Annotated in this window: 48 protein-coding genes and 1 pseudogene; 32 read left to right on the top strand and 17 right to left on the bottom strand. The window is 72.7% G+C overall.

Going from position 1 to position 52,857, the window contains the following annotated elements; all coding sequences use genetic code 11:
* The 17 genes and pseudogenes from ACS04_RS30185 to ACS04_RS30265 all read left to right on the top strand — a co-directional run.
* Positions 1-2,578: pseudogene (locus ACS04_RS30185) on the top strand (3-hydroxyacyl-[acyl-carrier-protein] dehydratase FabA); the annotation flags it as partial.
* Between the two features lie 30 nt (positions 2,579-2,608).
* Complete coding sequence (locus ACS04_RS30190; RefSeq protein ID WP_048480006.1) at positions 2,609-4,231, top strand: PfaD family polyunsaturated fatty acid/polyketide biosynthesis protein; 1,623 nt, start codon at positions 2,609-2,611, stop codon at positions 4,229-4,231.
* Positions 4,228-6,192, top strand: coding sequence for an acyl-CoA dehydrogenase family protein (locus tag ACS04_RS30195; RefSeq protein ID WP_053081023.1), 1,965 nt, complete (start codon positions 4,228-4,230; stop codon positions 6,190-6,192). The genes ACS04_RS30190 and ACS04_RS30195 overlap by 4 nt, the downstream gene beginning before the upstream one ends.
* A complete protein-coding gene (locus ACS04_RS30200) occupies positions 6,189-7,946 on the top strand; it encodes an acyl-CoA dehydrogenase family protein (protein WP_048480007.1) in 1,758 nt (585 codons plus the stop codon). The genes ACS04_RS30195 and ACS04_RS30200 overlap by 4 nt, the downstream gene beginning before the upstream one ends.
* A gap of 22 nt (positions 7,947-7,968) precedes the next feature.
* Positions 7,969-8,739 carry a 4'-phosphopantetheinyl transferase family protein gene (locus ACS04_RS30205; RefSeq protein ID WP_053081024.1) on the top strand — a complete coding sequence of 257 codons (771 nt, stop codon included), beginning with the start codon at positions 7,969-7,971 and terminating at the stop codon, positions 8,737-8,739.
* Between the two features lie 184 nt (positions 8,740-8,923).
* Positions 8,924-9,625 (top strand): RNA polymerase sigma factor, encoded by a 702-nt coding sequence (locus tag ACS04_RS30210; RefSeq protein ID WP_158977678.1) that lies wholly within the window; start codon positions 8,924-8,926, stop codon positions 9,623-9,625.
* A 5-nt stretch (positions 9,626-9,630) separates the two neighbouring features.
* Complete coding sequence (locus ACS04_RS30215; RefSeq protein WP_053081026.1) at positions 9,631-10,044, top strand: acyl carrier protein; 414 nt, start codon at positions 9,631-9,633, stop codon at positions 10,042-10,044.
* Positions 10,037-10,432 (top strand): hypothetical protein, encoded by a 396-nt coding sequence (locus ACS04_RS30220; RefSeq protein WP_048480008.1) that lies wholly within the window; start codon positions 10,037-10,039, stop codon positions 10,430-10,432. The genes ACS04_RS30215 and ACS04_RS30220 overlap by 8 nt, the downstream gene beginning before the upstream one ends.
* Positions 10,429-11,841 (top strand): aldehyde dehydrogenase family protein, encoded by a 1,413-nt coding sequence (locus ACS04_RS30225; protein ID WP_048480009.1) that lies wholly within the window; start codon positions 10,429-10,431, stop codon positions 11,839-11,841. Before ACS04_RS30220 ends, ACS04_RS30225 begins: the two co-directional genes overlap by 4 nt.
* A gap of 9 nt (positions 11,842-11,850) precedes the next feature.
* Positions 11,851-12,330, top strand: a complete 480-nt coding sequence (locus ACS04_RS30230; RefSeq protein WP_048480010.1) for a DUF4188 domain-containing protein — start codon at positions 11,851-11,853, stop codon at positions 12,328-12,330.
* Between the two features lie 7 nt (positions 12,331-12,337).
* Positions 12,338-13,372 carry a helix-turn-helix transcriptional regulator gene (locus ACS04_RS35560; RefSeq protein ID WP_053081027.1) on the top strand — a complete coding sequence of 345 codons (1,035 nt, stop codon included), beginning with the start codon at positions 12,338-12,340 and terminating at the stop codon, positions 13,370-13,372.
* A 120-nt stretch (positions 13,373-13,492) separates the two neighbouring features.
* On the top strand, positions 13,493-13,990 hold the full coding sequence (locus ACS04_RS30240) for a cobalamin B12-binding domain-containing protein (protein WP_245236615.1): 498 nt from the start codon (positions 13,493-13,495) through the stop codon (positions 13,988-13,990).
* On the top strand, positions 13,990-15,297 hold the full coding sequence (locus ACS04_RS36890; protein ID WP_048480012.1) for a methylaspartate mutase: 1,308 nt from the start codon (positions 13,990-13,992) through the stop codon (positions 15,295-15,297). Before ACS04_RS30240 ends, ACS04_RS36890 begins: the two co-directional genes overlap by 1 nt.
* Complete coding sequence (locus ACS04_RS30250) at positions 15,294-16,214, top strand: transporter substrate-binding domain-containing protein (RefSeq protein ID WP_209441812.1); 921 nt, start codon at positions 15,294-15,296, stop codon at positions 16,212-16,214. Before ACS04_RS36890 ends, ACS04_RS30250 begins: the two co-directional genes overlap by 4 nt.
* 40 nt (positions 16,215-16,254) lie before the next feature.
* The gene (locus tag ACS04_RS30255) at positions 16,255-17,313 is read left to right on the top strand and encodes an aspartate-semialdehyde dehydrogenase (protein ID WP_048480013.1); all 1,059 of its coding nucleotides are present in this window, start codon (positions 16,255-16,257) and stop codon (positions 17,311-17,313) included.
* Positions 17,310-18,407: an amino acid kinase family protein gene (locus ACS04_RS30260; RefSeq protein WP_048480014.1), complete on the top strand. Its 1,098-nt coding sequence runs from the start codon at positions 17,310-17,312 to the stop codon at positions 18,405-18,407. The genes ACS04_RS30255 and ACS04_RS30260 overlap by 4 nt, the downstream gene beginning before the upstream one ends.
* Positions 18,408-18,410: 3 nt before the next feature.
* Positions 18,411-19,460 (top strand): TauD/TfdA family dioxygenase, encoded by a 1,050-nt coding sequence (locus ACS04_RS30265; protein WP_245236616.1) that lies wholly within the window; start codon positions 18,411-18,413, stop codon positions 19,458-19,460.
* 130 nt (positions 19,461-19,590) lie between these two features.
* Here ACS04_RS30265 and ACS04_RS38455 read toward each other — a convergent pair whose 3' ends face one another.
* The gene (locus tag ACS04_RS38455; protein WP_158977681.1) at positions 19,591-19,788 is read right to left on the bottom strand and encodes a hypothetical protein; all 198 of its coding nucleotides are present in this window, start codon (positions 19,786-19,788) and stop codon (positions 19,591-19,593) included.
* A 160-nt stretch (positions 19,789-19,948) separates the two neighbouring features.
* On the opposite strand from ACS04_RS38455, the gene ACS04_RS30270 reads away from it, so the two are divergent.
* Positions 19,949-20,962: a LuxR C-terminal-related transcriptional regulator gene (locus ACS04_RS30270; protein ID WP_048480015.1), complete on the top strand. Its 1,014-nt coding sequence runs from the start codon at positions 19,949-19,951 to the stop codon at positions 20,960-20,962.
* Between the two features lie 109 nt (positions 20,963-21,071).
* The gene (locus tag ACS04_RS30275) at positions 21,072-21,971 is read left to right on the top strand and encodes a LysR family transcriptional regulator (RefSeq protein ID WP_048480016.1); all 900 of its coding nucleotides are present in this window, start codon (positions 21,072-21,074) and stop codon (positions 21,969-21,971) included.
* On the opposite strand, the gene ACS04_RS30280 is transcribed toward ACS04_RS30275, so the two are convergent.
* From ACS04_RS30280 to ACS04_RS40180, 5 genes are all read right to left on the bottom strand, one after another.
* A complete protein-coding gene (locus ACS04_RS30280; protein ID WP_209441815.1) occupies positions 21,948-23,195 on the bottom strand; it encodes an MFS transporter in 1,248 nt (415 codons plus the stop codon). The two genes, ACS04_RS30275 and ACS04_RS30280, sit on opposite strands and share 24 nt — an antisense overlap.
* 17 nt (positions 23,196-23,212) lie before the next feature.
* Positions 23,213-23,752 carry an ArsR/SmtB family transcription factor gene (locus ACS04_RS30285; RefSeq protein ID WP_048480018.1) on the bottom strand — a complete coding sequence of 180 codons (540 nt, stop codon included), beginning with the start codon at positions 23,750-23,752 and terminating at the stop codon, positions 23,213-23,215.
* A 46-nt stretch (positions 23,753-23,798) separates the two neighbouring features.
* Complete coding sequence (locus tag ACS04_RS30290) at positions 23,799-24,263, bottom strand: VOC family protein (protein ID WP_048480019.1); 465 nt, start codon at positions 24,261-24,263, stop codon at positions 23,799-23,801.
* Positions 24,264-24,431: 168 nt separating this feature from the next.
* A complete protein-coding gene (locus ACS04_RS30295; protein WP_048480020.1) occupies positions 24,432-25,154 on the bottom strand; it encodes a phospholipase D-like domain-containing protein in 723 nt (240 codons plus the stop codon).
* A gap of 195 nt (positions 25,155-25,349) precedes the next feature.
* Positions 25,350-26,708 carry a helix-turn-helix transcriptional regulator gene (locus ACS04_RS40180; protein ID WP_158977684.1) on the bottom strand — a complete coding sequence of 453 codons (1,359 nt, stop codon included), beginning with the start codon at positions 26,706-26,708 and terminating at the stop codon, positions 25,350-25,352.
* 170 nt (positions 26,709-26,878) lie between these two features.
* On the opposite strand from ACS04_RS40180, the gene ACS04_RS30305 reads away from it, so the two are divergent.
* Complete coding sequence (locus tag ACS04_RS30305; protein WP_158977687.1) at positions 26,879-27,130, top strand: hypothetical protein; 252 nt, start codon at positions 26,879-26,881, stop codon at positions 27,128-27,130.
* A 237-nt stretch (positions 27,131-27,367) separates the two neighbouring features.
* Here the strand turns inward: ACS04_RS30305 and ACS04_RS39060 are convergent, their stop codons facing one another.
* The 3 genes from ACS04_RS39060 to lanKC are packed head-to-tail and all read right to left on the bottom strand — an operon-like array spanning position 27,368 to position 30,279.
* Positions 27,368-27,472 (bottom strand): class III lanthipeptide, encoded by a 105-nt coding sequence (locus ACS04_RS39060; RefSeq protein ID WP_209441813.1) that lies wholly within the window; start codon positions 27,470-27,472, stop codon positions 27,368-27,370.
* Positions 27,473-27,522: 50 nt separating this feature from the next.
* Positions 27,523-27,627 carry a class III lanthipeptide gene (locus ACS04_RS39065; protein ID WP_209441813.1) on the bottom strand — a complete coding sequence of 35 codons (105 nt, stop codon included), beginning with the start codon at positions 27,625-27,627 and terminating at the stop codon, positions 27,523-27,525.
* Positions 27,628-27,687: 60 nt separating this feature from the next.
* A complete protein-coding gene (gene lanKC / locus ACS04_RS30310; RefSeq protein ID WP_048480022.1) occupies positions 27,688-30,279 on the bottom strand; it encodes a class III lanthionine synthetase LanKC in 2,592 nt (863 codons plus the stop codon).
* 238 nt (positions 30,280-30,517) lie between these two features.
* On the opposite strand from lanKC, the gene ACS04_RS30315 reads away from it, so the two are divergent.
* The 6 genes from ACS04_RS30315 to ACS04_RS30340 all read left to right on the top strand — a co-directional run bounded on the left by ACS04_RS30315 (position 30,518) and on the right by ACS04_RS30340 (position 38,811).
* Positions 30,518-30,973 (top strand): DUF4258 domain-containing protein, encoded by a 456-nt coding sequence (locus ACS04_RS30315; RefSeq protein WP_048480023.1) that lies wholly within the window; start codon positions 30,518-30,520, stop codon positions 30,971-30,973.
* A 93-nt stretch (positions 30,974-31,066) separates the two neighbouring features.
* The gene (locus ACS04_RS30320; RefSeq protein ID WP_078865516.1) at positions 31,067-32,761 is read left to right on the top strand and encodes an AfsR/SARP family transcriptional regulator; all 1,695 of its coding nucleotides are present in this window, start codon (positions 31,067-31,069) and stop codon (positions 32,759-32,761) included.
* Between the two features lie 334 nt (positions 32,762-33,095).
* The gene (locus ACS04_RS35570; RefSeq protein WP_053081031.1) at positions 33,096-36,050 is read left to right on the top strand and encodes an AfsR/SARP family transcriptional regulator; all 2,955 of its coding nucleotides are present in this window, start codon (positions 33,096-33,098) and stop codon (positions 36,048-36,050) included.
* 28 nt (positions 36,051-36,078) lie between these two features.
* Positions 36,079-37,197: an LLM class flavin-dependent oxidoreductase gene (locus ACS04_RS30330; RefSeq protein ID WP_048480024.1), complete on the top strand. Its 1,119-nt coding sequence runs from the start codon at positions 36,079-36,081 to the stop codon at positions 37,195-37,197.
* The gene (locus ACS04_RS30335; RefSeq protein ID WP_048480025.1) at positions 37,194-37,853 is read left to right on the top strand and encodes a CE1759 family FMN reductase; all 660 of its coding nucleotides are present in this window, start codon (positions 37,194-37,196) and stop codon (positions 37,851-37,853) included. The genes ACS04_RS30330 and ACS04_RS30335 overlap by 4 nt, the downstream gene beginning before the upstream one ends.
* A gap of 112 nt (positions 37,854-37,965) precedes the next feature.
* A complete protein-coding gene (locus tag ACS04_RS30340) occupies positions 37,966-38,811 on the top strand; it encodes a hypothetical protein (protein WP_048480026.1) in 846 nt (281 codons plus the stop codon).
* 19 nt (positions 38,812-38,830) lie between these two features.
* On the opposite strand, the gene ACS04_RS30345 is transcribed toward ACS04_RS30340, so the two are convergent.
* Complete coding sequence (locus ACS04_RS30345) at positions 38,831-39,262, bottom strand: pyridoxamine 5'-phosphate oxidase family protein (protein WP_048480027.1); 432 nt, start codon at positions 39,260-39,262, stop codon at positions 38,831-38,833.
* A 150-nt stretch (positions 39,263-39,412) separates the two neighbouring features.
* Between ACS04_RS30345 and ACS04_RS30350 the strand changes: the two genes are divergently transcribed.
* Positions 39,413-39,847, top strand: coding sequence for a DUF5959 family protein (locus tag ACS04_RS30350; protein WP_053081032.1), 435 nt, complete (start codon positions 39,413-39,415; stop codon positions 39,845-39,847).
* A 49-nt stretch (positions 39,848-39,896) separates the two neighbouring features.
* Here ACS04_RS30350 and ACS04_RS30355 read toward each other — a convergent pair whose 3' ends face one another.
* Positions 39,897-40,379, bottom strand: coding sequence for a GNAT family N-acetyltransferase (locus tag ACS04_RS30355; protein WP_048480028.1), 483 nt, complete (start codon positions 40,377-40,379; stop codon positions 39,897-39,899).
* 180 nt (positions 40,380-40,559) lie between these two features.
* Between ACS04_RS30355 and ACS04_RS30360 the strand changes: the two genes are divergently transcribed.
* On the top strand, positions 40,560-41,963 hold the full coding sequence (locus tag ACS04_RS30360) for a hypothetical protein (RefSeq protein ID WP_158977690.1): 1,404 nt from the start codon (positions 40,560-40,562) through the stop codon (positions 41,961-41,963).
* 470 nt (positions 41,964-42,433) lie between these two features.
* Positions 42,434-43,651, top strand: coding sequence for an alpha/beta hydrolase family protein (locus ACS04_RS30365; protein WP_048480029.1), 1,218 nt, complete (start codon positions 42,434-42,436; stop codon positions 43,649-43,651).
* Between the two features lie 117 nt (positions 43,652-43,768).
* On the opposite strand, the gene ACS04_RS30370 is transcribed toward ACS04_RS30365, so the two are convergent.
* From ACS04_RS30370 to ACS04_RS30380, 3 genes are all read right to left on the bottom strand, one after another.
* On the bottom strand, positions 43,769-44,719 hold the full coding sequence (locus tag ACS04_RS30370; protein ID WP_245236617.1) for a DUF4344 domain-containing metallopeptidase: 951 nt from the start codon (positions 44,717-44,719) through the stop codon (positions 43,769-43,771).
* Positions 44,720-45,044: 325 nt separating this feature from the next.
* On the bottom strand, positions 45,045-46,133 hold the full coding sequence (locus tag ACS04_RS30375) for a selina-4(15),7(11)-diene synthase (protein ID WP_048480051.1): 1,089 nt from the start codon (positions 46,131-46,133) through the stop codon (positions 45,045-45,047).
* 253 nt (positions 46,134-46,386) lie between these two features.
* Entirely contained in the window at positions 46,387-47,040 is a 654-nt protein-coding gene (locus ACS04_RS30380; RefSeq protein WP_053081035.1) for a hypothetical protein, read from the bottom strand.
* Positions 47,041-47,414: 374 nt separating this feature from the next.
* Here ACS04_RS30380 and ACS04_RS30385 point away from each other — a divergent pair, with 374 nt between their 5' ends.
* Positions 47,415-48,323, top strand: a complete 909-nt coding sequence (locus tag ACS04_RS30385; RefSeq protein WP_048480030.1) for an oxidoreductase — start codon at positions 47,415-47,417, stop codon at positions 48,321-48,323.
* A gap of 78 nt (positions 48,324-48,401) precedes the next feature.
* Here the strand turns inward: ACS04_RS30385 and ACS04_RS30390 are convergent, their stop codons facing one another.
* Both ACS04_RS30390 and ACS04_RS30395 read right to left on the bottom strand, forming a co-directional pair.
* The gene (locus tag ACS04_RS30390) at positions 48,402-48,713 is read right to left on the bottom strand and encodes a hypothetical protein (protein ID WP_048480031.1); all 312 of its coding nucleotides are present in this window, start codon (positions 48,711-48,713) and stop codon (positions 48,402-48,404) included.
* A complete protein-coding gene (locus tag ACS04_RS30395) occupies positions 48,710-49,015 on the bottom strand; it encodes a hypothetical protein (protein WP_048480053.1) in 306 nt (101 codons plus the stop codon). Before ACS04_RS30395 ends, ACS04_RS30390 begins: the two co-directional genes overlap by 4 nt.
* Before the next feature lie 244 nt (positions 49,016-49,259).
* On the opposite strand from ACS04_RS30395, the gene ACS04_RS30400 reads away from it, so the two are divergent.
* Positions 49,260-50,207 (top strand): RNA polymerase sigma-70 factor, encoded by a 948-nt coding sequence (locus ACS04_RS30400; protein ID WP_048480032.1) that lies wholly within the window; start codon positions 49,260-49,262, stop codon positions 50,205-50,207.
* 108 nt (positions 50,208-50,315) lie between these two features.
* Positions 50,316-51,530: an NAD(P)/FAD-dependent oxidoreductase gene (locus ACS04_RS30405; protein WP_048480033.1), complete on the top strand. Its 1,215-nt coding sequence runs from the start codon at positions 50,316-50,318 to the stop codon at positions 51,528-51,530.
* Positions 51,531-51,576: 46 nt separating this feature from the next.
* Here ACS04_RS30405 and ACS04_RS30410 read toward each other — a convergent pair whose 3' ends face one another.
* On the bottom strand, positions 51,577-52,539 hold the full coding sequence (locus ACS04_RS30410; protein ID WP_048480034.1) for a LysR family transcriptional regulator: 963 nt from the start codon (positions 52,537-52,539) through the stop codon (positions 51,577-51,579).
* Positions 52,540-52,857 lie beyond the last annotated feature (318 nt).

Raw genomic sequence — 52,857 nt, forward strand, 5'->3', positions numbered from 1 at the left:
GGAGGCGCACCAGGAGGTGCTCCGGGCCCAGCGCGACCTGCGCGACCAGCTCGTGGCCCTGCTCTCCGCCGGCGAGGCCGCCCCGACGTCCCCGGCCTCCCCGACGTCCCGCACGTCCCCGACCGCCCCTACCCCGGCGGCCTCCCCGGCGCCGCAGACCCCCCGCCCTCCCAAGCCCGAGGGCGTCGTCTGGGACGAGCACGACCTCCTGGAGTTCGCCACCGGAAAGATCGGCAACGTCTTCGGCCCGCGCTTCGCGGAGATCGACGGCCACCGCCGCCGCGTCCGCCTGCCCGCCCCGCCCTACCACTTCGCGACCAGGGTGACCGCCCTGGAGGCCGAACCGGGCGAGTTCAAGCCCTCGTTCATCCGGACCGAGTACGACGTACCGGTCGACGCCTGGTACGCGGTCGACGGGCAGGTCCCCCCGGCCGTCACCATCGAGGCCGGCCAGTGCGACCTGCTCCTGATCAGCTACCTCGGCGCCGACTTCACCAACCGCGGCGACCGCGTCTACCGGCTGCTCGACAGCACCCTCAGCTTCGAGGGCGATCTGCCCCGCGTCGGCCAGACCCTGCGCTACGACATCTGGATCGACCAGTTCGTGCGGCAGGGCGACACCCTCCTCTTCTTCTTCCACTACGACTGCTACGCCGACGGCGAGCTCATCCTCAAGCTCCACAACGCCTGCGCCGGCTTCTTCACCGACGAGGAACTGGAGAGCTCCCTCGGCATCCTCCAGGCGAAGGTCCGCCCGCCGGTGGGCGACGGCACCTTCTCCGGCTCCAGCGCGTTCAAGCCGCTGGCCCGCACCGACCGCACCTCGCTGAGTGCCGAGGACCTGGCACGGCTCGCCGAAGGGCGCATCCCCGAGGTGTTCGGCCCGGCGCACCGCCAGCCCGCCGACTGCAACACCTCCCTGCGGCTCCCCACCGAGCGGCTGCGCATGGCCGACGAGATCACCCTCCTGGACCGCAAGGGCGGCCCCTCGGGGCTGGGACGGATCGAGGCCGTCAAGCACCTCGTCCCGGACGGCTGGTACTTCACCAGCCACTTCCCGGACGACCCGGTCCTCGCGGGCTCGCTCGTCGCGGAGGGGGCCGTCCAGCTCCTGGAGGTGTACGCCCTCTCCCTCGGACTGCACCTGTCCTTCCCCGACGCCCGCTTCCAGCCCGTTCCCGGTCTCAAGACGGACGTCAAGGTCCGCGGCCAGATCACCCCCGACACCGAGAAGATCGAGTACCGCGTCGACATCACCTCGCTCACCCTGCTCCCCCGCCCGGCGATCACCGCCGACGTGATCGTCCTGAGGGACGGCAAGGCGTCGATCGGCGTCACGGGCCTGGGCATCCGGCTGGTGGAGAAGCCGGGCACCCCCTACCGCCCGGAGTCCGGCGGCGAGGTGCCGCACTTCCTCGGCCGCCTGAGCCCGGCCACCGGCCGGCCGGCGCTGCTGAACGAGTTCCACATGGCGCACGCGGCCAAGGGGGACCTGGCCACGGCGATGGGTCCCGAGTTCGAGGTCTACGCCGACAGCCGCGCCCCGTACATCCCCAACGGCGACTTCCTCTTCGTCGACCGCGTCATGGAACTGGAGGGCACCCGCGGCGTCCTCAAGCGCGGGGCCGTGATGGTGACCGAGTACGACTCGCCGGACGACGCCTGGTACTACGACCACAACGGACACCCGTCCATGCCCAACTGCGTGTACATGGAGTCGAGCCTCCAGGCGGCCATCCTGCTCGGCTACTACCTGGGCGCCACCCTGCCCTTCCCCGACGAGCAGTTCAGCATCCGCAACCTCGACGGGCGCGCCACCCTCGTCAAGGACGTCGACTTGCGGGGCAAGACCATCCAGCACCGCTCGACCCTGCTCTCCAGCGACCAGATGCCGGGCTCCATCCTCCAGAACTACCGCTACGAACTCTCCGCGGACGGCGAGGTCTTCTATACGGGCGAATCGCTCTTCGGGTACTTCAGCGCGAGGGCCCTGGAGAACCAGGTCGGCCTGGACAAGGGCAAGCACGTGCTGCCCTGGCTGGACCGGTCCTCTGCGCGCCCCGCGGACGTCCGCCGCGTCGACCTCGCCGGCTACCGCGCCGCCGAGGCCGCCCGGCAGGCCCCCCGCCTCGGCGCGGGCCACCTCGACCTGGTCGAGTGGATCGACGTCGTCCCCGCGGGCGGCGACCACGGCCGCGGGTACCTGCGCGGACACCGCTCCATCCGCCCCGACGACTGGTACTTCTCCTGCCACTTCCACCGCGACCCGGTGATGCCCGGCTCGCTCGGCGTGGAGGCGCTCCTCCAGGGCCTCCAGGTGTACGCCGTGGAGACCGGACTCACCGAAGGCCTGGTCAACCCGCGCTTCGCCCTCCTCTCCGGCACCGAGACGACCTGGTCGTACCGCGGCCAGATCCTGCGCGACGACGCGGACATGGAGTTCGACGTGCACATCAAGGACGTGGTCCGCGAGCCGGGCCGGATCCGGCTCCTCGGCGACGCGAGCGTCTGGAAGTCCACCCTGCGGATCTACCAGCTGGGCGGCATCGGCATCGAGATCCACCACGACCAGGTCTGATCCCCGCGCACGACCGACAGGAGACGCAGCATGACCAGCGATCAGTACCGCCCGAGGTGGACCGGGCCGCAAGAGCCGGCCGTCGGCGACACCGGGGTCTACGAAACCCTGATGCGCCTCGGCGAGCCCGTCCACATCGTGCGGGGACCGTACGGGCTGGGTGCGGCCGCCGGCGGGCAGGTCACCGCCGACGGCGCCCACGAGATCGTCGCCGCCGTACCGCCGCTCGGCCCCGAACGGCTCGGCAGCGCCGCCTTCCTCGCCGCGCACGGCATCCGCCAGGCCTACATGAGCGGTGCGATGGCCAACGGCATCGCCTCCGCCGACATGGTCGTCGCCATGGCCCGGGCCGGCTTCCTCGGCTCGTACGGGGCTGCCGGGCTGCTCCCCGAGGCGGTGGAGAAGGCCCTGATCCGCTTCCGCGACGAGATCCCCGGCCTCGGCTACGCCTGCAACCTGATCCACAGTCCGAGCGAGGACCGCCTGGAGCGCTCCGCCGTCGAGCTCTTCCTCGCGTACGGCGTGCCCTGCGTGGAGGCGTCCGCCTTCCTCAAGCTCACCCCCCACCTGGTCCGCTACCGGCTGGCCGGCCTGCGCGCGGGAGGCCCGCACGGGGTCATCGCCGCCCACCGGGTCATCGCCAAGATCTCCCGTACCGAGACGGCCGAACTCTTCATGCGCCCCGCGCCGGAGGCCATGGTGCGCCGGCTCCTCGCGGACGGCCTCATCACCGAGGAGCAGGCCCGGCTCGCCCCGCGGGTCCCCCTCGCCGACGACATCACGGTGGAGGCGGACTCGGGAGGACACACCGACCGCCGGCCGCTCCCCGCCCTGCTCCCGGTGATCATGCGGCAGCGCGACGCGATCATGCAGGAGGCCGGCTACCCCGAGCGCATCCGGGTCGGCGCCGCCGGCGGCATCGGGACCCCGGACGCGGCCGCCGCCGCCTTCGCGATGGGCGCCGACTACATCGTCACCGGCTCCGTCAACCAGTCGTGCCTCGAAGCCGGCACCTCCGCGCAGGTCAAGCAGATGCTCGCCCAGGCCGGCATCGCCGACTTCGAGATGGCCCCGGCGGCCGACATGTTCGAGATGGGCGTCGAGCTCCAGGTCCTCAAGCGCGGCACGTTCTTCCCCATGCGGGCCAAGCAGCTCCACGAGCTCTACCGCACGTACGACGGCATCGAGGAGATCCCCGCCGAGCTGCGCGAGCGGGTGGAGAAGCAGATCTTCCGCAGGCCCCTGGAGAGCGTGTGGGAGGAGACGGCCGAGTACTTCCGGCGCCGCGACCCCGACCAGCTCGTCCGGGCGGAAGGGCACCCCAGGCGGCGGGCTGCGCTCGTCTTCCGCTGGTACCTGGGAATGGCCTCGCGCTGGGCGAAGACCGGTGAGGCCGACCGCGCCGTCGACTACCAGATCTGGTGCGGACCGGCGATGGGCAGCTTCAACGCGTGGGTCCGCGGGACGTACCTGGCCGCGCCCGAGCACCGCCGGGTCGCGGACGTGGCCCGGCAGATCATGACCGGTGCGGCGTTCCACCAGCGGCTCGCCATGCTGCGGGCCGCCGGCGTCGCCTTCCCCGCGGGCATCACCACCCGGCCGTCCCCGGAGGACACCGCCTCCTTCGACCGCGCCGTCGGGGTGGGACGGTGACGGTCGCGAGCCCGCCCGCCGCCGGCCGCGCCCGCGTGCCCGGCGCGGCCCCCACCGCCCCGGCGCGGCCGCACGCCGAAGCCGAGCGCCTGGACGGCCGGCTCGGCGACCCCTGGTCGCCGCAGAACCCCTTCGGCTTCGCCGCGGGCGCGGCCCGGGACGCCGGGGGAGAGTACCCCCGGCAGGCCGAGGCGCTGCTGCGCGCGGAGGGCTTCCACCTGTGCCACCTTCCCGCCTCGCTCGGCGGGAACCTGCGCTCCTTCGAGGACGCGCAGGTCCTGGTCCGCGTCTGCGCCCGCCGCGACGTCAACGTCATGCCCGCCACCATGTTCAGCATCTCGGCCCTCATGACCGTGCTCGCCGCCGGGACGCCCGACCAGCACCGGCTGGTCGCCGACTGGCTGCGCGAGGGCCGCACCATCGCCTTCGGGCTCTCCGAGGAGCAGGCCGGCAGCGACGTGCTCGCCAACACCTGCCGGCTGACCGGCGAGGGGACCCTGCACGGCACGAAATGGCTCGTGGGGCGGGCGAACACCGCCGACGCCGCCGTGATCGTGGCCCGTACCTCGGAGCGCGGCGCCGGCGCGTTCACGGCCGTGCTGCTCGGACCCGAGGAGCTCGCCGACCCCCGCGTGCACAGGGCGGCGCCGCAGCCCACCACCGGTATGCGCGGCATCGACTTCGCGGACCTGGAGTTCGACGGGCTCGCCGTGGCGCCGCACGCGGTCGTCGGGGAGGTCGGCAGCGGTCTGGAGGGCGCGCTGCGCGCCCAGCAGATCGTCCGGCTGATGAGCACGGCCGGCTGTCTGGCCACCGCCGACACGGCGCTGCGCACGGCGCTGCGGTTCGCCCGCGGGCACCGTACGGGCGGCGTGCCGGTCGCGGACACGCCGTACGGATCGCGCGAACTCGCCCTGGCCGCCGCCGAACTGATCGCGACCGATCTCGCGGTGCTGGTCGCCGCCCGCCAGGTGCACCTCGCACCCGGCGCGTTCGGTCTGGCCTCCTCGGTCGTCAAGCACGTCGCCACGCGCCTGACCGCCTCCTGCGCCGGCCGCGCACGCGCCGTGGTCGGCGCCCGGTCGGTCCTGCGGGACGGTCCTGGCGGGGTGCTCGACAAGGCGGTACGGGACAACGCGATGGTCGCGGTCATCGACACGAGCGTGCTCGGCAACCTGCGCGCCCTGGCGATGCACCTCCCCTCGTACGCGCCGGTGTTCGCGGACGCCGCGGGGGCCGGGGGCGCGGCCGACCCGGGGCGCGAACAGCGGCTGCGCGCCCTGTTCGCCCTGGGCGACCGGGCATCGCTGCCCGAGCTGCGGGCCGCCGGCCTCGACCTCGGGGTACGGCCCAAGGACGACGTCCTGCTCGGATTCGCCGCGCACGCGGACGCGATCGCCGCCGAACTGCTCGGCCGGGGCGACGCCCGGGCCGCGGAGCTGGTCGCCGGGGTACGGGCCGCACTGGCCGCCGTCACCGGGAGCGCCGCCGAAGCGCAGCGGGACCGCGCCCGCTCGGCGAAGGCCTCCCCGGAGCCGCTGGACCTCGCCGACCGCCTGTGCCTGCTCCACGCGGCCGCCTCCGCGGCCCTGCTGTGGTGGTACCACCGCGACGGGCGCGGGCTCTACGCCGCGGCCCCCGGCGACACCGGGTGGCTCACCGCGGTCCTCGCCCTGCTCTCGGCCCTCGCCGACGGGCGGGACCCGCGCACCGCGGCAGGCCGGGACCTCGCCCCGGCCGGCCGGCTGGCCGCCGACCTCGACGGGGCGGGGTTGCTGTTCACCGCCCTCCCGGTCCGGCTGAGCGACTCCCTCCCGCAGGACGGGAACGACGAGAACTCCACGCACGACGAGAACTCCACGCACCACGAGAACTCCGCGCACGACGAGAACTCCCCGAACGACGCGGAGAACGAGAACACCCCGACGGACGACAGGAACGAGGAGGCCGACCCGCGATGACCGACCTGCCGGCCCTCATGGCCGATCTGGAGCGCCACCTGGGCGACCCGTTCGCCCAGGACGGCCCCATGCCCTTCAGCCGCGTCCTCGACATGGACGAACGGGAGGAGTACCCGCACGAGTTCGTCGACCTGCTCGCCTCCTGGGGTCTGTACGACTGGATCATCCCCGTCGAGGCGGGCGGCCGGGCCGTCCACGTCGAGGACGGCTTCAACCTCTACCGGCTCGTCGCGCGCCGCGACCCGACCACCGCGACCGCGATGGTCATCACCACCCTCAGCTACATGTCGGTGTGGACCGCGGGCACCCCCGAGCAGCGCCGCCACTTCGCCGACGTCATCAGGAGCGGCCGCAAGCTGGCCTGGGGGCTGTCCGAACGCAGGCACGGCAGCGACGTCCTCGCCAACGAGACCGCCGCCCGCCGCACCGAGGGCGGCTGGCTGCTCGACGGCGAGAAGTGGACGATCGGCAACGCCACCGTCGCCGACGTGGTGATGGTCTTCGCCCGCACCTCCGACAAGGGCGGCCCCGGCGGGTACACGGTGTTCGCCGTCGAGAAGGGAACGCTCGCACCTGGCTCGTGCGAGCACCTGCCGCACGACCCGCTGCACGGCCTGCGCGGCCTGGACATGAGCGGCGTACGGCTGCGCGACTGCTTCGTACCGGACTCCGCGGTCGTCGGGCGGGTCGGCCAGGGCCTGGAGGTGGCGCTCAAGAGCAGCCAGCTCGCCCGGGTGGCGATCACGAGCATCGCCATGAGCTGCACGGACACCGCACTGCGCACCACCCTCGACTTCGCGACCCGGCGCATGATCTTCGGTGGGCCCGTGTCCGAGGTGCCGTACTCGCGGCGCCGGCTGGTCGAGAGCTACGCGGACCTGCTGGTCGCCGACGCGCTGACCACCGGCGCCGTGCGCAGCCTCCAGCTCGCGCCGGAGCAGGCGAGCATCTGGTCGTCGGTCGTGAAGTACTTCGTCCCCACCCTGCTCCAGGAGACGCTCGCACGGCTCGCGACGGTGCTCGGCGCCCGCCACTACCTGCGCACCCACCCCCGCTACGGCATCTTCCAGAAGGCGGTCCGGGACTTCGCGATCGCCGACTTCGCCGACGGGAACACCGTGGTGAACCTCAAGAACATCGCCCTCCAACTGGGGAACCTGGTGGCCACCGCCGTCGAGCAGGACCCGGTGAAGGTGGCGGCAGCGGTGGAGCGGACCGCCGCGCTCTTCGACCCCGCCCACCCCATGGAGCCCTACCGGCCCGCCGACCAGCAGTTGTTCAGCCGGGGCGTGGACGACCCGGTCCTCGCCCTGCGCTCCGCGGTCGACGCACTGCACCGGGCCGCGGCCGAGGCCCGGGGACGCGACGCCGCGTGCCTGGCCGCGGCGGCGGAGACCGCCGGCGAGATCGCCGGCCAACTCGACCGCATCGCCGAGGAGCACCGCAAACTCTTCTCCGACCTCGGCAAGGAGGCCGGTCAGTCCGCCGAGCTGTACGACCTGGCCGAGCAGTACACCTTCGTCTCGGCCGCGGCCGCCCTCGTCCACCTTCACCTGCACGGCCGCGAAGCCGTGGATCCGGCCCTGCGCTCGCCCGCCGTGCTCCTGGTCTGCCTGGAGCGGATGCTGAGGCGGTTCCACCCCACCCGGCGGGTGGCCGGCCCGCAGGAGGTCGCCGAGGTCGCCGAGGCGCTGTACCGCGCGCACAGCGAGGGCCGGCTCTTCTCGTTCCGGTCCTTCCCCGTCAACCGGTAGCTCCAGGAAGGAGGCACCTCCCATGGACGGCACCGCTCCGTTCGCCGACCCGCTCGCCGACACGGCCGAGGTCTGGCTGCTCGCCGAGGAGGACGTCGACCGTTTCGCCGAGGCGACGGGCGGTGTCGAACTGCTGACGGACGAGGAGCGGGCCCGGCACGACCGGCTCCTGTTCCCCGCCGCCCGCAGGCGCTTCCTCGGCGCCCGGCTGCTCTCCCGGCAGGTCCTGTCCCGCTACGCCGACGTACCGCCCGACTCCTGGCGGTTCCGGGCCGGCATGTACGGCCGCCCCGAGGTCGAGGGGTGCGCCTGGGGACTCGACTTCAACATCACCCACACCAACGGCCTCATCGCCGCCATCGTGGTCCGCGGGCGGACGGCGGGGGTGGACGCCGAGGCCACCCCCGCCAACCCCGAGGCGATGCAGTTCGCCCCCAAGGTGTTCACCCCGCTGGAGAACGAGGTGCTGCGCCGCAACCGGGAGGACCAGCGCGGACACGCCTTCGCCGACTCGTGGGTGGCCAAGGAGGCGTACACGAAGGCCACCGGCATGGGCATGTGCCGGGGCTTCGACGCCTTCTCCGTACACCGGCTGCGCGACGGGGGCCTCGCCGTCGTCGACGAGGACATCCCCGAGACCGAACGGGACCTGTGGCAGGTACAGGTCCTCCAGGTGTGGGACCGCTTCGCGCTCGGCGTGGCCATCCGGGCCGACCGCGGCGACCGGGGCCCGCTGCCGGTCCGACTGCGCTCGGCCATCCCCGACCTCCTGCCGGCCGCGGCCCGCCCCTGACCGGCCGCGGCCGTCACCCCCGACCGGCCGCGGCGGCACACCGGACCGGCGCTGTCCACCAGTGGCCGGTCCGCTAGCTGACAGCCGGTCCCGCTTGCCGCTGCCGAAGCCGGCGGCTTCCATGGAAATCGCCGCTTCGGAACACATCCCGGTATCCCGCACAGCCCACCCCGGAGGAATTCTCATGCCCCGCAAAGGGAACGCGGAACTGCTCGCGGGGTGCTCGCGGGGAGAACAGGATTCCTGGGACGAAATGGTGGAACGCTTCGGAAAGCTGGTCTGGTCCGTCGTGCGCAGTCACCGCATGAACGCCGTGGACGCCGAGGACGTACGCCAACTCACCTGGCTGCGCCTCGTACAGAACGTCGACCGCATCCGCGATCCCGACCGCATCGGCGACTGGCTCGCCACCGTCGCACGCCGGGAATCCCTCAAAGTCCTCGTCCGGGGAAACAAACTCGTCATGGTCGGCGACAGCGACACCCTCGACGGACTTTCCGGCCGTACCGAAAGCCCCGAGCAGATCATCCTGCGCGCCCAGCGCCGGGAAGAGACGCTGCGCGCCATCGACACGCTCTCCGAGCAGTGCCGCGGCCTCCTGATGCTCGCGCTGGCCGACCCGCCGGCCTCGTACGACGAGATCTCCACCGCCCTGTCCATGTCCGTCGGCTCGGTCGGTCCCATCCGCACCCGCTGCCTGCGGCGACTGCACCGCCTGCTCGCCGCCGAAGACGGCGAGCGGCTCCCGCAGGAGCTGCCGCGCGCCCGGTGCGGCGCCACCGCATCGCCGCATCCGGACGTGTCCGGTCCGCGCCGCGTGAAGGCTCTGGTAGGGGGAGGCCGCGAAACGGCGGCCCGACAGGCCGGGCAGGCCGGACAGGAGTGACGCGCATGTCCCACTACGACGTCGGCGAACTGGTGCGGTCCATCGTCATCGACACGCTGGACATCCCCGCCGCCCTCTACCGAACGGATCTGGTCTTCTCCGCCGACCTCGGTCTGGAATCGCTGGATCTCCTCGACATCTTCTTCCGCATCGAATGCAGCGCACCGGTCGTCCTCACGGTCGAGAAATGCGGCCGGTACCTCCAAGGAGACGTTCCCGACGCGGAGTTCTGCGACGCGCGCGGAATCATCAGCGGGCGCGGACTGAACCGGCTGAGCACCGTGATGCCCCAACTCGACACCGCACGCTGGGCGGGCCGGCTCACCCTCGACCGCATGCTCTCCGAACTGTCGATAGCGAACCTCGTCTCCATGGTGGAGAACCTGCTCGCCGAAGGACAGGCCGCCGCCCATGCCTGAGCACGGCGACGCGGTCCTGCGCGTGGGCAGCTACAGCGTGGACGCGGCCGCTGTCGACCAGCTGATCGCCCGGCACGGAACCGAGGCGCTGCGGCTCCCCGCGACCGGCTCCCCGGCCGTCCGCTGGGCCCTGCGCCAGGCCACCCTGCGCGCCCTCGCCGCGCCGCCCCGGATCGCGGCCAGGTGGGGCGACATCGCGCTCCGCGGCGACGGCGAAGGCCCCTGGACCCTGCTGTTCAAGGGGGAGGTCGCCCCGTACGCGCGCAGCGTCCTGCACGGCGACATCGCCCTGACGGTGACCACCCGCGCCGGCCGGGTCACCGCCCACGCCGTCCTCACCCGCGCCGCCACCCCTCCCGCCCCCAGAGAAACCGAGGTACCCAGGTGAGCACCGTCACCGAAGCCGGCCTGCTGACGAGCCGCGAGATCACCACCGGTGAGGAACTGGGCAGCGTCCCGCTGGCCACCCCCGGCTCGGTGCGGTCGGCGGCCCGCCGGGCGGCCGCGGCCGCCCCCGCGTGGGCCGCCACGCCCGGCGCCGAACGGGCCGCGATCCTGAGCCGCGCCGCCGACCTGCTGCTGGAGCGCGCCCAGGAGGCCCAGGACCTCCTCGTGCGCGAGGGCGGATCCATCACGGGGAAGGCCTTCTACGAGGTCCACGCCGGCGCCGCCGAGCTGCGCCACGGCGCCGAACTGGCCACCGCCCCCGCCCCGGCGCACGGCCCCGGCTCCGACCCGGGCCGCGACAGCGAGGTGCGGCGCCTGCCCCTGGGCGTCGTCGGGGTGATCGTGCCCTGGAACTTCCCGCTCCTGCTCGGCATGCGCTCGGTGGCCCCGGCCCTCGGCCTCGGCAACTCCGTCCTGCTCAAGCCCGATCCGCACACCCCGCTGAGCGGCGGCCGCCTCTTCGCCGAGGTCCTGGCCGAGGCCGGACTGCCCGAAGGCGTACTGGAAGTGGTGTACGGCGACGCGGAGGCCGGCGCGGCGCTGGTGGAGGCCCCCGGCGTCGCCATGGTCTCGTTCACCGGATCCACCGAAGTGGGCCGCGAGATAGGGGCCACCGCGGGACGGCTGCTCAAGCGCGTGGTGCTGGAACTGGGCGGGCAGAACGCCTTCGTCGTCCTGCCGGACGCCGACATCGAGGCGGCGGCCTCCGCCGGCTCCTGGGGCTCCTTCCTCCACCAGGGCCAGATCTGCATGGCCGCCCGCCGCCACCTCGTCCACCAGGACGTGTACGAGGCCTACACCGACGCCCTCGCCCGCCACGCCGCGGCCCTGCGCATCGGTGACCCCTACCGGACGGACGCCCAGATCGGACCGGTCATCGACCGCGGGCAGCTCACCCGGATCGCCTCCGCCGTCGAGGACGCCGTCGCCCAGGGCGCCCGCCTGGTCACCGGCGGGCGCGTCCAGGGCCGGTACTTCCCGCCGACGGTCCTGGCCGACGTGACGCCGAAGATGTCCGTCTTCCACACCGAGGTCTTCGGACCCGTGGCCTGCGTCACCCCCTTCGCCGACGAGGCGGAGGCGGTCGAACTCGCCAACACCAGCGACTACGGGCTCACCGCCGCCGTCTACACCTGCGACGCCGACCGGGGCCGTGCCCTCGCCGCCGAACTGCGCTGCGGCGTGGTCCACGTCGGCGACCAGCCGGTCCACCACGACCCGCGACTGCCGTTCGGCGGGGTCGGCGCCTCGGGCAACTCCTCCGGCTTCGGCGGCGAGGCGGCGCGCGAGGCCTTCACCCGCTGGCACACCCTCACCACCAGCACCCCGGCGCGTTCCTACCCCTTCTGAGAGGAAAACATGGACCTCAAGGTCGTCAAGGAACCGCGCATAGCCGCGGCTCCCGAAGGCACGGTGGTGCTGCTGATCGGCATCCGCATCAACAAGTTCTGGATGGTGCACCGCTGGGTGCCGGCGTTCTGCGCGATGATCCCGATGCTGATCGAAGTGAGCAAGGACAAGGACCACGGCTTCCTGTACTCGCGGACGTGGTTCAACCGGACCGTGGTCGTGCTCCAGTACTGGCGCACCATGGAAGACCTGATGCGGTACTCGCACAACGCGGCCGCCAAGCACCGCTCGAAGTGGGCCTGGTTCAACCGCGCGGTCGGGAACGACGGCGCCGTCGGGATCTTCCACGAGGCCTACGTCGTCGACCCGCAGCGGATGCACACCGTCTACCGGAACATGCCGGTGTTCGGCATCGCCGCCGCCACCGAGTCCGTCCCGCAGCGCACGCGGCCCCCCGTGCCGGGCGGCAGCGGCACGGGGAAGGGCTGAGGCCGCCGTGAGCACGGCCCCGGAACACGAGGTCCTCCTGTCCGACGGCCTGCTCACCCCCCAGGACGTCGCCGTCTACCGACAGTTCCTGGAGGTGTCCCCGGACGCCGACGAGGCGGCCGAACGGCTCGGCATCCCGCCCGCGCGCTGCGCCGAGTCCATCGGCCGGCTCACGGACCGCGGGCTCCTGAGCCCGGACGGACCGTACCGCCACGAGGCGCTCTCCCCGGGGCTCGCGGCGCTCGCGCTGACCGCCTCCGCCCACGTCCAGGTGCACGAGCTGATGCGCCGCATCGACTCCACGCGCCGCGAACTCGGCCCGCTGGGCGCACTGTACGAGAGCCACCGGCGCCGGGAGCTGGAGGGGACCGGCACCGAACTGCTCACCGACGGCGCGGCCGTACGCCACCGGTTCGCCGAGCTCTCCGCCCAGGTGCGCCGCAGCGTGCTGACGGTGCACCCCACCCTCGGCAGCCCCGAGACGCTGCGCGCCGCCCGGGAACTCGACCGCGACCTCTTGGCGCGCGGGGTGCGGTACCGCACGGTGCTGCCGCACACCGCCCGCCGCCAGCGCGAGGCACTGCACCACATGACGCTCCTTGGCGGACTCGGCGCCCGGGTCCGCACCGCCGCGGTGGTACCGGGACGGCTGATCCTCCTCGACGAGGAGACCGCCGTCGTCCCCGCGGGGGCGGGCGGCGCCGCGGTGCTGCACGACCCGACCGCGGTCGCCTTCCTCACCGTCATCTTCGACCACATCTGGGAGCACGCGGAGCCCGTCGGCGCGGATGGCCCCGGCGGCCCGGGCGGTGCGGCCGGCCATGTCTTCGAGGACGTCGAAGCGGCCGTCCTGCGGCATCTGGCGCGCGGCCGGTCGGACGACTTCATCGCGCGCAAACTGGGCATCTCCACCCGCACCATGCGCCGTTACCTGGCCGGACTGTGCGAGAAGCTCGGCGTGGAGACCCGCTTCCAGCTCGGCGTGGCCGCCGAGCGGCTCGGCCTCCTCGGGGACCCTCGGGAGCAGGACCGCGACGCATAGGAATGCCTGATCGGCCGCATCGGCATTCGCCGCCCGCGCGGCTGGACCGGGCCGTCGGGCCAAGTGGATAGTTGCCACGACTGATCGCTCAGATACCCCCGGGGGGATCGAATGAACGGCATGATCTCCACAACGCGCCGCTTGCGGACCCTCGTCTCCGGCCTGTCCTCCGACGCCCACATGTGGAACCTGGTCTACCTCCAACTGCTCCTTGAGGAGCGGGGCCACCAGGTGTCCAACCTCGGCAGCACGACGCCCGACGCTGAGATCCTCCGGGCCTGCCGCACCGAACGCCCCGACCTGCTGGTCATCAGCTCCGTCAACGGCCACGGCCGCCTCGACGGCCTGCGCCTGATCCGCGCCCTGCGCGCCGTACCGGCCCTGCGCGGCCTGCCCGTCGTCATCGGCGGCAAGCTCGGCATCGACGGCCGCGACCACGCGGGCGCCGCCGCCGCGCACCTGACCGCCGCCGGGTACGACGCCGTCTTCGACGACGCGGCCGAGGGCGGTCCCGACGCCGGCCTCCTGCGGTTCGAGACCTTCCTCGCCGATCTCGCCGACCCGGCCGGCGGCCGCTCGGGCACGCGCCGCGCCGCGGGACCCGGGGCAGCGGCCTGATGGACGGCACCACCGACCGGTTCACCGGCTTCGTGCGACGCGCCCACGACGCCGGACACCTCGTCGTCCAGCCCCGAATGGGATTCGGCGAACTCCACCGCATGCGCGCCGGCCTGCGCGCCGTACGCGACGCGGACGCCACCACCGTGGGCACCGTCACCCTGGACAGCTACACCCGGTGCCACGAGGACGGAGCCGCCCTGCGCGCCCTGCGCGAACGCCCCGCCGACCTCAACGGCTTCCCGCTCCTGGCCCACGGGGTCCCGGCGGTGCGCACCCTCCTCCAGGAGGTCGCCTCGGCCGGGTTCCCCGTCCAGATCCGCCACGGCACGCCCCGCCCGGTACGGCTGCTGCGGGCGATGGCCGAGGCCGGCGCGGACGCCACCGAGGGCGGACCCGTCTCGTACTGCCTGCCCTACGGCCGGGTCCCGCTGGCGCGGGCGGTCGCCGAGTGGAGCGCCGGATGCGAACTGCTCGCGGCCCGGCCCGTACCGCCCCACCTGGAGACCTTCGGCGGCTGCATGCTGGGCCAGCTGTGCCCGCCGTCCCTGCTGGTCGCGCTCTCGGTCCTGGAAGCGGTCTTCTTCCGGGAGCACGGCCTGCGGGGGATCTCCCTCAGCTACGCCCAGCAGGTCCACCCCGGGCAGGACCTGGAAGCCCTCGCGGCGCTGCGCCGGCTCGCGGACGAGCGGCTGTCCGGCACCGCCCACCACCTCGTGCTGTACACCTTCATGGGCGTCTTCCCGCGCACCGGCCGCGGCAGCCGCCGCCTCCTCGCGGACAGCGCCCGGCTCGCCGTACGAGGCGGCGCCGAACGGCTCGTCGTCAAGACCCCGGCCGAGGCGCACCGCATCCCCACGGTCGGGGAGAACGTGGCGGCACTCGCCCACGCGGCCCGCGCGGCGGAAGCTGAGGCGGAGTCGGCGGCGGAGGCGGCCGCCGGGTCCGCGGAGGGCGCCGCCCGGTGGAGCCCCACCGAGTCCGGCCTCTACGAAGAGGCCCGTAGGCTCGTCGACGCCGTACTGGAGCCGGGCGGCAGCGTCGGCGCGTGCCTGCTGCGCGCCTTCGCCCGCGGGATCCTCGACGTGCCCTACTGCCTCCACCCCGACAACGCCAACCGCTCGCGCGCCACCATCGACGCGACGGGAGCGCTCGGTTGGAGCCGGGCCGGCGGCATGCCCGTGGCGCCCGCGCCCACGGCCGCCGCCGCCCCGGTCACCGCCGGGCAGCTGACCGAACTGCTCGGCTTCAACCGCCGCCGCTACGACGGCCGGTCACCCGACGCCCCATACGGGCGTGCGTCGTGACGCGCCCGGCCGCGACGGCCACCCTGCGGTCCGTACGCGTGCGCGGGGCCCTGCGGGCCGCCGTCTCCCAGGGCATCCACGGCCTGTCGCTGCGCACTCCCGGCGGACGCTGGACCGGCCTCGACACCGACATCGCGCGCGCCGTCGCCGCGGCCGCCCTCGGCGACCCCGAGGCCGTCGACTGGCGCCCCGTCAAGGCCGACGACCGGCTGGCGGCGCTCGAAGCGGGCCGCGCGGACCTGACGGTCTGCAACCTGACCTGGACGATGGGCCGGGAGGCCGCGCGACGGGTGCTCTTCGCCGGCATCACCTGCTACGACGGGGAAGGGTTCCTGGTCCGCGCGGACGCGGGCTTCACCGGGCCCGCCGACCTCGCCGGCCACCGCCTCGCGGTCCACCGGGGCTGCACCACCGCGGTCAACCTGGACGCCTGGTACGGTCCCCGCGGCCTGAGCGTCGAGCCCGTCGCCTACGACGACCCCGCCGAGGCCCTGGCCGCCTACGCGGACGGGTCCTGCGCCGCCTACGTACTGGACCGCACGGCCCTCGCCGGCGCCCGGGCGGGACTGCCCAGCCCCCGGGACCACCACATCCTCCCGGTGTCGATCTCCCGGGAGCCGATGGCGGCCGCGGTCCACGAGACCGACCCGTACTGGTTCCGGCTGGTCCGCTGGGTCCTGCAACTGCTGCTGGCCGCCGAGTACGAGACGCCCGGTGCCGCGGCCCGCCGCGCGAACCCCCACGGTCCCGCCGTCGGCCTCGACGAGCGGTGGGCCGACCGGGTGCTCGCCGCCGTCGGCACCTACGCGGACGTCTACGAACGCAACCTCGGCGCCGCCTCCGGCCTCGACGTGCCGCGCGGCCTCAACCGGCTGTGGACCGCGGGCGGGCTGCACTACCCGGTACCCCTGCACTGACCCGCCGTCCCCTCGTCCTCGTCCCGAACGGAGAAGTCTGATGACGCTCGTCACCGACCCCGCCGCTCCGCGCATCGCCATCGTCGGTGCGACCGGAGCCGTGGGCAGCACCCTCATCGAGCTGTTGGAGGAGAGGGCGCTGCGCCACCGCGAACTCCACCTGGTCGCCTCCTCGCGCAGCGCGGGCCGGCTGATCCCGGTGGGCGGAAGGCCGTACGAGGTCCAGGCCCTGGAGGACTTCGACTTCGGCCTCGTCGACCTGGCCTTCTTCTCCGCCGGCACCGGTGTCAGCGCCGAGTGGGTACCGGGGGCCGTCGCCAAGGGCGCCCTGGTCATCGACAACACCAACGCCTTCCGGATGGACCCCGGCACCCCGCTCGTCGTGCCCCAGGTCAACTTCCGCACCCTGGACGAGCCGCCGGAGAGCGGCATCATCGCCAACCCCAACTGCTCGACCATCCCGCTGGTCCGCGTGCTCCAGCCGGTGGAACGGCGCTGGGGCGTGCGCCAGGCCGTGGTCAGCACCTACCAGGCGGCGTCGGGCCAGGGCCACCACGGCGTCGAGGAGCTGCTGGAGGGCAGCGAGCTGGCGCTGCGCGACCCCGACGCGGAGCTGCCCGCCGAGCGGTTCCGGCCGCCGCTGGCGTTCAACGTGGTGCCCTTCATCGACGTGCTCCAGGACAGCGGATTCACCCTGGAGGAGGAGAAGATGGTCCGCGAGTCCCGCAAGATCCTCGACCTGGCCCATCTGGACGTCACCACCACCTGCGTCCGCGTCCCCGTCGTCAACTGCCACTCCGCAGCGGTGTGGATCGAGGCGGACGCCCCGGTCGACCGCGACGAGCTGATCGCCCTGCTGTCCGCCCAACCCGAGGTCACCGTGCACGACGCGGAGAACCGGGCGGCGTTCCCGACCCCCCTGGAGGCCGGGCACCCCGACCACGTGCACGTGGGCCGGGTCCGGGTGTCGCCGCACAATCCGCGGGGGTTCTGGCTGTGGCTGGTCTCCGACAACCTCCGCGTCGGCGCGGCCCTGAACGCGGTCCAGATCGCCGAGTACGTCCTCGGCCGCGGCTTCCTGGCGGGCGGTACCCGGTGAAGACCCCCGTGGTACTGAAGTTCGGCGGCTCGACCTTCCCCACCCACGGCGCCTACGACGAGCTCGCGCGCGGGCTCGACGAGCGCATCCGGTCCGAGGCCCGCCCCATGGCCGTGGTCGTCAGCGCGATGCACGGCGAGACCGAGGGGCTGCGCGGGCGGCTGCACGAGGTCAACCGGAAGCCCGAGGCCGCGACCGGCGCCGGCCTGCTGACCACGGCCGACCTGGTCAGCGCCCATCTGCTGGCCACCGCCCTGCACCGCAGGGGGCGCAGCGCCACCGTGCTCGCGGGCCACCAGCTCGGACTGACCACGAACGCCTCCTTCCTGTGGGCCCGCGTGGTCGACACCGATCCGGCCCCGCTGCGCAAGGCACTGTCGGAACACGAGGTGGTGGTGGTGCCCGGGGGACAGGCGGTGGACGGCGAAGGCCGCCCGACCTGGCTGGGCAAGAACAGCTCCGACCTGTCGGCCCTGGCCGTGGCCCGGGCCGTCGGCAGCCGCGTGTGCGAGATCCACTCGGACGTCGACGGTATCTACACCTCCGACCCCCACCTGATCTCCGGGGCTCAAATGCTCCCGCGGGTCTCGTACAACATGGCGGCGCTGATGTCGCTGTACGGGGCGAAGGTGCTGCACCGCCGCTCCGTCCAGCTCGCGCTGCGCCACCGGATCGAGATCGTGCTGCGCCACAACCGCGCCCCGTACGGGACGGGCACGACGATCAGCGGGGTCGGAACCCAGACGGCGGCGGTGGTCTTCGACCAGCGCTCCCTGGTGCTCGACTACCCGGACGACGCCCACGCCGACTCCGCCCACCACGCGTTCCACCTCGAAGGACTCGACACGGTGCGGCTGAACCGCCGGCCGTCGGTGGCGGTCGTCGGCGGGTACGTGGACACGGAGGCCCTCCAGCGCAAGCACGGCGTCAAGGCCGGCCGGGCCGCGGGCGTGCCCGTGGCGGAGGTGCGGGGCAGCAAGGTGACCATGCACGTGGCCCCCGGCAGTGAGGACGCCGTGCGCCTGGCGCAACGGCTGCACGACGCGATGGACTTCCCGGCCGCGAGCCGGACCGGCGTACGAGTGGAGGCGTGAGACGTGAGCGACACGAGCGGAACCACCACGACAACCACCATGACCGTGCCCGGGAAGAGGGACGCGACCTTCGCGGACCTCGCGCTGCCGGACGCCGTGCGGGAGGCGATCGGCCGCGAGCTGCGGGTCCTGCCCGACCCGGGCGCCGACATCGACCGGGCGACGGCCCGCTGCCACCAGGTGTTCGCGATGCTGCCCCTCGACCTGCTGCGCTCCGTCCTGGACTTCGGCCGGCACAACGACACGCCGGGCGTCGCCCTGGTGCGGAACCTGCCCGTCGACGCGCAGACGGGCCCGACGCCGCTCGACGGCGGGCCGGGCCGGGGCAAGAGCGGGTTCGTCAGCGAGGGCGTGCTGCTGGGCCTGAGCGGCCTCCTCGGAGAACCCCTCGGCGTGCTCACGGAGAAGGCCGGCCGGCTGATCCACGACGTCGTCCCGGTCGCCGGCGGGGAGCGGACCCAGACCAACCAGAGCTCCGCCGTCTTCCTGAACTTCCACAGCGACATCACGTACGACGCGACGGGCCGCTACGACCTCGCCAACCCGGACTTCCTGGTCCTCAACTGCCTGCGCTCCGGCCCCTTCGGGGACGCGGTCACCTATTACGCCGATGCCCGCGACATCTGCGGGCAGCTGCCGCCGGACGCGCTGGAACTCCTGCGCGGTCCGTACTTCCGGCTCAACGCGCCGGGCAGCTACACCCGCAGTGCCGCGGGCGGTGCGGAGGTGCTCTCCGAACCGGTGCCGATCATCAGGGGCGCCGAGGCCCATCCGGAGATCACCGTGTCGGCCAATGGCGTGCGCGCGCTGAACCGGGAGGCCGGGGCGGCTTTCGAGCGGCTCCAGGAGACGTGCCGCGAGGTGGCGCACGCCGTCCGGCTGGAGCCGGGTCAGGCCCTGCTGGTCAACAACCGCAAGGGCGTTCACGCCCGGTCGCGTTTCGGCGCCCGCCATGACGGCCGGGACCGCTGGCTCCAGCGGACCTATGTGCGGCGCAGCCTGTGGGACATCCGCTACCGGGTGACTCCGCAGGACCGCCGCGTGCACTTCTGATCGGACGGGGGGCGGCTACGAGAGCCGCCGAGGCCAGTGCAGGGTTCCGGAATCCGCGTGGAAAACCAGGTGCGAATTCTCGGGGAATCGCGTACGGGGCACAGTGAATCCTCGGTTCCGTGAAGTCGAATCAGGAATTTCCGTCGCCGGTGACGGGCGGCTGAGCACCGTGGGGGATGGGGATGTCCCACTTGTCGTCGGCGTTAACCGTGTGCCGCTGCGTTTCTCCGGCGGAAGCCGTCACGCCCGCCAGCCCGGCCGAATGAATCACTCCGATTGTCAGAACTGCGGCGGCGATGCCCTGGGTCAGGAAAGTACGTGCGCTCATGTCGCTATCCCCTGGTATGCCTCGGTTGTGTGCGGCGCTCTCTGCGCCGCACTCGAAATCTCACACTTCTAAAGATCGAGTTCGAGTGGCCGGGGATGTCCTATGATGGAGCGGCCATAAGTGGATAGCGGCAAATCGGACATTCAGGCGGGGGCTGACCATGACCGAGCACCACCCTTTGGACGAAGTCGCCGTGGCGACCTACGAGTACGCGCTGCGCACCGGCTCGTTCACGGACGAGGACGTCGCCCGCTCCCTCGGGGTCGAGGTGCACCTGGTCGCCGAAGCCCGCAAGCTCCTCCAGCACCTCAGACTGCTCGCCGCCGGCGGCGACGACCGCGCCGTGGTGGCGCTCGACCCGGAGATCGCCGAGGCCGAGCTGGTGACGCCGCTGGAGCTGGCGATCGCACACCGGCGCCGCGAGATCTCCGGGATCCACCAGCAGCTGCAGGCGCTGTCGGCCATGTACCGCTCGCGCGTCCAGCCCGTGGCCGAGGACGTACCCATCCGCGTCCTGGACGACTTCGAGGACGTACGGCGCGAGATCGATCTCGCGAGGCGGCGCTGCACCGAAGAGCGCATCACCCTCCAGCCGGGCGGCGGCCGCAGCGCGGAACTGCTCGAACAGGACCTGTTGCAGACCCTGGAGCTGCGCCAGCGCGGTGTCCGCATCCGGACCCTCTACCAGAGCACCGCCTCGGCGAGCCTGGCCACGCGCTCCTACGTGCGCCAGATCTGCGAAGCCGGCGCGGAGGTCCGCGTCGCGGAGGAACTCTCCGAACGGCTCATCATCTACGACCGCAAGCTCGCCTTCATCCCCAAGGAGCGCAAGGGCAAGGTCCCGCCGGGCGCGGCCCTGGTGACGGACCCCACGGTCGTCGCCTACCTGTGCCGCTCCTTCGAGTCCGACTGGCAGGGCAGCCAGGCCTTCGACACCGGCGGCGCCGCGGAGTACCACCACACCGAGGAGCTGCGGATGTCGGTCATCCGGCTGATGGCGATGGGGCTCAAGGACGAAGTGATCGCCCGGCGTCTCGGAATGGCCACCCGGACATGCCGCCGCCATATTTCCGCCATCATGAACGAGGTCGGAGCCACCAGCCGTTTCCAGGCCGGGATGGTGCTCACCCGCCAGGGAATGATCCCCGATGGCGATGGTGTGTCAAGTTCCTGACGGGCGGTGTCCGCTACGTGACATGCGGAATTCCTGGCCGCTCGTTCCCGTTGCTGGTTCCCTTGTGTCGGCGCTGCAAGTTCGGCGAAAACCGAGCCATGGGGGAGACATGGACATTCGGCAGTTGGCGACGTTCCACAAGGTGGCGACGCTGCTCAGCTTCACCCGCGCGGCGATTGAACTGAAGTACGCGCAATCCAGCGTCACGGGCCATGTCAAGAGCCTGGAGGAATCCCTGGAGGTGAGTCTTTTCGACCGTCTCGGCGGCCGGGTCGAACTCACCGAGGCCGGCCGCCGCCTCCTGCCGTACGCCGAGCAGATGCTCGCCCTCGCCGGCGAGGCGCGGGGGGCGGCGCTCGGCTCCGACGAGCCGGCCGGCGTGCTCACCGTCGGCTCGATGGAGAGCATCACCTCCTACCGCATGCCGATGCTCCTGGAGTTCTTCCACCACCGCCACCCGGCGCTCCAGATCGTCCTGCGGCCCAGCCTCTGCGCCGAGACCTGCCACGCCCTGCGCCAGGGCCTGTTCGACCTCGGCTTCCTCATGGAGGCCGAGACCCGGCACCCCGGCGTCCAGACCGAGATCCTCGGATCCGAACCGCTGACCGTGGTCGCCGCCCCTGGCCACCCGCTGACCCTGGCGGAGAAGGTGACCACCGATGACCTTCGGGGCGTACGCGTCATCTCGGCCGAAGCCGGCTGCGCCTACCGGGAGCTCTTCGAGGCGGAGCTGAACGACGGGACGGGCGAGTCGCTGCCCTTCCTGGAGTTCGGCACGATCGAATCCATCAAACGGGGCGTGGCCGCGGGCCTGGGCATCAGCCTCCTCCCGACGGCCACGGTCGCCGACTCCCTGGAAGCCGGCACCCTCGAAGCCCTCCCCTGGCCGATCCCCTTCGAGGTCCACACGCAGATCGCCTGGCGCCGCGGCAAGACCCTCTCGCGCGAGATGCGCACCTTCATCGACCAGACGATCCGCTTCCTGTCAGAGGAGTACGCCACCCACTGACGGAGGCACCGTTTCCCCCGCTGCCGCGAGCAGCGCCGCCTCGACCCGGCGGTTGCCGGTCATGGTCGCGGTGACGGCGGTCATGGCGAGGAGGAGGCCGGCGGAGGTGTAGAGCGGGGTGCGTACGTCGTAGGCGGCGGCCAGCCAGCCGCCGAGGAAGGCGCCGAACGGCGCGGCGCACATGGCGAGCATGCGGGAGGTGGAGGCCACCCGGCCCATCAGGTGGGCGGGGACGATCGCCTGCCGCAGCGAGGGGCCGAGCACCATCGTGGCGCCCATGCCCGCTCCGCAGACCGCCAGCGCGAGGCCGGCGACGTACGGGTTCGGGGCGGCGGCGAGGCCCAGGATGGCGAGTCCCTCGAGCGCGGCGGTGCAGGTCAGCGCGGTGCCGGTGCCGAGCCGCCGGCCGAGGAAGGAGGCGATGCCCGCGCCGAGCAGGCCGCCGGCGGCCTCCGCCGTGAGGAGCAGGCCGAAGCCGAAGGCTCCGACGCCGAGGCGATCGTGCGCGAAGAGGGCGAGTACGGTCTCCACCGCGAGGAAGGCGATGTTCCCGACCGCCGGGCGCAGTGCGAGCCCGAGCAGCAACTGATTCCGGAAAACGTACGAGGCGCCGGCCCGCGCCTGTCGCAGCAGCGACTCACGCGCCTGCGGTACGGGCCGGGGCGCGGCGGGCAGCGACCGTACGAGCAGTGCGGAGAGCGCGAACGAGACCGCGTCGGCGAGCAGCGGAACCGCCCGGCCGAGCGCGAGCAGGGCGCTGCCCGCGGGCGGACCGGCGAACCCGGACGCGGCGGTCTGGGCGCCGCGCAGACGGGAGTTGGCGCGCTCCAGGAGCGCGGGATCGCGGCCGAGCAGATCGGGCAGGTAGGCCGTGGCCGCCGTGTCGAAGAAGAGCCCGCCGAGGCCGAGCAGGAAGGCGACCGCCGCGAGCAGCGCGATGCTCAGCACGTCGAGTACGGCCGCCGTCGCCGGTATCGCGAGCAGCACCGCCCGCGCCGCGTCCGCCACCCACATCGTGCGCCGGCGGTCCCAGCGGTCCACCAGCGCACCGCCGAGCACCCCGAACAGCACCCACGGCAGCGTCCCGGCGGCCGCGACGACGGCGAGCGCCATCGGGTCCCGCGTCAGCGTCAGCGCGAGCAGCGGCAGCGCGGCATGCGTCACCCCGTCACCGAGCGAGGACACCGTTTGCGCGGTCCACAGCCGCCCGAACCCGGTCGGCAACTTCACTCTCTCCATGGTCACTTGGTGTCCCCTTCGGCCTGTACGCGCGCTGACGGGTGGAACAGTGCGAAGACGAGCGACGCGTCCGGCAGCGCCGGATCGGACAGCTCCCGGTACTCGTCCGCCAATGCCTGCAGCCGCGCGCCCAGCTCCGCGAACTGCTCCTCGGTGAGCCGCAGGTGCGCCATGCGTACGTGCCGCTCGCCATCCGCCGGCGACGCCTCCAGGTCCGCCACCGCGTGCCGCATCAGTACGTCCGGGCCGCCCTCGCCCGGGTCCGGCAGCTCGATCGAGCGCGCGGCCATCGCGTAGTACCGCTCGGTGACCCCGCGGACCTTCCGCGTCCGTACCACCTTGACCAGGCCGGCCCGCTCCAGCAGCCGCACGTGGTAGCTGGAACTCCCCTTCGCGAGGCCCACGCGCTCGGCGATCTGAGTGATCGTCGCGGGCTCGAAGCGGAGCACGGCCATGATCCGGTGGCGCGTGAGGTTGGAGACGGCGCGCAGCTGCTCGTCGGTGGTGACGCGGAAGGTCTCTGGAAGGTCTTCGGTAGCCATGACGCCAATGGTCAACGTTTCTTGACCATTGCGCAACGGGTTTGCCTCAACTCCTCGCGGGGAGTTCGCCGTCCGGGACGCGGGCCGGGGTGGTGAGCTCGATTTCGAAGCCGTCGGTGTTTTCGAGGTAGGCGGCGTGCTGCCGGGTTCCGCCGGCGTGGGGGTGGCGGTCGGGGAAGAGGAGCGTCCAGCCGTTCTCGCGGGCCTTCGCCGTCAACAGGTCGACCCGGTCGGGGGTGTCGATGTGGAAGGCGAGGTGGTTCAGGCCGGGCGCGCGGCGGTCGTGGTGCGCGGCGGTGAGGGAGGGGGACTGTTCGAATACGAGGTAGGTGGGGCCGAGTCTCCAGCTGCGTCCCCGGTCCCAGCTCTGGTGGAGGGTGTAGCCGAGGTCGTCGAAGAGCCACCCCCACTCGGCGATGGCGCGGGCGAGGTCGGGAACCCAGATCTCGATGTGGTGGAGCGTGCCGGGGGCGGGGGCGGGGGCGGGGCTTGGCGGCGGCTGGTTCGTCACGGAGAGTGCCTTCTCGGGGGGACGGTGGGGCGGCAGCCTATCCCGGCGGCCGTCCCTGACCAGCAGGTTCGCCCTCGGGCGGGGACGCCGCGTCAGTTCCTGCCCACCCAGGGCAGTTGACGCTCCTTCGAGGCGCGTCACCTCGCGCGACCGCCCGGGTGCCCGCACTCACCGGGGCGGCTCGCACTCCCGGGGGAGGGTCACGTTTCCGGGCCGGTGCTCGAAGGTGTCCATGACCAACCACTCGTCCAGCGCGGGGTCGTAGAGGTTCTGGACACCGAACTGCAGCACCTGCCAGAAGGTGCTCCGGTCGTTCTCGTCGACGTAGATGTCGCCCAGCGCGAGCGGCACCCTGGGGTGGTTCCCGGGAGGCAGCTCGGGGAGGACCACGCCGACCCTCCAGTGGTTGACGCGCCGTTCCGGCGTACGCCGCAAGGTCTCGCGCCCCACGAACCGGGAGCCCGCCAGTCCCTGGTTCAGATCCTCCAGGCTGAAGCCGGGGATGCGCGAGCAGGGGTGCTCGTCCAGGCCGGGCCATTTGTACGTCAGCGTGTAGAGGGTGCCGTGGTAGATCAGGTTGGTGAACCAGATCGGGTACTGCGGGCCTCCGGCGGTCATCTGGCTGTCGCCGTTCCTCCCCTCCCAAGTGAACGGCACCGTGATGTCCAGGTCCCGGACGATCCACTTGCCCTTGCCGCGGAAATCGCGGGGGAGGCGTGGCGGAGGCGGAGTCGAGGAGGTGTCGCCCGGTCGGGCGGCGGCCGCGGTCCCGAACGGTGGCGCGCTCCCGGTCCGGGGCTCGGCGCCGACCGGAGGAGCCGCCAGGATGAGGGCGACCAGTGCGGCGAGTGCGGCCGACGAGGCCGTCCGACGTGTGCCGTTCCAACCCATGTTCTTCCTCGGATAACGCGCCGGGCGCCGGTCACGGCGCAGAGGACAATCACGACGAATCGTGGCACACCACCCTCTGAACCAAAGGTTGCGAAACCCGCGACCCGGCCGGCGGAACACGGACCCGGCGCGGTCTCCGTCACCGGCCCCGACGCTCGCGGACGGACTCGGATTTCGTGACGCGGCGGTATTTCGTCACGCCTCGGCGGCGGGCCCGTTTCCCCCGGCCTCCCGCTTCCGGCGGGTCCGGTACGCCCGGGCCCGGCAGGCGGCCGAGCAGTGCCGGGCCGGCCGGCCCGACACGGGGCGGCGACCCTCCGCCGCCGGGAGCGGCGAACCGCAGCCGGGGCAGGGGAGGGGCGTACCGGCCGGACCGGCCACCGCCGGCCCCGGCGCGGCGGCCGGACCTCCGACGGGAGCCGTGCCCGGAGCCATGCCCGAGCCCGCGCCCGGAGCCGTATCCGTACCCGTATCCGTGCCCGCCGCCGTACCCGTGCCCGGCTCCGTACCCGTGCCCGGACCCGGCGCCGCGCCTTCCGGAGGCGGCCGGCGCGTCTGCGTCAACCCCTGCCGCTCGGCGATCACCCCGGCCTGGAAGCGGCTATGCGCGCCCAGCCCGAGCAGCAACTCCGAGACGTGCCGGCGGCAGGTCCGCAGCGAAATGCCCAGGCGCCGCGCGATCGAGTCGTCCTTCAGCCCCTTGGCCAGCAGCACCAGGATGCTCTGCTTGACCGTCTCCGAGATGTCGTGCGCCGCCTGCGGGCCCGTTGCGAACGGTGTCGCGTACTCCCAGTCCCGGTGGAAGACGTCCAAGAGGTAGCCGAGCAGGTCCGGTTCCCGGATCAGCAGCGCCCCGCCCGACCGGGACGGCAGGAAACCCAGCTCCCCGTCGACGATGATCATCTGCGGGAGCACCTCGGGGAGCGTGCGGACCTCCGCCCCCGCCTCGATCAGCCGCTCCGCGTGGGCCCGTGTCGCCGGGTCGAAGCGGGTGGCGTGCTGGTAGAGGCTGCGCATCCGCACGCCCCGCTCCAGCAGCGCCATGTCACGCGGCAGCGCCTCGCGCAGCGCGGCCTCCGGGAAGGAGCCGCCGTGCTTGGAGACGAGGACCTCCTCGCGGCAGTTGTCGATGACCTCCGTCAGCAGTGCCCGTACCGCGAACTGGTCGGCCAGGTGGTCGATCGTGCCCTGGGGAAACGCGTGCCGCCGCGCCTGCAGGTAGACGGGGACGAGTCCCGTGAACGCGTCGCGCCGGCGCTGGAGTTCGTCCCGGCGCGCCTGCAGCCGCTCCTCGTGCGCGCGCAGCGCGGCCTCGGGTCCGGACAGCAGCCGCGCCCCCGCCGCCTGGGGGCTGACGGCCTGCCAGACCTCTCCCTCGGCCTGTACCAGGCAGCTGTCGCGGAGCGTCCGGAGCGCCGCGGCGCATTCCCCCTCCGCCAAGCCCGTCTCCGCCGCGGCCCTCGGCAGGGCCGACGCGGTGAGCCCGCCCTGCACGAGCATCCACCGGTAGAGGACGATCGCCGCATGGTCGACCTCGGGCATGCCCGCATCCATGCCCGTCTCCACGTGCTTGCCTCCTAAAGATGCATGGCACACAGATGATCCCCTACGGGTCTGCCGCTGTCATCTCGCGCCTGGCAGAGTCGGGTCCAGCAGGGGGGGGCGATGGCATGACCGACCGGAACCCCCCACCTGGAACGTGTCATACGCACAGAGGAGTTGCCGTGATCAGGAAGACCGTACGGGGGATGGCGGTGCTGGCCGCCGCAGGCGCGCTGTGGACGGGCGTGGGGAGTACGACGGCGGGCGCGGCCACGGCCGGTACCGTCATCGGCGCGGCGGCCGAGGATCCCGGCAGCCGGCTCCCCGAAGGCCTGTACCTGGGCAACCTGGACGACCACAAGGACCGCGACCGCCAGTGCGCCTCCACGACCGCGTGGGGTACCGGAGACTGCCCCCACAGGCGGCTCAACTAGGACCGCCCGGGTGACCGGGTGCGGGGGCGGCGGAATCCATCCGCTGCCGGTTGGGGTGGATGTGGGCCCAAACCCGGTACGAGGGCGGAACGGTGGCGTGGGCCGTTCCTCCGCTTCCGTGCGGCAGCGCAGGTCGCCGCACACGACGGAACGGTCTGCGGGGCACTGTCCCGCAGACCGTTCTGATCCGCGAACGGACCGTCACCGCACCAGCTGAACGGGTGTGTCACCCGTGGCTCAGTGGAAGCTGGTGTTGTGGCACTGGAAGCTGGCGCTGCTCATGAGCAGCAGGCCGCCTTCCTCCTCGGCGATTTCCAGCTGCTGGAGGTTGAGGATCGACATGACGTTCACCTCCTTTCCGTGATCGCGCGTACAGGTGTGTCACCCGTGGTTCAGTGGAAGCTGGTGTTGTGGCACTGGAAGCTGGCGCTGCTCATGAGCAGCAGGCCGCCTTCCTCCTCGGCGATTTCCAGCTGCTGGAGGTTGAGGATCGACACGATGTCCACCTCCTTTCCGTCGACAGGGGTTTCGCTGGACCGGGACCGGTGCAGCGGGCTTCAGGTGGCGGTGGCCGGTGCCGGCCCGCCGAGCAGGGGCAGGAGATGGTCGGTGCGGCGGTGGGCCCCGTCCATCGCCAGGAGTACTCCGGCCGACCCGGTGGCGAGGTCCATCGACAGCCTGACCAGGTGCCTGCCGGGGAAGGCGAGGCCTTCGCCGTGGGGTACGGCGTGCCGCCACAGGTCGCGCCGGTGACCCTGGAGTGCGGCCTCGTCGTCGGCGCCGTCGCCGGCGGCGGTCAGGAAGTACAGCAGTCCGGCGCGGCCGTCGAGCAGACCGGGGAAGACGGTGAACTGGCCGCGTGCCGCCAGCCGGATCGAGGCGAGGGCGTCGAGGAGGCCCGTGCCGGTGCGGTGCCTGAGGAAGGCCGCCAGGGCGAGTCCGATGCCCGTGGATCCGGTGCCGAGGTAGACCACGGACCGCCAGCCGTCGTCGACCTGCAAGGAGCCGTCGACGTCCGCGCACTGCGCGAGGTCGTGGCGCAGCGCCTTCTCGGCGAGGTCGAGGTAGGCGGGCTCACCGGTGCGTTCGTGCAGGCGTACGAGAAACAGTGCCGCTCCGGAGGCTCCCGTGGTGAAGCCCGCGCCGGTGGCGCGACCCGCACCGCTGCCGAGACCCGCGCCGGAGCCCTCGCCCGCCGGCCGGTCGAGTGCGGCCGTGAGGCGGTCCGCGACGCGGTCGGCGATGCGGCGGGCCTGGTCGAGGTTGCGGCCGTCCCCGTGACGGGCGTGGAAGCCGAGCGCGGTCAGGCCCGTGCCGGGCAGGCCCGTCAGCAGGCCGAGGCTTGTAGGCTCGCCGGTGCGGTCGAGGGACCGTCCCAGGATCTCGGCGGCCTCCTCGTGCCGCCCCAGGAGATCGAGGACGGTGGCCACTCCGCAGGAGCCGTTGAAGAGGCCGACGGGCGCGCGGTCGATGTCGCGCAGCGTGGCGGCGGTGAGCCAGTCGGTCCACGCGGGGTCGACGGCGTGGCCCGTGGCGTGCAGGGCGTACAGGACGCCCGCCGCGCCGTGGGACAGGCCGGTTCCGCCGCCCTCGCGCGCCCCGTCGGGATCGCCCGGGAAGAGCCGGTCCTCCCGGTGGGGGGTGGCGCAGGCGGCGAGCGCCGCGACGAGCCCCGCCCGGTTCTCATCCCACGTCCGGCCGACCGCTCCGGGGCCGGGCGCCGCCGGTGGGGCGGTTCCGGCGATCGCGGCCATGGCGGTGGCGGCTTCGTGGGCGTAGCGGGCCGGCAGCGGGAAGAGCTCGTGCGCCCACCGTGCGAGCTGATCGGGCTTGGCCGGATCCCGGCCGGCCAGCGCCGTCAGCGGGATGAACTGGCCCAGGCGCAGGGCCGCCAGGCCGTAGGCGTCCACATCGGTGCCAGTGACGTGGGCCGGCGCCGCGAACCCGGGCGCGCCCAGGAGGCCAGTGCGCTCCTCGCCGATGGGGTGGGCGGCTTCCAGGTCGATGAAGGTGACGGTGTCGTCGGGGCGCACGATCACGTTGTTCGGGTGCAGGTCGCCGAAGACGATCCCGGCCCGGTGGACGGCGCCGACCGCCGCGGCGATCTTGTCGAGGACCGCGAGCGACCAGCGGGTGTACTCCGCGTACGTCTGCGCCGTCGCCCCGGGCCGCACCAGCGGCAGGCGCAGCACGCCGGCTTTCGCCAGCGAGTCGCCGTCGATGTACTCCTGGACGAGGAAGTCGTGTTCCCAGTGCGTCTCGTATCCCAGCACGCGCGGTACGAGACCGGTGTCGGCCAGCGCGGTGAGCATGCGGTGCTCGTGCCGCAGGCGGGCGACGGCGTCCAGCCCCCGTGCGTCCAGCCCGGCCAGCGGCCGTGCCTCCTTCAGCACGACCAGGTCGCCGCTCGCGGGGTCCTTGCCCAGGTAGACGCCGCCCCCGTTGGAGAAGTGCAGGGGACGCACGATCTCGTACGGCAGGTCGACTCGGCTGAGCACGGAGAACCGTTCGATGCGCTCACGGATGAAGCCGGGCATCGGAGCCCAATGCGGCGGGGTGAACGCCGCGGTACGCGGATCGGGAACGGGCGTTCCGTCCGGCCGGGCGATGGCCGGCACGGGAGCGTCGCCCCCGTCCTTGGCCCAGCGCGCGGCGAACGCCCCGTACCGGACGAAGACCGGACTGCTGTCGCTCCAGCGGAGGTCGGACAGGATGTAGGGTCCCCGCTGCCCGCCCAGGGCGGCCGTGAGACCGTCCAGCAGCGCTTTCAGCTCCCCCTCGTCCGCCGGGTAGACGGCGATGAACTTCCCCGAGGAACCCCGGTGGGCGTACTTGGAATTGAACGCCGAGAGCAGCCGGCCGCTGCGCAGGTACTTGAAGGCGACGCGGTGCGCGGTGCAGACGGCGGCGGCCTCGTTCAGGATCTCCTGGGCGGCCGGGACGTCGGCCGATATGTGGATCTTCCAGCCCTGCAGGGGCAGCGGCCGTCCGAAGAACACCCGCACCCACACGTCCGCGTCGTCCTGCACCACACTGGCGTCGCCCACCCGCGGCGGCGTGAAGCGCTCGTCCTGGTCCTCGATGCGCTGCGGAACGTCGAAGAACACCGGGTCGGCCAGGCAGAACGCGTACATCTGTTCCAGGTTCATCGCTTCCTCCTCCCGGTGACCGCTCCGTGGCCCGCCGGCGGATTCCGGAGGCGGACGGTCGGTTCGTCGTCCATGGCCACCACTGTGCGGCGGGCCGGTCCTCGTGCGATGGACGGGCACCCATCACCGGTGATCACAGGACCGGCCGTCTGCTCATCGGGCGTGGACGGCCGCCGCCGACATTCGTTGCGGGCGGCCGCGGAGCCGCGCATCGTCAAGGAACAAGGGAATAGCCCCCATGATCAACTCCAAGAGCCTCCGGATCGCGCTGGTCGCCCTCGCCGCCTCCGCGGCGGCGTTCACGGCGGCCCCGGCGCAGGCGGCGGCGTCCGCCCCGGTCCAGGCCCGTACCCAGGCCGCGACGACGGTCGAGATCGCGGACTTGGTGGACTCACCGGTCTCGCCCATGCGCTGCCGCGACGACGGCCAGGGCTGCCCCCCGGTCAAGGAGCCGGCGGACTGCACCAACCACAGTGCCCCGCAGGGCCTCACCAGCATGTCGCAGCACATCCGGGAGCGGATGGCCGAACGCGACATCAGCGAGGACGAACTGCAGAACGCCGTCCGGATCGGTGCGCGGACCGCCGTGTGCCAGGACAACGGGCGCTGGAAGTACACCCTCGGCATGTCCGGCGGCTGGCTCACGGTCATCGTCAGCTGGAACGGAGCGGGCGTCACCGCCTGGTGGAACTGATGGCACGGGGGCCCGGCCCGACCTGATCGACCCGTGCCCCCATCTCGCCGTCGGGCAGGTCGCCGGACGGCTCGACAGCTCGGAGGAAGCCGGATGCGCGCAGGGATGCGGGCCGCGCCCGACGACGGCGACATCCCCCTCTTCCGGCTGCTCGGGCCCGTCCGGGTCGGCGTGCCCGGCGGTGCGGCGGTCCACCCCGGGCCGCCGCACCGGCAGGCGGTCCTGGCCGCCCTGCTGCTACGACGGCGCCGGCCGCTCACCGTCGCCGAACTCCTGGCCGCCGTATGGGGCGACGACGCCCCGGTCAGTGCCGCCGGCAACCTGCGCACCCACCTGTGGGCGCTGCGCACCCTGCTCGAACCCGGCCGGGCCGCCCGGGAGCCGGCCCGGATCCTGTTCCGCGACGAACGCGGGTACACGCTGCACACCTCGCCGGGGTCGGTCGACGCCGCGCGGTTCGAGCAGCGGGCCGAGGCCGCCCGGCAGGCCCGCGCCCGCCACGACACCGCCGCCGAACACGCCCTGCTCACCGAGGCCCTGGGTCTGTGGTCGGGGGAGGCCCTGGCCGGCGTGCCCGGCCCGTTCGCCGAAGAGGAGCGCACCCGGCTCGCCGCCCTGCGCACGACCGCCCGCAAGCGGCACATCGTCTGCGCGCTGCGCCTGGGCCTCCACCACACGGCGATCCCCGAGCTGACGGCGCTCACCGCGCAGTTCCCGCTCGACGAGGAACTGCGGGCCCTGCTCATGCGCGCCCTGCACGGCTGCGGCCGACAGGCCGAGGCGTTCACCGTCTACGCCGACACGCACCGGATCCTGGACGAGGAACTCGGCGTCACCCCCTGCCCCGAGCTGACGGCCCTGCATGCCCGCCTGCTCGCGGTCGACCCGCCCCCCTTCGCCCTCGGTCCGCCGCGCGGCCCCGCGCGCCCCGAACCCCCCGCCCGTTCCCACAGCCGTACGGCCCTCCCGGCCGAAGCGGAACGGGCTCTCGCTCGCGCGAAGAGCCTGTTCGCCGAGGGGGAGGACCGCGGCACCGTCCCCGTCCTGGCGATCACCGGACCCGGAGGTGCGGGCAAGACGGCTCTGGCCGTGCGGATCGCGGACGCTCTCGCCCACCTCTTCCCCGACGGCCGGCTCTTCGCCGACCTGCGGACCTGGGGCCCAACTCCGGCTGCGGCTGCGGCTCCGGCCTCGGCTGCGGCTCAGGCTGCGGCCGATCCCGGAGCCGGCCCGCTCCTGGCCCATCTCCTGCGCGCCCTCGGGATCCCGGAGCCGCGGATACCCTCCGACCCCGATCATCGGGCCGCGCTCTACCGCTCGGCCCTCGCGGGCCGCCGCGTCCTCGTCGTCCTCCACGGCGCCCGGGACGCGGCGCAGGTCGCGCCGTTGCTGCCGGGCACTCCCGGCAGCGCCGTCCTCCTCACCAGCCGCTCCCGCGCCCTCGCACCTGCCCTCTCCGCCGCGACGCCGATCGAGCTCGCGGCCCGCCCGTACGCCGCGGACCCTTCCCGAGAGGAGTGCGCGGACCCGTGCCGCGAGGAGGGCGCGGGCCCCCCGGACGCCGACGCCGCGGCCCACGAGGATCTGCCGCCCGCGCTGGCGCGCGCCGCCCGCCGGCTCACCCGTTGCGGAGCCGGAGCCGGAGCCGGACCATCGTCCCTCGACCGCCTCGCGGCTGTGCTGGGCACCGATCCCCCGGCCGCGGCCCTCATCGCCGAGGCCCTGGTGGACGCGGGCGTGCTGGACACCCCCGCCGCGGGTACCTACCGCCTGCCGCCCCGGCCCTGAGGGACCAGCCCCCGCCCCCTGCCCACGCCCGATTTCGTGACGCGCGCCCGGAGTTTCGTGACGGATGCCCCTTACCGCATGGCTCCTAAAGGTGCATGGCACACACATGATCCTTTGACTGCGCAGTCACGCCCCGGCCCGCCTGGCAAGGTCGTTCCGAGCCCGGCGGACCGGCCCCTGCCACCGCCCGGCCGTGGAACCCGTACGCCCGCCAACGGAGGTGACGCCGTGCGCACGATCACCGCACAGACCCCGGCCGGACCGGTCCGGGTCACCCGCCCGCTCCCCGGCAGCGCGAACAGACGCCCACCCCGCCACACGGAGGGAGGCCGCCGTGGGCGGCGCTGAACCCGAACCGTCCTTCTCCGTGCTCGGAGCGGTCCGCGGCCGCAGCGGCGACGTACCGCTCGCGCTCGGCTCCCCGCAGCAGCGGGCCCTGCTCGCGATGCTGCTCCTGCGCCGCAACGACGTGGTGGAACTCGACGAGATCGTCGACGGCCTCTGGGGAGAGGAGCCGCCGCGCACGGCGGTGGGCACGGTCAGGTCGCACGTCTACCGGCTCCGGCGCGCGCTCGGGACCCGCATCGCGACCCACGGCCAGGGGTACCTCCTGCACGTCGCCCCCGGCGCACTGGACCTCGACGTGTTCGACGAGCTGGTCGCCCGGGCCCGTGCGTCCACCGCCGCGGAAGAGACGGGCAAGGCGGCCGAACTGCTGGCCCACGCCCTCACGTTGTGGCAGGGGCCACCTCTCGCGGGACTTCCGGGCCCGTACGCCGCGATCCATCGCGAACGCCTGTCGGAGCTGCGGCTGTCGGTGCTGCTGGAGCGCATCGAGCTCGATCTGAGGCTGGGCCGCCACGCCCGCCTCGTCCCCGAACTGACCGGCCTGTGCGTGGAGCACCCCCTCCACGGGAGGCTGCGGGAACTGGCCGGGCTCGCCCTCGCCGGCAGCGGGCGTGGCGCCCCGGCGGCGCGGGACGGGCAGCCCGTCCGCGCCCACCGCCCCGGGTCACCGTCCGTGCCCGGCGCCCCCACCAGGTCCTGCGAGCCCCCCGTCCCCCCGGAGGACGCCGGGCAGCCGCCGCCATCACCGTCCCCGCTGCCCAGGCCGGCCCAGCTCCCCTGCCCACCGGACCACCTCATCGGCCGTACGGACGCGGTGGCGGGGCTCCTCGACGCGCTGACGACTCCCGGCCCCGGATCCCCCGCCATCGTCACGGTCACCGGTACCGGAGGCGTCGGCAAGAGCTCGCTCACCGTCCACGTCGCCCAGCGACTGCGGGACCACTACCCGGACGGCCAGCTGTACGCGAGTCTGCGCGGCACCTCCAAGGACCCCGCGGACCCCGGCACCGTCCTGGCCGGCTTCCTCCAGGCCCTCGGCACTCAGGAGCCGGACATCCCGCGGAGCGCGCACGAGCGGGCCGCGCTCTTCCGCACGATCGTCGCCGACCGGCGCATCCTGCTGGTCCTGGACGACGCCCGGGACACCGCCCAGGTCGAGGCACTGCTCCCGGGAACGCGGACCTGCGCGGTGATCGTCACCGGGCGCTCGACGCTGGACGGGCTGCCGACCGTACGCCGTGTGCGCCTGGAGCCCCTGGCCGTACCCGACGCACTGGCCGTCCTCGGCGCCGTCGCGGGTCCGCAGCGGATCGCCGCCGAACCCGAGCAGGCGGCGGCCCTGGCCGAGCGCTGCGGCGGACTGCCCCTGGCCCTGCGCCTCGCCGGCGCGCGGCTCGCGGCCCGGCCTGCGTGGACGCCGTCCGATCTCGTCCGTCTCCTCGACGGCAGTCATCCGGCCTTCCCCACGCTCCCCCCGTTCTCCGTGTTCCCCGCACCCGCCGGCTCGCAGGACGGCCTCACCGCGTGCATCGGACCCGGCTACGACCTACTCGAAGAGGAAGAGGCCAGGTTGTTGCGACTGCTGGCGCTCCCTCGCGGCGGCGCGACGGACATCGCCGGGGCAGCCGCCCTCGGGGGACTCCCACCGGCGCGCGCCGGCCAGGCCCTGGAGCGGCTGACCGGCCTCGGCCTGCTGGAATCGCCCTGCCCCGGCGTCTACCGCCAGTACCCCCTGCTCCGGATGTTCGCGGCCGAGCGCTCCCGCGCACAGGACCGGCCCGAGGAGCGGGCAGCGGCCATGACCCGTTTCCTCGACCACCTCCTCGCCGAGGCCAAGGCCGTCCACGCCGCCGAGCGTCCGGGCCACCACGTTCTGGGCCTGCTCCCCCCGGACACCTGCACAGGTCGCCCCGACAGCCGCCGCCGCCTGATCGATCCCGACCACGACGGTGCGCTCGCCGTCGCCGCGCAGATCCTCGACGCCGTGCCGTCCGCCGTCGCCGTGGCCGCCGATCTCGCGCTCGCCGTCGAACCGCTCCTGGAAGGCTCGTACCTGTGGGCCGACTCCCTCGAACCGCTCCGCCGGGTCCTGGGGACCGCCCAGGACCAGGGGCACCTGAGGGCGGTCGGCCGCGCCGGTCACGTACTCGGCAGCGCACTGGCCCACCTGGGACGGCCGGACGAGGCGGACGCCGTCCTGGACACCGCCGAACACGCGGCGCGGGCGGTGGGCGACGACGCGGTGCACACGGCGATCCTCGACCGCCGGGCCCATGTGTGCCAGTACCGTGCGCACTGGCACCAGGCCGACGTCCTGCACCGGCAGGCCCTCGACGCCGCCGAGGCCTACGGGAGCGACTGGGCCTGCCGCAACGCCCGCGCCAACCGAGTCAGCACGCTGCTGCGGCTGAGCCGGCGCGACGAGGCCGCCGAAACCAGCCGGACCACCCTCGCCTCCGCCGTCGACGCGCGGGATCACGGCGCCGAGGCGTACGCCCTCTACAACCTGGGCCTCACCGCCCGCCACCTGGGCCGCATCGACGAGGCGGTCGACCGTCACCGGCAGAGCGCCGAGCTGGGGGTGCGCAACGGCTCCCCCGCGATGGAGGCGATGAACCTGGTGTCGGAAACGGCCGCCCAACTGGCCGGGAACCGGTTGCCGGACGCCGTCGAGTGCGGTGAGCGGGCGGTGGCCGCGACCCGCCGGCTCCGCTGGCACACGGCCGAAGTCCGGGCGCTGCGGCTCCTGGGCACCGCTCTGGCCGCCGCCGGCGACGGCCGGAGCGCCCGGACCCGCCAGGAAGAGGCCGCTGAAGCGCTCGCGCTCTCCGGCATGTCCCCGCACCCTCCAAGCCCGCGCCTGCGGCCTGACGTCCCGCATCCCGCCCGCGCCGCCCCCGGGAATAGCCGGGACGCGCCCCCGGTTCCAGGGTATAGTTGAATTGTAAACAACCTTGGGAAGGGGAGCCATGCAGTTCGGGATCTTCACCGTCGGTGACGTCACGGCCGATCCGACGACCGGACGCACGCCGAGCGAGCACGAGCGGATCAAGGCGATGCTGGCCATCGCGCAGAAGGCCGAGGAGGTCGGCCTCGACGTCTTCGCCACCGGCGAGCACCACAACCCGCCGTTCGTCCCCTCCTCGCCGACGACCCTGCTCGGTCACATCGCCGCGCGCACCGAGCACCTGATCCTGTCCACCTCGACGACGCTGATCACCACCAACGACCCGGTGAAGATCGCCGAGGACTTCGCCATGCTCCAGCACGTCGCCGACGGCCGCGTCGACCTCATGATGGGCCGCGGCAACACCGGACCGGTCTACCCGTGGTTCGGCAAGGACATCCGCGACGGCATCGACCTCGCCATCGAGAACTACGCCCTGCTGCGCCGCCTGTGGGATGAGGACGTCGTCACCTGGAAGGGCAAGTTCCGCACGCCCCTCCAGTCGTTCACCTCGACCCCCCGCCCCCTCGACGGCGTCGCCCCCTTCGTCTGGCACGGCTCGATCCGCTCCCCCGAGATCGCCGAGCAGGCCGCGTACTACGGTGACGGCTTCTTCCACAACAACATCTTCTGGCCCGCCTCCCACACCAAGCAGATGGTCGACCTGTACCGGCAGCGCTACGCCCACTACGGTCACGGCACCCCCGAGCAGGCCATCGTCGGCCTCGGCGGCCAGGTCTTCATGCGCAAGAACTCCCAGGACGCGGTCCGCGAGTTCCGGCCCTACTTCGACAACGCACCCGTCTACGGGCACGGTCCCTCCCTGGAGGAGTTCACCTCGCAGACCCCGCTGACGGTCGGCTCGCCCCAGCAGGTCATCGAGCGCACGCTGTCCTTCCGCGAGTACGCCGGCGACTACCAGCGCCAGCTGTTCCTGATGGACCACGCCGGGCTGCCCCTCAAGACCGTCCTGGAGCAGCTCGACCTCCTCGGCGAAGAGGTCGTACCGGAGCTCCGCAAGGAGTTCGCGAACCTCCGCCCGGCCGGCGTGCCGGACGCCCCGACGCACGCGGCCCGAGTGGCGGCGGCCCGCACCACCGCCCGGCCGCAGGACACCGAGAACGAGGAGAGCAGGGCATGAAAGTCGTCGTCGTATCCGCGGGACTGAGCTCGCCCTCCTCGACCCGCCTGCTCGCCGACCGCCTCACGGCCGCGACCCTCGCCCACGTCGACGCCGAACCCGAAGTGATCGAACTGCGGGAACTCGCGACGGAGATCGCCCAGCACTTCGTCACCGGATTCCCTCCGGCCCGGCTCGCCGCCGCGCTCGACGCGGTGGCCGCCGCGGACGGTTTGATCGCCGTGACCCCGGTCTTCGCGGGTTCCTACAGCGGCCTGTTCAAATCGTTCTTCGACGTCATCGACAAGGACGCCCTCACCGGCAAACCCGTCCTCCTCGGCGCGACCGGCGGCACGGCCCGCCACTCCCTGGTCACCGAACACGCCCTGCGCCCCCTCTTCACCTACCTGCGCGCCCTCACCCTCCCGACGGCGGTGTACGCCGCCTCCGAGGACTGGGGCGAGGACGGCCTGGCCCGGCGCGTCACCCGCGCGGGCGCGGAACTCGCCCGCTTCATGTCCCCCGCCACGGCCGACGCCCCGCTCGCCGTCGACGTCGACACCGCCGCCGCGATCGCCCCGCGCTCCCTCACGGGCGCGATCACGTCGGTGGACCCGGCGGACGGATTCGAAGTGGTCCCGTTCGAACAACGCCTGGCCGCACTACGGGTCCAGTAGGCACGGCGTTGGCCCGGCGGCCCGGCGGCCCCGGGCCGGCCCTCGCGGGCGGAGGGTACGCCGGTACGTTTCGCTGTGCGCCGGGCACCGCCGACCGGTCTACGCTCGGGCCGTGGGACAGCCCGAGCAGCGCGCCGAAGGCGCAGGACCGTTCACCACCCGGCTCACGTGGTTCCGCCCCGAAGGGACGACGGTGGTGTGGGACTCGCGGCTCGCGCGCAGGCGCGGGGCGCTGGCGGTCCGCGGTCCGGGCGGCGACGCCCTCGCCGCCGCCCCGACCGCCGATGCCGAGGCCTTCCGCCGCCTCCGCAGGCTCAATGCCCTCGCGGCGGGTGCGTTCGTCATCGGCGGCGCGCTCTTCGCCCTCGGCGCCGCCATCGCCCAGTTCGGCTCGGGCGACGCGGTCGAGAGCGCCTCGGTCTACTTCGCCGGGGGCCTGTTCTTCAACACCGGGGGCTACACCTCGCTCTTGCAGGTCCTGAACGCGCCCCGCCATGGCGAAGGAGGCGGTCCCCTGGTCACGGCCGGCTGGCGGTGGTGGGGGTACGAGCCGATGCGCCTGGACTGGCTGAGCACCTTCGTCCTGTTCGTCGGGACGCTCGTCTTCGGCGTCAACCTGCTGGACTCCTTCCTCCAGGGGCTCTCCGTCCAGCAGACCAACCGGCTGATCTGGACCCCCGACGTGGTCGGATGCGTCCTGTTCCTGGTTTCCGGGCACCTCGCGTTCGCCGAGATCTGCCATCGGTTCCGGCCCTGCATCCGCTCCCGCAGTCTCGGCTGGTGGGTCGTCGCCGTGAATCAGCTCGGGTCCGTGCTCTTCATGATCTCGGCGCTGGCCGCCTTCACCCGGCCCGCCACCGGAAGCCTGGTCAACGCCGACATCGCCAACTGGGGAACGCTGTGCGGCGCGCTGTGCTTCTCGTTCGGGGGCGTCCTCCAGGCCTTCGAGCGCCCCTGAGCGGGCTCCGGTTCACAGCTCACACGTTGCCGAGGTCCGAGCTCACCCACCTCTGCGGGCGCATGTGGATCACGACCTGCTCTCCGTGTTCCTTCCAGGCGAAGTCGACGTAACCCTCGACCTTCTCCGCCGGCAGGTACCGGGCGGACATCTCCACCAGCTGCTCGCGCTTGGCCGCGACGGTCGAGACGACCGGCCCTTCGACGGACACGTACCGGACGGTGGGTTCGAGACGGTCCACCATCAGGGTGAACCGGCCTGCGGCCCGGATCAGATCGGCCTTGCGCGAGTCCCGGCCGGTCAGGATCCAGACGTCGCCGCCGGGCGCGTACTGGTACCAGATGGGGACCACCAGCGGCGCACGACCACCCTCCGCTCCCGCGGCCACCGCGAACGCGGCGACGTGGGGCTCGGCGAGGAACTGCTCACGTTCATCACGGGACAGGGCCACGGCATACTCCTTCGGCAGGGGATCCCCCGTGGGATCCCCTCATCGGGATCCCGTCACCTCGGAACCTGCCCCGCCGCGCGCCCATTTCCCGCGCCCGTCGGCGAAATGGGGCCGAACGGACGGACACGGCGCATGCGGAGGAGAGTACGGATGAGGGATGCCGGCGTCGTCAGGTTCGCCGACCGGTCGCGCAGCGTCACGGTGGTGCTGGAGGAGGCGCGGGGCGGCAGCCGCCGCGACGGGTGGTACGAGGGCGAGGTCGTGATCGAGACCGGCTTCGTCGGCGCCCGCCTGCCGGTGCACTTCACCGATGCCGACCTCGCGGACCTCACCGCCTTCCTCGTCGCCCGCGCCGCCGCCGAGGAAGACGGAGCCCTCCCCGACGGCCCGGCCACCGACTGGCCCGAGTCGGGACGCAGCGCCTACCTGCGGCTGCGCCCCGGCGACCCGTTCGTGGTGGAGGTCCGCGACCCGGCGCAGAGCGGGGTGACGGTGATCGTGCCGCTGCAGCTGCCCGACGGCTGGGCCGCCCGCGGCTCCTCCCGGCTCGGCCGCCTGCGCGCCGAGCTCGACGACCGCCACTGAGCCGCTGCCCGGCAGCGACCGGGGCCCCGAGGCCGTGCCGGCGGCCCGGTCATCCGTCCAGCCGCAGCACGAGCTCGTCGATCTCCGCTCCCCGGGCGTTCGCGAAGCCCCGGTCCCGGCCGACGACCGTGAAGCCGCACTTCTCCAGGACCCGCACCGATTCGGTGTTGTCCGCCGCCGTCCGGGCGAGCAGCGGGCGTTCGGGCACCTCCGCGAGCAGCTCCCGCAGCGCCGCGGTCGCGATGCCCCGCCGCCGGTGGCCGCGGTCGACGAAGTACGTGACCTCCCGCCGCCCCGGCTCGCCGTACACGGCCGCGTGCCCGACCACGACGCCGCCCGCGAGCTCGGTGCGGGTGACGACGTCGGGGGAGGCGAGGATACGTTCCCGATGCGCGTCGAAGCGGGCCCGGTCCGTCGGGTCCTCGGCGGTGAAGGCGGCCACCCGATTCGCCTCGGGGTCCCTCATGTGCCGGAAGAGCACGGGCAGATCGCCGGGGTGCACGGGACGCAGGAAGACATCGACGGAAGCCATGGCCCGACCCCGACCACCTCGGCCGGAGCGGCGGGCAGGTAGCCAAGCTCCCCGCTCACGGATGTGTCATCGCCGCGCCGACGTGCGCCGCCGGCCGTCGCCGCCACCCTGACGCACGCCCATCCGTTCGCCGTGCGTATGATCTCCGCTCCTCCCCAGAGCGAAGGTCAAGAACAGAAGATGACACTCCGTAAGCCCCCTGGCAGGTATGCCGGTTGGATCGCCACCGCGGTAGCGGTGGTCCTCTCGGTTCCCGCGTTCGGTTCCCCCGCGCACGCGGCCCCCGGAGACCCGGCTGCCGCCTCCTCCTTCAACCTCAAGGCCGGCCCCGACCTCAGCCGCCACGTGGCCGACCTCAAGGCGGCCCTGCCCACACAGGGCGTTCAGATCCTTCTCGACCAGGGCAACCGGGTCGCGAAGACGGGCGCGTCCTGCACCACCGACCCGTTCGGCGCGGGCGACGACGGCAAGGCGCTGGCTCCCGTCAGGAAGCTCTGCTGGGACTCCGGCGACTCCGCCACCGAGGAGTGGATACCCCAGGGCATGACCGGGGTCTCGGACGCCCAGGCCGACGAGCTGTGGGGCTCCCGGAAGCCGCTGGTCACCGCCTGGTACGACAAGGCCGGCGGCAAGGGCGTGCGCCTGTCGTTCCTCGACCCGGAGACCGCGATACCGGGCGACCCCGACGGCCGGCGCTACCGTCACGTCCTCCTCGTGGAGCCGTACTACAACAGCTACGACCACGTCTCCTACAAGGCGGTCGACATCCACGCGGGCGGCATCGCCTGGTACAAGAACTACCTCTACGTCGCGGACACCATGAACGGCCTGCGGGTCTTCGACATGCGTGCCATCCTGGACCTCAACCCGGACCAGAACGCCTCCGTGGACGACACCACGCTCGACGGCCTCAAGAGCAACGTCCGGGACGAAACCCAGATCGGCCGGCAGGACAACGTCTACTACAGCCACACGTACCGGTACGTGATGCCGCAGGTGGCATCCTGGAAGTTCGTCAGCGCCCAGGGCAACTCCTCCGCCGGGACCTGCGTCGCCACCGGAGCGCCGAAGGCGTCCTACATCTCGATCGACCGCAGCGCCGCCGCCGCGCCGGCTCTGATCATGGGCGAGTACTGCGACTCCGACGACACGCACCCCGAGAAGGGCCGGATCGGCACACTGCCGATCGACGACGCGACCGGCCTGCTGAAGTCGGCCAACGGCGTGGTCGCGGCGACGGGCGCGTTCTACCTTCCGCGCGACCTCACCCAGGGCGCCGCACGCTACGGCGGCACGTACTACTTCAACCGCAGCTGGACCACCCACAGCGGCAGCCTGCGCCGGGCGACCGTTTCCGGCGGCCGGCTGGTGGACTACGGCGCCAACATCACCAACGCGGTCGGTCCCGAGGACCTGTACTTCGAACACGGCCAGAGCGTGCCGGGGGGCGGCGGTACGCAGTACCTCTGGTCGCTCACCGAGCACCGCATGGACACCGCCGACCCCACCTGCACGGACACCGGATCCCCCTGCGGCCGGGTGATCTACGCGCACCGGGTGAGCGACGTCCTGGCCCGCCCCTGACGAACTCGTGTGCCGGGTGGCCTCGTTGTCCGCGCCCCTGATGCGGACGGCGGTCGGCTGCTGCCCGGCCCCGCATGAGGGAGGCCTTACCCGGCCCGCGACCCGCACCGGCGCCCGGGGGGAAGGGGCGCCGGTGCGGTCACCAGCCGCGGCGGTCGTCCGTCTGCGAAGACGCCGCCGTCACAACGGCGTCTATCCCCGATTCCCATCCCCAAACAGCGGGGTGCGGCCGACTGCGGCGTTTTTACGGCAGGCCCCCGGGTCCCCGGCCCCGGCCCCGGGGCCGGGGCGGACGGGGCGGACACGAGCGGACACGGGTGGACAGTCCTCGTCCCGATCGGGCCTGGAAGGTGGACACCGCCCTGCCCGAATCTTGGAACACGCCGGAGAGCGCACCGCGAGAGCGGCGCTGAAACCGGCGGCAAGGACCAAGACGCGCAAGCCGTCGCCTCACGTCACAGGAGAACCCGATGAAGCAGCTGCTGTTCCCGAACAACATCCAGTTCTGGTACGAGACCCTGCGGTCGATGAGCCACATCGCCTACGGCGGCGCGGACTTCGGTGAGGTGGTCTCCACCGGTGAGCGGATCACCGAGGGCGACTACGACAGCTGGTACGTCGAGTGGATGGCCACCGCCGACCGGGTGTCGGACGAGGCGGAGAAGGCGCTGGCCGCCGGTCACCGCATCAGCGCGCGGGACGGCTTCCTGCGGGCGTCGAACTACTACCGGTTGGCTGAGTTCTTCCTGCACGGTCACGTCTGCGACCCGCGCCACGACCACGCCTACGACCGCTCCGTGGCCTGCTTCAGGGCGGCGGCGGCGCTGTTCACCCCGGTCATCGAGCCGGTCCGGATCCCCTACGAGGACACCACCCTGCCCGGCTACTTCTACCGGGTCGACCACTCGGGGGCGCCCCGGCCGACGCTCATCATGCACAACGGCTTCGACGGCACCGCGGAGGAACTGCACTTCTTCGGGGCGATGGCCGCCGTCGAGCGCGGATACAACGTACTGACCTTCGACGGCCCCGGCATGCCCGGCCCGCGCCACCACCAGGGCCTGGTCTTCCGCCCGGACTGGGAGAACGTCGTCACTCCCGTCGTGGACTTCGCCGAGACCCTCCCCGGGGTCGACGACAGCCGCATCGCACTCCTCGGTGTCAGCATGGGCGGCGTCCTCGCCCCGCGGGCCGCCGCGTTCGAGCACCGCCTGGCCGCGCTCATCGCCGTGGACGGCCTCTACGACCTCGGCGAGACGGCCGTACGCAACGTCCCCGGCACCCGCGAGGAGGCCGAACGACTCCTGCGCGCCCCGTCCGCCCCGGAACTCGACGCAGCCCTCGAGCAGGCCATGGAGCACGAGCCGATCGCACGCTGGGCGTTCAACCACGGCATGTACGTGATGGGCGCGGACACCCCCCGTGCCTTCAACGCCTCGTACCTCGACTACACCCTCGCCGGGGGCATCGCCGAGCGGATCCAGTGCCCCACCCTCGTGTGCGACGCCGAGGAGGACATGTTCTTCCAGGGCCAGCCGGAGAAGCTGTACGAGCACCTGACCTGCCCCAAGACCCTGATGCTGTTCACCTCCGAGGAGGGCGCCGGCGCCCACTGCCACCCCGGCGCGATGCGCCTGGCGATCGCCCGCATCTGCGACTGGCTCGACGACACCCTCACCACGGCCTGACCGGCCCGTGGCCCCGTGCCGGACACTCCGTCCCGCCCGCGGCTTTCGCGGCCGGGGCGGCGGCCGTCGCCCCCGCCGGGGCCCGGGATGCCGTCGCGACCCGAACGCGGCGCACGCCTATCGGCCAGTGCGGAGTTTGTCGAGGTTCTCCGCGAAGGCTTTCGTCTCCGCGATCAGGTGCGTGCGGGCCTCGTCCTGGTTCTTGTCGCCCTCGTCCCTGAACGACGCCGCGAAATGCGGTCGGAGCTGGGTCCACCAGCCGTAGTCCAGCATCGCCCAGGCCTGCGGGCACAGCGGGGCGCGGGTCTTCGGCAGGTAGCCCGCGCCGACCAGGGGGCCCTCGTATGTCTTCGGGTCGCTTCCGTCGAGGTAGCAGAGGAAGTTGAAGACCCGGGCCTGGGTGACGGGGTGGTCGCTGGAGAGCCCTTCCAGGGTCGTCCCGCCCTCCTTGCGGGCGAGCTCGTCGAAGAGGAGCGCGGCCGCGAGCGAGGGAGCGGGTCCGACCTCGTTGACGGTGGAGAACGATGCGAACCCGTCGGCGGCGTCCTCTTCCAGTCCCAGGTTCGCCAGCATGAACTGACGCTGCAGGGCGTGGCCCAGCTCGTGGCCGAAGATGAACCGGGTCGCCAGCGCGGTCAGGTCGTCGGCGTCGTACTCGTCCTGGGGGAACACGGCGGGACGCGCGACGGACTTGGCCACGTCGGTGGCGACCCCTTGGAGCTGGGTGAGGAACGCCGGTGGCACGTAGATCGTTCGCCCGTCCGGCTGGGTCACCGCGTCCTCGACCCCGGGCGGGACCTTGTCGGTGACCTCCACGACCATGTCGTGGGGGAGGGCGAGTGAGGTGGTCACCCAGTCGGCCGCCTGCTCCAGTACGCGGGACCTGCGGACCACCTCCACGGCATGCCGGTTCTTCGGGGCGATCGCGTCGTCGTGATAGACGACCCTGACCTTGCCCTTCGCCTCGCCCCCGGCGGCGCCGCCGCAGGAGACGAGTGCGAGGCCGGCGAGGAGGAGCGCGCCCGCCATGGCGGTCCGTGGGAGGGCCCGGTGGCCGCCGTTGCTCACGGCCCGATCATTTCGACCCGGCCCCTCGGACCGGCGCGCGACACCCGCCGCGTTCGGGTTCACGCTGCTCGCCGGGCTGACGCCAACGTCAGCCCGGCGCCTCCCCGCCGACCGTCAGCGGCGCCAGAACCGCCACGACCGGGACTCCGCCCGCGCGGGCGCAGGAGCGGCCTCCGGCTCGACCGGCTCCCTGGGCGCCTGCGGAGCGACCGCCGCAGGAGCTGCCTGCCGCCGGGCCCTGAACGTGACGGGCAGGCTGGTCAGGCGGCGGGACATCCACGTGCCCACCACCTGGAGCCCCCGCCGGCGGGACTCCGCCGCCCGCTCAGCCCCGCATACCCGAGAGGCCGAGCGTGCGGGCCGCTCGCAGGGGCCGGCCCGCCGGCACCACGTCCCACCACCAGGACACCGCGTCGATCCCCAACGGCTCGCAGCTGTCGTCCGTCGGCCGCGCGGCGAAGGCCGTGGGGAGGTCGGCGGGGTCCTCCGGGGTGGTGTAGCGGACCGATGTGACGCCCCAGTCCAGAGATCCGCGCACGAAGCTCCGCAAGCCGGCCGTGTACTGCCGCATCTGCTGACTTCCCACGGTGCGGAGGTGGTCGGTCAGGTGCATGAAGGCGCCCAGTACACGGTCACGCTGGGCGATGGCCCGGGCCATCGCCTCCTGCGGGCCGAGCCCCTCCTCCTCCAGGACCCGCAAGACGTTCAGGTGGTAGCCGTCCGCCGACCGTTCCTTGTGGTCGGAGAGGATGTCGTTGTCCCACGTGATCACGAACGAGGCCATCTCCTCGGCGGCCCGGACGGCCTTGTCGTCGCGCTCGCTGAGCGGCAGCTCGTACCCGTGCCCCATCTCCAGCAGCGGGAAGATGACCGTCGTCGCACCGTCGTACAGCCGCATCAGGGTGTAGTCCGACAGAGCGGGGACGGTGTTCGCCCGGCGATGGGAGGCCTCCCATACGACGGACAGGGCGTACTCGCGCAAGTTGGCCACCCAGCGCGCCGCCTGACTGTCCGTCCCGTACAGGTCCACGCGGGCCCGCAGGTCTCGCAGCCCGTTCGCCAGCGGATCGTCGAGCAGCAGAGGCGCCTCGGGATTCTGTGCCACCCGCAGCAGCCGATGCATCGTTCCTGCAAGATCACCTGGACGCTGGCCGAGGGGGCCTTCCTCGCAGTAGCCGTCGTCTACGCCGAACAGCCACATCACGAAGTCCGCGACGACACGGACCACTTCCTCGCGCCCGTGCGGGAGTATCCGGGCCGCGAAGACGCCGATCTCGTGCCGAACCAGCCGGCGGCGCAGGTCGACGGAGCCTATCTCGAACGTCTCCGCCCAGTCGGCGGTCTGTGCGTTGATCTCCGCGTGGCAGGGGTGGATGGCGGTCTCTATGGGGGAGTACAACGGCGGTACGGCAATCACGAGTGGGGGCTCCTCTGTCGCGGGTGAGGAGGGCCTGCGCCGCGCGGCACAGGCTTCCCACCCGTTTCTGCACCTCGACTCGCGATCATGCGGCATGAGCATGGCTCGATCCAGTGGGGCGATCCGACCAAATGCACCAAGCAGGCTCATGCTTCCGCTTGAATGCGCATTTGGCGGGTCAGAGCGACGGGGGAGTGGGTCCGCTTTTGCGCCTCTGACGCCTGATTGACCGCTATCGGCAGGACAGGTCCTAGACAGTCGGAGACCGGCGGGCCTCCAGCAGAACGTCCCGGCCGAGCTCCACGCAGTACATGTGATCCCTGCCGAACAGCTCGGACAGGCCCCTGGCGCCGGCGTGATGCCCGACGGAACCCACCGCGGCCCCGAGATCGTCGAGCAGGGCGTCGATGACAGCCGCGGTCTGACCGGGTGTTCCTCCCCAGCGGTGCCACGCCAGCTGCGCGGAGGACCCGCACGGGGCCGGATAGACACGGCCGCGGGAGGTCGTGATCCAGACGGTGTGGTACAGGGTCACGGACGAGAGTTCTTCCCCGCCGGGAGGGAGGGACAGAGGGGCGTAGAACCGCCACGTCGGATTGCCGTCCGCGCCGTCCGGGCTGCTCAGGGCGGGCATGCCGGTCAGCGGGTCGACGAAGCAGGCGTCGACCGGTGAGCCGTCCGTCACGAGGAGGGCGTGAAGCGGTGTGGGCTCGGACTTCGCGAGGCGACGCGTCCACTTCTCGATCACGGTGCCATGACGATCGGGCACCTCCGTGAAGGCACCGAGCGGGGGATGGTTCAACTCCTGGCACAGGGCGACTTCCAGGGCCGTGGTCGCGACCGTGTGCTCCGGCGCGAGCGGCGCGCCCGCCATGTGCTCGCGCACGCAGAAGTCGTCATCCATTCCTTGCCCTTCGCTGCTCCACAACGAGGCCCAGTCTTCCACGCAGGGGCTGCCGCGGAACCGGGTCGCTCGGCTGTGGGCCCGCGCTGCGCGGGGTGGTTCGGGGCCTGCCGCTCGGCGGCACGGGGTCCGGCGTACCCGGCGGTCGGCGCTGCGGACCGGAGGCCGGGAACGAAGGAGACGGCCTCGCCCTCGGCCCCGTACACATGATCCAACGGCCGTGCGCAGGCGCCGGGTTCCCGTCCGCGGTGTGACTTTTCGCCGACCTCGTACGCCTTCCCGCCATGATGATCACCACCCCATACTCCCCAAGCGCAACCGGTGGCCGACGGCCGCCGGCGCAGGTGGCACGACGAGTACGGGAGTGGGCCAGGGTGGCATCAGTGACGGTCACAGCGGCGGCCGCGGGCACGTGGACGCTCGGCGATCTGGCGGTGAACCGTCTCGGGTTCGGGGCGCTGCGGCTGACCGGAAACGGGATGGGCGGGAACTCCGACGGGGTCCCGATCGACAGGGAACTCGCCGTTCGGATCCTGCGGCAGGCGGTCGAGCTCGGGGTGAACCACATCGACACGGCGTCGTTCTACTTCTCGCCGCTGCGTTCCGCGAACGAGCTGATCAACCGCGCGCTGGCGCCGTACTCCGACGACCTGCTCATCGCCACCAAGGTCGGGCCGTGGCGGCACCCGTCGGGCGAATGGCTGGGGATGGCCGGGCCCGGGCAACTGCGCGGGCAGGTCGAGGAGAACCTGCGTCAGCTCGGCCGGGACCACCTCGATGTCGTCAACCTGCGGGTGAACGGGATCGTGTCGGTCGCGGACCACTTCGGCGCGCTGGCCGACCTGCGGAAGGCCGGTCTGATCCGGCACCTGGGGCTGTCCTGCGTCACCCCCGCACAGCTCGCCGAGGCCCTGACGATCGCGCCCGTGGTCTGCGTGCAGAACCCGTACGGGATGGATGAGCGGCGCGCGGACGAGAGCGGACTGATCGACGACTGCCACCGGCAGGGCGTCGCCTTCGTACCGTTCTTCGCGATCTCGGGCCGCCGGCGCGAGGCGCCGGCCGACGGGACCCATGACGACGCGCTCCGCGGGATCGCCCGCGCGCACGGTGCGACACCCGCCCAGATCCTGCTGGCCTGGACACTGCACCGCGGGCCGCACGTCCTGGCGATCCCCGGCACGTCCGACCCGGATCACCTGGCGCAGAACATCGCCGCCGGCGCGCTGCGGCTGTCCCCGGAGGACCTGGAAGCACTGGAAACCGTGGAAGCGCCGTCCTAGGCCACACCTCCCCCACGGATCCTGATCCCGCTCCCCGCCCCCCGCTTTCCGCGCGGGGGCGGCGGGGCGTGCCGGTCCCTACTGCCAGAAGAGGGTCTCGACGACGATCTGGGGATCGGCCGTGCGCGGGGTGAAGACGTACCTGAGCCATCCGCGCCCGCGGTCGAAGTAGAGGAGGTGCGCTCCGCGGGGCTGGGTGGAGCGGACAGGTTCGATGCTGACCTCGGCCGTGTCCAGGTGATCGTCACGGTAGGGGTGACGGGAGCACTTCAGCTCGGTCACCGCCTCGATGATCTGCTGTCTGACGGCCTCGGGGAGGCTGTCGCGGTATTCGGAGGCGCTCTTGGTCCAGTCGGTGGCCCATGGCGGGCCGGTCAGCTCCTCGGTCACTCGCCGGGCCCGAGCAGGCTCACCCGGCCGTGGATCTGTGCTGCCTCCTCCAGGAGGGCCTTGGCCTTGTCAGGATCGGCCGTCTGGGCCGCTCGCTCCTCCAGATCCCGCACGTGGCGGTCCAGCTCCGGGTCGCGGGCCAGCGCGTACTCGCCCCACCACCGGGCCAGGAAGGCCGGGGCCGCACCGATGTCGTAGGTGTCGGCGATCTTCGCCCGCCAGTTCGCCTCGAAATCGGCCAAGAGGTCTGGCGCGTGCGCGGCGATGGCGGCACGAAGAGCGGGAATGTTGCGCTCGGGCATCGGGGGCACACCATGAGGGCGCCCGGGGGCGGTGGTCACGTCTCCTCCTGCAGTCGACTCTCGCCACGATAGTCCGCACGGGCTCCGCGAGTGACGACTTGTGCATCGCGGCCGGTGACCGGCGGCCGGTGGCCACCGGCCGAGTGCCCGTCCGCGCGACGCGCCCCCGCCCCCCCCGATCCCGTGACGAGGCCGATCACAGCACGGGTGGACGCGGTCGGCGCGGGTCGCCGATCATGGTGCGATGCCGCTCGCCGCGTATGAGACCGACCTGTTCGAGAACTCCAGGGGCCGCCTGGAGGCGATCGCCTACCGGCTGCTGGGGTCTGCCGGCGACGCCGAGGACGCGGTGCAGGACACGTACCTGCGCTGGCACGCGGCGGACCGGGAACGGATCGAGACGCCCGAGGCATGGCTGACGAAGGTGCTGACCAACATCTGCCTCAACCAGCTCACCTCCGCGCGGGTCAGGCGGGAGACCTACGTCGGGCAGTGGCTCCCGGAGCCGGTCCTGGCGGGCGACCGGATGCTCGGGCCCAGCGACACCGCGGAACAGCGCGAGTCGGTCTCCCTCGCCGTGCTGACCCTCATGGAGCGGCTGACGCCCAACGAGCGGGCCGTGTACGTGCTGCGCGAAGCGTTCGGGTACGCACACCGTGAGATCGCGGAGATCCTCGACCTCACCGAGTCGAACTGCCAGCAGATCCACCGTCGGGCCAAGCAGCATCTCACCGCCGACCGGGCCCGCACCGAGGTCGGCGCGGCCGCCGCCCGCGAGGTCGTCCGGGAGTTCCTCGCCGCGGCCCTCAGCGGCGACACCGACCCCCTGGTCCGGCTGCTGACCGAGGACGCGGTCAGCGTGGCCGACGGCGGTGCCCGGGTCCAGGCCCGCAGGACCCCGGTCATCGGCGCGCTCGGCATCGCGCGCTACCTGCGGGGACTGTTCCGGCCGAACCCCGCCAAGCGAGCGGCCACCGGTGGCCCAGTCGCCCTCCATGCCGCCCTCGTCAACGGCGCTCCCGCCGTACTGATCGAATCCGTCGACGAGCGGATCCTCGGCGTCATCTGCCTCGCCCCGACCGCCGACGGCGTCGAGGCGCTCCACATCCAGGTCAACCCCGACAAGCTGGAACGCGTCACGCGCCAGTGGGCGGCCGCCGGCCCGCACCGGCCCCTCGCCGAGGTCTGGTGATCCGTACGCGCAGGTGAAGCGCATGTGACCCACGTCACAGCCGATGCCTGTCAGGGATCGCGCGGCTGTCCGGTTCAGGAGGCGAGCCCAACCGGACAGGAGCCCGTCATGAAGCACCGAATCGTCGTCCTGGGAGCCGGATACGCCGGAGCCGTCACCGCCGGCCGCCTCGCCAGGAGACTGCACCGCGACGATGTCGAGATCACGCTGGTCAACGGCGACCCCGACTTCGTCGAGCGCATTCGTCTGCACCAGCTCGCCAGCGGCCAGGACCTGCCGCGCCGCCCCCTGCGGGAGCTGTACGAGGGCACCGGCGTGCAGGTCCGGCGCGCATGGGTCACCGCGGTCGACGCCGACCGCAAGACCGTCGCCCTCAGCGGCGAGAAAGGCGCCGAGAGCCTCGCCCACGACACCCTTGCCCACGACACCCTCACCTACGACACCCTCGTCTACGCCCTGGGGAGCACCAACGCCGACCACGGCGTCCCCGGGGTCGCCGAGCACGCCCACCACCTCGCCGGGAAGCAGGGCGCACTGCGGCTGCGCGCGCGCCTGGCCGAACTGGAGCCGGGCGAGACCGTCCTGGTCGTCGGCGGCGGGCTGACCGGCATCGAAGCGGCCACCGAGATCGCCGAGGCGCACCCCGGCCTCAAGGTCGCCATCGCCGCCCGCGAGGGCGTCGGCGGCTGGCTCAGCGACAAGGCGCAGCGCCACCTGGGCCTCGTATTCGACCGGCTCGGCATCACGGTCCACCAGGGGGCCGACATCGAGCGCGTCGAGGCGGACCGGGTCCTGACCGCCGCGGCCGGGGAGATCCCGGCCCAGGTCACCGTGTGGACCGCCGGGTTCACCGTGCACCCCGTCGCGGCCGCCACCACCCTCCGGGTGTCGGACACCGGACGCATCATCGTCGACGGCACCATGCGCTCGGTCTCGCACCCCGACGTCTACGCGGTCGGCGACGCCGCACTCGCCGACGGCGCGGGCGGCAAGGCCCTGCGGATGTCCTGCGCCACCGCGACCCCGATGGCGTGGCAGGCCGCCGACGCCCTCGCCGCCCGCCTGACCGGCCGCAAGGTCCCCGAGAAGCCGATCGGGTACGCGGCCCAGTGCATCAGCCTCGGACGCCGCGACGGAATCCTCCAGCGGGTGACCCACGAGGACCAGATGACGTCCACCGTCATCACGGGCCGGGCCGGAGCCCGCATCAAGGAGTTCATCTGCGCGTCCACGGCGTGGGGCCTGACCCACCCGACGATGCTCCTCCCCACCCGCCGCCACCGCCTCACCCCGGCAACCAGCATGGCCGGGACCCGCCGGTAAGCGGGGGAGACCTGACGCACGAGCCTCGTACGGGACTGCCGTCGTGTCACCGGCTCTCGCGCTCGTCGGAGGGCGGCGGTTCTGGGCCAGGGACGGGCGCTGGCGCCGGTGCGGCGACCGACGCCAGCGCGGTGCGCGCCAGCCCGCGCAGCCAGGCGTGGGCGTGGTCGGTGTCGTAGCGCTGATGCCACGACAGGTATACGGGTGCCGACGGCAGTTCGAGCGGCAGGGGGAGCGCGGCCAGGCCGAGGTCGGTGACGGCGGAGCGCGTGGTGGCTTCGGGGAGGCTGATCACCAGATCGGAGTCGCGCGCGAACGCGAACGCCGCCGCTTCGGTGGGCGCGCTCGCCACCACGCGCCGGCTCAGGCCCAGCCGGGCGAGGGCTTCGTCCACGGCGTTGTCGAGGTTCCCGCGCCGCGAGACGGTGACGTGCTCGGCCGCGGCGTACCGCTCCGCGGTGAGGGTTCCGTCGCCGGCGAGCGGGTGGCCCCGCCTCACGACGAGGACCAGACGGGTCTCTCCCGCGCGCTCGCCGCGGATGTCCGGTGCGCTCGGGGGGTTGGCGTTCGCCTCCAAGTCGACCTCGCCGCGCCGCAACTCGGCGGTATCGACGCTCGATTCCGCGATGAAGCGCAAGCGCACGCCGGGCGCCTGGCCCCGCACGGCCGCGAGCAGCGCGGGTCCGCTCAGGGCGACCAGGGACTCGTGCCAGCGCAGCGTGAAGGTGCGCTCCAGCGTCTCCAGATCGAGTTCCCGGCTCGGCGCCAGTACCCCCTGGACCTGGTGCAGCAGCTCGTGCACCTGCGCCCGTACGGCGATCGCGTAGGGCGTCGGCGTCATCGTGCGGCCGGTGCGCACCAGGATCTGGTCCCCGGTCGTGCGCCGGATCCGGCCCAGGCTCCGGCTCATCGCGGGGGCGGTGACGTGCAGGCGCGCGGCCGCCCCGGCCACGCTTCCCTCCTCCAGCAGCGCGTCGAGCGCGGTGAGCAGGTTCAAATCCAATTGCATGTCAGTAACTCTAGACGTGCTTTACATGCAGTTGAAGTTAACTGCCGGGCTTCATACCGTTGAGGCGAAGGCGCACCAAGGAACCGGCCGCCAGGCCCGGTTCATCCCGCCACCCCGCCCACCCCTCCTCAGTCAGGAGCACCACCATGTCCGAAATGCTGCAGACGGCGGCCGTCACCACCTCCGACGCCGCCCTCCTCGCCCAGACCGAGATCGCGGTGCGCACGGCCGGTTCGGCGCTGCGCGAGCGCTTCGGCGACGTCGTCCGCTACGAGACGCGCGAGGAGCTGATGAGCGCGCTCGCCGTCAACGACGACA

The organism is Streptomyces roseus, from assembly GCF_001044425.1.
Classification (GTDB): domain Bacteria; phylum Actinomycetota; class Actinomycetes; order Streptomycetales; family Streptomycetaceae; genus Streptomyces; species Streptomyces roseus.

What these genes read in the sequence shown, in the direction of transcription:
- ACS04_RS30285 (WP_048480018.1), bottom strand. Translation starts at nt 23,752, where the DNA reads ATGGCTACCGAAGACCTTCCAGAGACCTTCCGCGTCACCACCGACGAG.
- ACS04_RS30335 (WP_048480025.1), top strand. Translation starts at nt 37,194, where the DNA reads ATGAAAGTCGTCGTCGTATCCGCGGGACTGAGCTCGCCCTCCTCGACC.
- ACS04_RS30275 (WP_048480016.1), top strand. Translation starts at nt 21,072, where the DNA reads ATGGACATTCGGCAGTTGGCGACGTTCCACAAGGTGGCGACGCTGCTC.
- ACS04_RS30215 (WP_053081026.1), top strand. Translation starts at nt 9,631, where the DNA reads ATGTCCCACTACGACGTCGGCGAACTGGTGCGGTCCATCGTCATCGAC.
- ACS04_RS30365 (WP_048480029.1), top strand. Translation starts at nt 42,434, where the DNA reads ATGAAGCAGCTGCTGTTCCCGAACAACATCCAGTTCTGGTACGAGACC.
- ACS04_RS30200 (WP_048480007.1), top strand. Translation starts at nt 6,189, where the DNA reads ATGACCGACCTGCCGGCCCTCATGGCCGATCTGGAGCGCCACCTGGGC.
- ACS04_RS39060 (WP_209441813.1), bottom strand. Translation starts at nt 27,472, where the DNA reads ATGTCGATCCTCAACCTCCAGCAGCTGGAAATCGCCGAGGAGGAAGGC.
- ACS04_RS36890 (WP_048480012.1), top strand. Translation starts at nt 13,990, where the DNA reads ATGGACGGCACCACCGACCGGTTCACCGGCTTCGTGCGACGCGCCCAC.
- ACS04_RS30360 (WP_158977690.1), top strand. Translation starts at nt 40,560, where the DNA reads ATGACACTCCGTAAGCCCCCTGGCAGGTATGCCGGTTGGATCGCCACC.
- ACS04_RS30210 (WP_158977678.1), top strand. Translation starts at nt 8,924, where the DNA reads ATGCCCCGCAAAGGGAACGCGGAACTGCTCGCGGGGTGCTCGCGGGGA.
- ACS04_RS30380 (WP_053081035.1), bottom strand. Translation starts at nt 47,040, where the DNA reads ATGGATGACGACTTCTGCGTGCGCGAGCACATGGCGGGCGCGCCGCTC.
- ACS04_RS40180 (WP_158977684.1), bottom strand. Translation starts at nt 26,708, where the DNA reads ATGGATGCGGGCATGCCCGAGGTCGACCATGCGGCGATCGTCCTCTAC.
- ACS04_RS30205 (WP_053081024.1), top strand. Translation starts at nt 7,969, where the DNA reads ATGGACGGCACCGCTCCGTTCGCCGACCCGCTCGCCGACACGGCCGAG.
- ACS04_RS30320 (WP_078865516.1), top strand. Translation starts at nt 31,067, where the DNA reads ATGCGCGCAGGGATGCGGGCCGCGCCCGACGACGGCGACATCCCCCTC.
- ACS04_RS30395 (WP_048480053.1), bottom strand. Translation starts at nt 49,015, where the DNA reads ATGCCCGAGCGCAACATTCCCGCTCTTCGTGCCGCCATCGCCGCGCAC.
- ACS04_RS30350 (WP_053081032.1), top strand. Translation starts at nt 39,413, where the DNA reads ATGAGGGATGCCGGCGTCGTCAGGTTCGCCGACCGGTCGCGCAGCGTC.
- ACS04_RS30410 (WP_048480034.1), bottom strand. Translation starts at nt 52,539, where the DNA reads ATGCAATTGGATTTGAACCTGCTCACCGCGCTCGACGCGCTGCTGGAG.
- ACS04_RS30190 (WP_048480006.1), top strand. Translation starts at nt 2,609, where the DNA reads ATGACCAGCGATCAGTACCGCCCGAGGTGGACCGGGCCGCAAGAGCCG.
- ACS04_RS30230 (WP_048480010.1), top strand. Translation starts at nt 11,851, where the DNA reads ATGGACCTCAAGGTCGTCAAGGAACCGCGCATAGCCGCGGCTCCCGAA.
- ACS04_RS30270 (WP_048480015.1), top strand. Translation starts at nt 19,949, where the DNA reads ATGACCGAGCACCACCCTTTGGACGAAGTCGCCGTGGCGACCTACGAG.
- ACS04_RS30255 (WP_048480013.1), top strand. Translation starts at nt 16,255, where the DNA reads ATGACGCTCGTCACCGACCCCGCCGCTCCGCGCATCGCCATCGTCGGT.
- ACS04_RS30355 (WP_048480028.1), bottom strand. Translation starts at nt 40,379, where the DNA reads ATGGCTTCCGTCGATGTCTTCCTGCGTCCCGTGCACCCCGGCGATCTG.
- ACS04_RS30400 (WP_048480032.1), top strand. Translation starts at nt 49,260, where the DNA reads ATGCCGCTCGCCGCGTATGAGACCGACCTGTTCGAGAACTCCAGGGGC.
- ACS04_RS38455 (WP_158977681.1), bottom strand. Translation starts at nt 19,788, where the DNA reads ATGAGCGCACGTACTTTCCTGACCCAGGGCATCGCCGCCGCAGTTCTG.
- ACS04_RS30220 (WP_048480008.1), top strand. Translation starts at nt 10,037, where the DNA reads ATGCCTGAGCACGGCGACGCGGTCCTGCGCGTGGGCAGCTACAGCGTG.
- ACS04_RS30315 (WP_048480023.1), top strand. Translation starts at nt 30,518, where the DNA reads ATGATCAACTCCAAGAGCCTCCGGATCGCGCTGGTCGCCCTCGCCGCC.
- lanKC (WP_048480022.1), bottom strand. Translation starts at nt 30,279, where the DNA reads ATGAACCTGGAACAGATGTACGCGTTCTGCCTGGCCGACCCGGTGTTC.
- ACS04_RS30295 (WP_048480020.1), bottom strand. Translation starts at nt 25,154, where the DNA reads ATGGGTTGGAACGGCACACGTCGGACGGCCTCGTCGGCCGCACTCGCC.
- ACS04_RS30240 (WP_245236615.1), top strand. Translation starts at nt 13,493, where the DNA reads ATGATCTCCACAACGCGCCGCTTGCGGACCCTCGTCTCCGGCCTGTCC.
- ACS04_RS30330 (WP_048480024.1), top strand. Translation starts at nt 36,079, where the DNA reads ATGCAGTTCGGGATCTTCACCGTCGGTGACGTCACGGCCGATCCGACG.
- ACS04_RS30405 (WP_048480033.1), top strand. Translation starts at nt 50,316, where the DNA reads ATGAAGCACCGAATCGTCGTCCTGGGAGCCGGATACGCCGGAGCCGTC.